We start from the raw sequence: 57,182 nt of genomic DNA on the forward strand, positions 1-57,182 counted from the left end.
TGCGTGAAGATGAGCGTGTTGAGGCCGATGCTGGTGTGCTCGCCGATCTCCAGGCCGCCGCTCGCGTCGAGCGCCGCGCCTTCGCCGATCCAGCAGTGCTCGCCCATGGTCAGGTTCTCCGGGCTGATGATCTTCACGCGCTCGCGCACGCGGCACGTCGAAGGCAGCCCGTAGAACGCCGCCCGCTCGGCGTCGTTCAGATACTGCGAAACGAGGTCGTTCAGGATCATCGGCCGCAGGCGGTTGCTGCGGTCGTCATCGAAGAACATCGTCGTCCGCCACCATCTTCGTGAACACGCGCAGGTGTTCCTCGGCCACCACGTCGAGGCCGAAATTGGCCCGGACCATGGCGCTTTCCCGCTGTGCGATCCGCTCCCTCAGCGAGGGGTCGTCGAGCAGCGACAGCACGGTCGTCTCCACGGCCTCGGCGTCGTCCGGGCGCACCAGCAGGATGTTCTCGCCGTTGCGCAGCTCGATGCCGGGGTAGTTGTCCTCCGTGACCGACGCGATGGTGGCCGTGCCGGACAGCATCGCCTCCAGCGACGCGGTGCCGCAGCCGCCGTTGAGGTCGTGGGTCACGATGTCGGCCGCGGCGAAGTACGCCGGCACGTCTTCCTTCGGCACCGCGCCCGTCACGACCAGGGCTTCGGCCACGCCGAGCTCTTCGGCGCGCTTGAGGAACGCGTCGTGGTACACGCGCCCGACGATCACCACGCGCACGCCCGGGTGCCGGTCGAGGATCGCGGGCAGCGACTCGATCAGCGGCAGCCGGTTGCGCAGCGGGATCACGTGGCCGAGCGAGACGATCAGCGGCGCGTCGCCCAGCTCCAGCTCCGCGCGCACGTCCTTGGTCACCGGCTTTTCGAAGTGCCCCGTGTCCACGGCGATCGGGAAGTACTCGGAGTTCGCGTCGCTCGTGCCGTACCGCTCGACGCAGTAGTCCACGCCGAGCTTGTCGAGGAGGACGTAGCGCGGCCGGATGTAGGAAAGCACCGGCTTGACCAGCACCGCGTCGAGCATCCGGAACACGCGCGAGTACAGCTTGTTCTCGCTGATCAGGAGCGTGTGAATGGTCAGCAGCACGGGCAGCTTGTGGCGCCGCGCGTAGAACCCGGCCAGCCACGACAGATCGAAGAACTGGCCGTGCAGGTGCACCGCGTCGGGCCTGAACTCGTCCAGCAGCTTCCACAGCCGCCGCCAGTTGCCCGGCTTGAGCGACGCGAAGCTCATGTCGAAGTCGATCGACAGGCCGAGCTGCGGCATCTTCACCGCCGGCAGCCGCACGACGCGGTAGCCGTCGCGCTGTTCGTCGGCCGGCGCGTCGCCGTAGGCCGCCGTGATCGCCAGGACCTCGTGGCCGGCCGCCGCGTACTCACCCGCGAGCGACGCCGACATGTGGGCGCTGCCGCCCACCCGGGGCGGGAAGAAGTTGTTCACCACCGCGATGCGCATGGCGCGTCCTTGAGCCGGGCCCGCGGTGGCATTCACTCGGAATCCTGCACGAGAGCCCGCATGCCCTCTTCAACCGAGATGGTCGGCTCCCAGCCGAGCATCTCCCGCGCCCGCGTGATGTCCGCGGCCCGGCGCGACACGAGCACGTCACGCTCGTTGAACTGCGGCTGCACGTCGACCCCCACGGCCTCGATGAGGATCTTCGCCAGCGTGGCGATGGACGTGTCGACGCCGGTGCCGATGTTGATCGGCAGGTTCGACTGCTCCGACTCCAGCGCGGCGACGACCGAACGGGCCAGGTCCGACACGTGCACGAAGTCCATCGACTGGTCGCCGCGGCCGTCGATGATCGGCGGCTGGCCGGCGCGCAGGCGCTGGATGAAGTGGTTGATCACCGACGTGTAGTAGGCCTCGATCTTCTGGCCCGGCCCGTACACGTTGAAGAAGCGCAGCGCGTTCCACGACAGGCCCTTGGTGCGCTCGTAGAAGCCCAGCAGGTCCTCGCCGGCACGCTTGGAGATGCAGTACGGCGTGAGCGGGCGCAGCTCGTCGTCCTCGTGCATCGGGAGACGCTTGGGCTCGCCGTACACCGACGCCGTGGACGCGTACACCAGGCGCTCGACACCCTCGTCGGCGGCCGCGGCGAAAACGTTGTGGTTGCCGGTCATGTTGATGTCGATCGACTCGTGCGGGTCGGCGATCGACTTGTTGATCGAGACCGTGGCGAAGTGGATCACGTGCGAGCAGCCGCGGATGGCCTCGCGCACCGCACCGCCGTAGCGCACGTCCTTCTCGACCAGCTCGACCTTGCCGGTGGCCACGAATTCGTTCACGCGAGCACGGTCGCCGCGGGTCATGTTGTCGAAGATGCGGACGGTGTAGCCACCATCGAGCAGCAGCGGGATGACGTGGGCGGCGATGAACCCACCACCGCCGGTGAAGAACACCTTCTTCTCGGACATGGTCGCTGCTTCTCCTCGGTCGACGATCTTGTTCTTCAGCTGAGCGCGTGGACTGCTTCGCGCACCGTGGTCACCACGCGGTCCACTTCGGCTTCGGTCAGCTCCGCGTGCATCGGGATCGCCAGCTGCCGGCGGAACGCGTCGGCCGAGATGGGCAGCGGCTGCTGCTCGCCGTACACCGGCTGCAGGTGCGAAGCGTACGTCCCGAAGTTGCACTGCACGCCCTGTTCACGGATGCGCAGCGCCAGCGTGTCGCGGCTGAGGCCGGACGCGACGGTGAGGAGGTAGGCCTGCCACGGGTGCTCGCGGTCGGGCAGCTCGACGGGCGCGGTGAGCTGTTCGACGTCGGCGAAGGCCTCGTGGTAGCGCTTCGCCACGGAACGGCGAGCGGCGAGCAGGTCGGGCAGCCGGTCGAGCTGCACGCCCATGATCGCGGCCTGGATGTCCGACAGGCGGAAGTTCCAGCCCAGCTCGTGGAACTCCGGGATCGGCAGCGTGCCCGAGCCCTCGCGGCTGATGGCGGGCTCGATGCCGTAGGTGTGCACCTTGCGCGCGTGGGCGATGAGGTCTTCGCGGTTCGACACGAGCGCGCCGCCCTCACCCGCGGTGATGCCCTTGCGGCCGTGGAAGGAGAACGCCGCGAGGTCGGCGAGGCTGCCGGCCGGGCGCGTCTTGTACGTGGCGCCGGCCGAGCAGGCGGCGTCCTCGAACAGCCACAGGCCATGTTTGTCGGCAATGGCGCGGTACTCGTCGAAGTCACCCGGTAGACCCGCGACATCGACGGCGAGGATCCCGACCGTGCGCGGCGTGATCAGGGCTTCGATCGCGGCCGGGTCGGCGCTGAAGATGTCGGGCCGGATGTCGGCGAACACGGGCTTCGCGCCGGCCTGCAGCACGGCGTGGCCGGTGGCGGGGAAGGTGTAGTCGCCGACGATGACCTCATCGCCCGGCTTCACGCCCAGCACCTTGAGGCCGAGGAACAGCGCGGCGCCGCAGCTGCTCGTGGTCAGGGCGTGCGCGGTGCCCGTGGCCTGCGCGAACCGCTCCTCGAAGCGGCGGCACGCGGGTCCGGCGCCGGCGAGCCAGCCCGAGCGGAACACCTCGGCGACGGCCGCCAGCTCCTCCTCGCCGACCGTCGGCCGTCCGAGCAGCACCTGGCCCTCGGCCGGTTGTCCAGACATCCCCACTCCAGTTTGTTCCTCGAACAACGTTGCGCTAGCTCGCCCCGAAGTGTATATACGCGCTCCGCCGAGCCGGGCGTGGGGACGAAACGTGCCGGTGACGGGCGGGCGGTGCGCCTAGTCTTGCCGCATGCGGATCGGGGTTCTGGGGGCGGTCACGGCGTGGGGCGCGGCGGGGGAGCCGGTCGTCGTCGGGGGTCCCCGGGTGCGGGCGCTGCTGGCGCAGCTCGCGCTGGAGGCGGGCCGGTTCGTGCCGGCGGAGCGGCTGATCGACGGCTTGTACGGCGAGGAACCGCCGGACGGCGCGGCCAACGCGCTGCAGTCACAGGTGTCACGGCTGCGCAGCGCGTTGAAAACTGTCGCGCCGGTGGAGTTCACGGGCGCGGGCTACCGGCTCGTCGTGGAGCCCGACGAGGTCGACGTGCACCGGTTCGAGCGGCTGGCGGGCGACGGGCGGCGCGAGCTCGCGGCCGCCGACGCCACGCGTGCCAGCGACCTGCTCGGTGAAGCTTTGGCGTTGTGGCGAGGACCGGCGTTCGCCGACGTGACCGAAGCGCCCTTCGCGGCGACGCAGGCAACCCGTCTCGAAGAACTGCGCGCCGACGTGGCCGGAGATCGCATCGACGCCGAGATCACGCTGGGCCGCGCGGCGGAGGTGCTCGACGAGCTGCGGGCCGCAGTCATCGGGACACCCCTGCGCGAACGGTCGCGCACCCAGCTCGTGCGCGCGCTGCACGCGGCGGGCCGCTCGGCCGAGGCATTGGCGGCGTTCGAGGACGCGCGCCGCACGCTGGCCGACGAGCTCGGCGCCGACCCCGGGCCCGAGCTGGCCGAGGCGCATCTGGCCGCGTTGCGCAGTGAGCCGGCGGCCGCGTCGTCGCCGTTGCCCGCGCAGCTGACCAGCTTCGTCGGCCGAGACGGCGAGCTGCGGCAAGTCGGTGAGCTGCTGCGGCACGCGCGTCTGGTGACGTTGCTGGGTCCCGGCGGCACCGGGAAGACCCGGCTGGCCGTGGAAGTCGCGACGGCTCATACCGGGTCTGCGGCATTCGTGGAGCTGGCGCCGCACGTCGCCGACGATGTCGGGCAGGCCGTGCTGAGCGCGCTGGGCCTGCGCGAAGGCGCGTCGCCGTTGCGGGGTTCGGGTGTGCAGGACCCCGTCGAACGGCTGGTGTCGGCGTTGCGCGACCAATCGACGTTGTTGGTGCTGGACAACTGCGAGCACGTGGTCGACGCGGCCGCGCAGCTGCTCGCGCGCCTGCTTCCCGCGTGTCCCGGCCTGCGCGTGCTCGCGACGAGCCGGGAGTCGCTCGGCATCACCGGTGAGCAGCTGGCGCCGGTGCCGCGGCTCGCGGTGCCGCCGCCGGGCACGCCCGCGGCCGAGGCGCTGGGGTTCTCGGCCGTTCGGCTGTTCGCGGACCGCGCCGCCGCGAGCGACCCGGCGTTCCGCGTGGACGAGGACACGATCGGCGACGTCCAGCACATCTGCGCCGCGCTCGACGGACTGCCGCTCGCGCTGGAGCTCGCGGCGGCGCGCGTGCGGACGCTGCCCGTCGGCGAGATCGCCGCCCGCCTGGACAACCGCTTCCACCTGCTCGCGCGTGGCAGCCGCACGGCGGAGACGCGGCACCGTTCGCTGCGCGGCGTCGTCGAATGGAGCTGGGAGCTGCTGGACGACGACGAACGCCGGCTCGCGCGGCGGCTCACCGTGTTTTCCGGCGGGGCGACGCTGGGTCTTGCCGAGCAGGTGTGCGAGGTGCCGGACACCGTCGACCTGTTGCCGGGCCTGGCGGACAAATCGCTGGTCGAGACCACGGGCGAGCGCTACCGCATGCTGGAGACGATCCGCGCGTTCTGCGCGGAGAAGCTTTCGGGCGCGGGTGAAACGGCGCGGTTCGAGGCGGCGCACGCTTCGGCTTTCCTGCAGCTGGCCGAAAAAGCCGACCCGTTGCTGCGCACCGCCGACCAGCTGCGCTGGCTCGACCGGCTCGACGCGGAGTACGACAACCTCGTCGCCGCGCTGCGCTGGTCGACGGACGCGGACCTGCCCACGGCGTTGCGGCTGACGGCCGCGCTGGCCACGTACTGGTGGATGCGCGGCCGACGCTACGAGGGCGCGATGCTGTCGCTGGAAGTCGTGAAACGCTGTGGTCCGGTCGCTCCCGAGGGGTACGAGGAGCAGTTCCTGATGTGCGTGCTCAACGCGATGTCCGGCGCCCCGGGCCACGACGCGACGCTGCCGTACCAGTCCACAGTGGAGCATTACGCGCGAGACATGTCCTGGGCGCCAAGGCATCCGACGTTGAGCCTGCTGCTGGGCGTGGTGATCGGCCCGCCCGCCGACGAGGAGACGCTCTTCACCCGCAGCAGCATCATGGCCGGCGGCGACCCGTGGAGCAGCGCGCTCGTCCCCATGGGCACGGGTCTGCGCGCGATGCTCACCGGCGACCTCGACGAGGCCGAGACGAAGCTGCGCGAGGGCGAGTCCCGCTACCGGGCCCTCGGCGAACGCTGGGGCCTGTCGATGTCGCTCGACCACCTGTCGCAACTGCTCACCTGGCGCGGCCGCTGGGACGAGGCCATGGCCGCCATGACCGAGTCCATGGACCTCATGCAGCAACTCGGCGCGGCCGACGACTACGCCGACCTGCTCTGCCGCCGCGCCGACAGCCGCACCCTCCGCGGCGACGTCGCGGGCGCACGCGAGGACTACTCGAAGGTGATCGCGCTGGCGCGCCGCTCCGGAATGCCGGAGACGCGCGCTTCGGGTTACGTCGGCTTGGCGGCTCTGGCACGCCGGGACGGCGACTTGGCGGGGGCTCGTTCACTGGCGGAGCGCGCGTTGGCGGAGTGCACCAGCGGCTCCTTCTCGGTCGCCGCGGTCCGCGGAGCGGCGACGATCGCGCTGGGCTGGGTTGCCGTCGCGGCGGGCCACGCCTCGGAAGCCCGCGCGCTCATGCGCGAAGCCGTGGAGGCGGCGCACCGGTGGCAGGACAGCACCGTGCTGGCCTCGGCCCTGGAGTGCGTCGCGGGCGCCGCTCTGCTGGAGGGCCACGCGGAGGAGGCCGCCATGCTCCTCGGCGCCGCCGTCGCCGCGCGCGGCACGGACGTCGCGGGCCAACCGGACGTCGCCGAGGTGGCCGACCGCGCCCGCGCTCAGCTGGGTCCGGGTTACGACCGGTACTACGCCGGCGGACGGGAGCTGACGGTGCAGAAGGCATTGACGGCGGCGGGGATCGCTCCGTAACTCACGCTCGGGATACGCCCACGCGAGTTCGCACCGGAGAACTTGATCGACTTCAGAAGCTCTGTGCGTCAACCCTTCTCGGTCCGCGCACGCCCAATCTGGCTTTGCGGGATGCGTGAAGAATTCGAAATCTTCGACCCCCGTTACCAGACCGCGCCTCCGTCGGACACCTTCGAGCCGGCAGGTCACCGGGTGCGCGTTGAGTGGGCGACCACGGACATGGTCGGCGATTCGAGGACCCACACCCCGCTGACCTGCACTGTCAGCCATCGTGCGTCGTTCGTGCGTGGGTCGTCAGCGGGGCCCGGCAGCGTGAGGGCCCGGAGCGAACCACGGAGGCCCACCATGACCATCACCGCAGCGTCCACCAGTCCGGGCAGAACGCTGACGCCGGCGCGCAAAGCCGCCATCATCGGCGTCTGCGTGCTCGTGCAGATCCTCACGGCCGTCGACATGACGGTGCTCCACCTGGCGATCCCGGCGTTGTCCGAGTCGCTGCGGCCGACCACCACGCAGGCGCTCTGGATCGCCGACGGGTACGGGTTCGCGCTGGCCGGACTGCTCATCACGGCAGGCAACATCGGCGACCGCATCGGGCGCAAGAAGCTGCTGCTCGTCGGGGCGGCGGTATTCGGGATGGTCTCGGTGGCCACGGCGTACGCGCCCAGTGCCGAGCTGCTCATCGTGCTGCGAATCCTGCTCGGGGCCAGCGCGGCAACGCTCATGCCGTCGACGCTGTCGATCCTGCGCAACACTTTCACCGGCAAGGAGCGCACCGCGGCGATCGGCGTGTCGAGCGGGCTGACGATCCTCGGGTTCGGCCTCGGCCCGCTCATCGGCGGCGCGCTGCTGTCCCACTTCTGGTGGGGTTCGGTGTTCCTGATCAATGTGCCCGTGGTCGTCGTGCTGATCGCCGTCGGCATCTTCGTGCTGCCGGAGTCGCGCAACCCTGCGCCCGGGCGGCTGGACGGAGTCAGTGTCGCGCTGTCGCTCGTGGGCATCCTCGGGATGGTCTACACCATTAAGGAGATCGCGTACGAGGGTCTGAACCACTGGGACGTCTACGCGGCGGCGATCCTCGGCGTCGGCAGCCTGCTCGCGTTCGTGCTGCGCCAACCGCGCCTGGCCGAGCCACTGATGGACCTGCGGCTGTTCCGCAACCGCGCCTTCTCGGCGACGGTCGTGACCACCGTGCTCGCGATGTTCGCGCAACTGGCCGTAAGCGTGATCTCCACGCAGTACTTCCAGCTCGTCAACGGGTGGTCGCCGCTGAAGTCGGGGCTGGCGGGCCTGCCGGGCATGGGCGGCGCGCTGATCGGCGGCACCCTCGGCGCCGTGCTGATCAAGTCGCTCGGCCGCGCCGGCACGGTCACGCTCGGCTGCCTGTCCTCGGCGATCGGGTTCGCCCTCTACAGCCGAACGGACGTCGGCACCGCGTATGGGTACCTCGTGGTGACGATGGTGGTCTTCGGCATCGGTCTCGCGCTGATCCTCACCGTCGCGACGGACACCGTGCTCGGCGTCGTCCCGAAGCACCGCGCGGGCGCCGCGTCGGCCATCTCCGAGACGGCCACGGAGCTCGGCGGCGCGCTGGGCATCGCGGTGCTCGGCAGCGTGCTCGGCTCGCTCTACCGCCACGGCCTGCCCGCGGACGTCCCGGAGCCGGCTCGGGAGACGCTGGCCGGCGCCGCGCAGGTGTCCGCGCAGCTCCCGGCCGGTCCCGGGGCGCAGCTGCTGCACACCGCGCAGCACGCGTTCATCGGCGGCCTGCAGGTGACGATGCTCGGCGCCGCGGGCCTGATGGTGCTGGTAGCGGGCGTGGCGTGGGTCGCGCTGCGCGGGGTGCCGAAGGTGCTGGAAGACCCGGCCGAGTGAGCGCGCTCCGGTCCGAGGTGGGCGGAGGTCCACATCGGACCGGGGTTCGCCAATGGGTCACCTGATGCGTGAAGAACCGCATTTCAGACCACTTGGGCTACTCACACGACCGCGAGGTCGCGTAGCCTGTCTGTCCGTGCGTAACGTGGTGGTGATCGGTGGCGGAATCGTCGGCCTGGCCGTGGCCTGGGAGCTGTCGCAGCGGGGGCAGGACGTCACGGTGCTCGAGAAGGAGAGCCGCTGGGCGGCACACCAGACGGGACACAACTCCAACGTGGTCCACGCCGGCCTCTACTACAAACCGGGCTCGTTCAAGGCACGGATGTCCGTGGCCGGTAATCGGTCCATTGTGGACTTCGCGCGGCAGTACGGCGTGCCCGTGGAGGTGTGCGGGAAGCTCGTGGTGGCCACGAGCGAGTCGGAGCTGCCGGCCCTGAACACCCTCGCCGAGCGCGCCGAGGCCAACGGCGTGCCGGCCAAGAAGGTCACCGCCGCCGAGGCGCGCGAGTACGAGCCCGAGGTGGCGTGCGTCGGCGCGCTGCGCGTGGAATCGACGGGCATCATCGACTTCCCGGCCGTCTGCGCCGCGCTCGTGCGACTGCTCGACGAGGCCGACGCGGACCTGCGGCTCGACACCGAGGTCGTCGGCATCCGCCCCGGCGCCCACGGTGGCGTGGAGGTCGCCACCGGCACGGAGGTCATCCACGCCGACGCGCTCGTGAACTGCGCCGGCCTGCAGTCCGACCGCGTGGCCGAGCTGGCCGGCGTCACACCGAGCGCGCGCATCGTGCCCTTCCGCGGCGAGTACTACGAGCTCAAGCCCGAGCGCCGCCACCTCGTGCGCGGCCTGATCTACCCCGTGCCCGACCCGACGCTGCCGTTCCTCGGCGTGCACCTCACCCGCATGCTCGACGGCAGCGTGCACGCCGGCCCCAACGCCGTGCTCGCGCTGCGCCGCGAGGGCTACCGCTGGGCCGACGTGTCCGTGAAAGACCTCGCCGACGTCGCCCGCTTCCCCGGCGCGTGGCGGCTCGCACGCAAGTACGCGTTCCCGACCGGGCTGGAAGAGGTGCTGCGCTCGTTCTCGAAGAAGCGCTTCGCCGCCAGCCTTGCCCGGCTCGTGCCCGCCGTGACGGAGGACGACATCGTCCGTCACGGCTCCGGCGTGCGGGCCCAGGCACTGCGCCCGGACGGCTCACTCGTGGACGACTTCCTCATCGAGACCGCCCGCGACCAGGTCCACGTGCTCAACGCCCCGAGCCCCGCGGCGACGAGCGCGCTGGAGATCGCGAAGCACATCGCCGACCGGGTAGCGGCGTAACCAGCGCAAACGCGTCCGCGGAAAGTTTTTGAAATTTCCGTGAACCGTCCGGCCCTCTCGTTCCGTGTGTTGGCCGCACGCGGAAGATCACGCTGGAGGTCTCGGAAGCCATGAACCACAACGCCTCGCACTTCGGTGAGCCGGCCACGACGTTCCTGAAGCCGAACAGCGGCCAGGACCCGGCGAACCTGGGCCGGGTGGTTCAGGCGGTTGCTCGCCCCGGTGCGCCCCGGCCGCTGCGGGTCGACGTGGCCGGCGGTGGCCCGGTCGGGCTGATCTTCGCGTGCACGCTGCGTTCGATGCTGGGCGACAAGGTCAAGATCCGCGTGTTCGACCGCCGCTGGATGCGGCGCGACGGCCGGATCGCCTGGCAGGGCACGGCGGAGGGCAACAACCGGCGCGAGCAGGTCGTCACGCTGCAGAGCAACGTCTGGGGCCAGCTGCCGATGCTCGTGCGGCGCCGCCTGTTCACCGCCGGCAACTACTCGGAGATGTGGCCGCTCGGCCCCGACTCCCCCACGCACCGCGGGCGCCCGCGCAACATCAAGGTCCGCTGGATCGAAGACTGCCTGCTGGAGATGGCGCAGGACTTCTACGGCATCGAGCTCATCCCCGAGCCGTACGCGCAGCCGAAGTCCTGGGACGGCCTCGACGTGCTCGCCATCTGCGACGGCGCCCGATCGAAGACGCGGGAGGACCTCAAGGAGGCGTTCGGCTCGTCGAGCCGCGACCTGTACTCCGTGGGCGGCACGCCGCTCGACGAGACCGTGCTCGGCATCCGCATCAAGGGCAAGGTGCCCGACGAGCACACCGTGCCGCTCACCGTGTGCCAGAACCGCTTCCTGTTCAACTCCCTCGGCGGCGGCTTCATCAACATGCGCCTCACCGCCGAGGAGGCCTCGGAAGTCCTGGCCTACGGCGAAAACGGCCCGGTTCCGTGCATCGGCAAGTTCGGCTGCACCATGCGCCCGGACGGCGACAAGTTCGTGTGCGACCGCCACCGCTCGGTGTTCAAGCCCTCGGTGGACAAGCTGTCGTTCCTGTGGCCGCGCATCGCCGACGGCGTCAAGTTCTTCGGTGCGACGATGGCCGACATCGTGGGCATCACGTCGTTCAAGCTGGGCATGCAGCAGAACCCGAAGTTCACCGCGCAGCTCGCGCCGTCCACGTACGCGTTCCTGCTCGGCGACGCCGCCAACTCACTGCACTTCTGGCCGGGCCGTGGCCTCAACACCGGCGTGAAGAGCGTGCAGTCGCTCGCCGCGAACCTCGCCTCTCGCTGGGCCGGGCGGGCGTTCCGCGCCGCCGACTTCGCGCCCCACGAGGGCCTGATGCAGCAGCTGCAGTACCGCGAGAAGTCGCGCGCCTGGACGACGATGCTGATTCCCGACGAGAACGGCCTGCCGCGCGGCATCGAGGACCGCATCCGCGCCGGCCTCACCAGCAAGGAAGACCGCCAGGCGCTGGCCGACACGCTGTACAAGCGGCTCCTCGCCGTGAAGTCCCGGCTCGAAGGCCGCATGGGCACGCTGGCCGACGACGCTTGGTACCGCTCGCGCATCAACTCGCTCGACGTGAAGACCCTGGGCGTGATGGTCGAGTCCGGCGCCTGGATCACCCGCGAGATCGGCGGCGACGAGGTGGCGGTGAACATCGAGGTGGCACCCGCCGACACCAGCGCCTCGGAGCCGACGCGCCGCGCCCCGTCGCCCCAGCGGCCGGCCCGCCCCGCGTCGCGCAACATCCCGGTGGCGCGCAACATCCCGGCGGCGCGCACCGCCCCGGCCGGGCCGCGCCGTCCCGCTGGCGTGTCCTGACGCGACAGTCCACTCAGGACTTTCAGGCCGGGAGGTTCCCCGAAACCAGGGGAACTCCCGCCTTGACGGCGTCGCACGCCTTCGAGGGGTCGTCGAGATAACCGGACACGATCTGGATGGACGACGTCGGCGTGACGGCGAGGCCGGCGCCGCAGTTGACGCCGCCGGAGTCGTTGAAGTTGGCGAAGATCGACCAGTGGTGACCGTTGGCGTCGATGGTCGAGACCGGCGGCACGTCCATGCCGGGCCACTGCGTCATCGGCAGGTCGGGACCGAGCCAGACCTCGAAGGCCTTCTGGCCGCGGTCGCCGTCGGTGTCGTCCCACAGGCAGAACACCGCGTTGGGCACGACGCTCGAGTTCTGCTTCTCGCCCTGCGGCGCCACGTGCAGCGACGCAGCCTGCTCGGGCTTCAACAGCGTGCACGGGTCCAGGCCCACGAGCGGCCCACTCGGCGGCGCCGCACTGCTCGGCGCCGTCGGCGTGATCTGCGGCGCGGGCTGCCCACCCGGCAGGTGCGCGGCGACCTGCGGCACCGCCTGCTTCGCCGCCTCGCAAGCTTTGGTCTCGTCCGGGTTGGACACGCTCACGAACGCGTAGGACTTCGGGCCGAGCGTGGTGTAGAGGTCGCAGCTGCCGGGGATGAACGAGCCGTAGCGCGTCCACTGGAACCCGCCATCGGAGAAGGGCGGCGCCTTGACGACGGCGCCCTGCAGGTAGTCGTCGAGCGACTGGTCCACCGACCAGCCGACGGTGAGGATGGTCAGCGCCGCGCTGTCGTCCTTGCTGTTCCACAGGCACATCGCGGGCGTGCGCAGCTTCTCGCTCGCCGCCTGCCCCTTGCCGGGCGCGCGATAGCCGAGCGCGTCGGCCTGCTGCTGGTCGACCAGCGAACACGCGTCCACGACCTGCTGCACGGGCCCCTGCCCCGGCACCGGCGCCGCGACGCCCCCGACGCGCACCGTGCACCCGGCCACCACCACGGCCACCCCGGCCAAGGCCACGGCCGCGCGCACTCCCCTGAACCCCATCGGCGTCTCCTCCTCGCGCCCGAACCCTAGCGGGCGCACCGGGCTCGCACCGGCTATCCGCGGAAACGACGACGGCCGGGACCCCGCAGGGCTCCGGCCGCGCAAAACCGCCGATCAGCGCTTCTTTTCGGCTCATGGTGCGCGACGCGGTTGCGCACCATGAGCGGCAGTCCTCACGTGCTGCCCGGACCGCCGAACCCGGCCCGTCGAGCCGGGCTTTCCGGCTCGACGCGCGATCGCAGGCGCTGCGTGAGCTTCGAGGCGGGCAAGATCGCAGTGGCGTGCCGATGAGCTCGGGCGGCGGCGATGAGTGGTCCGTTCGCCGCCCCGGCCGGGCGCACCGCTCGCACCGGCTATCCGCGGAAACGACGACGGCCGGGACCCCACAGGCCCCGGCCGCGCAAAACCGCCGATCAGCGCTTCTTCTTCGGCTCCAGCACCTCGCGCCCGCCGACGAAGGGGCGCAGGGCTTCCGGCACGCGCACCGAGCCGTCGGCCTGCTGGTGGTTCTCCATGATCGCGACAATCCAGCGCGTGGTGGCCAGCGTGCCGTTGAGGGTGGCGGCGATCTGGGGCTTGCCGTTGGGGTCGCGGTAGCGCACGGACAGGCGGCGGGCCTGGAAGGTGGTGCAGTTGGACGTGGACGTCAGCTCGCGGTAGGTCTCCTGCGTGGGCACCCAGGCCTCGCAGTCGAACTTGCGGTGGGCGGACGTGCCGAGGTCGCCGGTGGCCGTGTCGATGACGCGGTAGGGCACCTCGATCTTGGCGAGCATCTGCTCTTCCCAGCCGAGCAGGCGCTGGTGTTCGGCCTCGGCCTCGGCGGGCGTCGTGTAGACGAACATCTCGACCTTGTCGAACTGGTGCACGCGGATGATGCCGCGGGTGTCCTTGCCGTACGACCCGGCCTCGCGGCGGTAGCACGACGACCAGCCGGCGTAGCGGCGCGCGCCGTCGCCGAGTTCGAGGATCTCGTCGGCGTGGAAGCCGGCGAGGGGGACCTCGGAGGTGCCGACGAGGTACAGGTCGTCGTCGGCCAGCCGGTAGATCTCCGACGCGTGGGCGCCGAGGAAACCGGTACCGGCCATGATCTCCGGGCGCACGAGCGAGGGCGTGATCATCGGCGTGAAGCCGTTTTCCAGCGCCTGCGCGATGGCCATGTTGAGCAGCCCGAGCTGCAGCTGCGCGCCGACGCCGCTCAGGAAGTAGAACCGCGAGCCCGACACCTTCGCGCCGCGCTCCATGTCGACGGCGCCGAGGCCCTCCATGAGGTCCAGGTGGTCACGCGGCTCGAAGTCGAACTTCGTCGGCTCGCCGACGGTCTTGAGCACGGTGAAGTCGTCTTCGCCGCCGACGGGCGCGTCGGGGTGCACCAGGTTGGGCACGGTGCGGAAGAGCGTGTCGAACTCCTCCGACGCCTCCGTCTGCTCGACCTCGGCGGCCTTGACCTGGGCGGACAGCTCTTTGGCGCGCGTGAGCAACGAAGCCTTCTCTTCGGGAGCGGCCTTCGGGACGAGCTTGCTCACGGACTTCTGCTCGGCCCGCAGCTTGTCGGCGTTGGCGATCGCGGAGCGGCGGCGGGAGTCGAAGCCGAGCAGCTTGTCGACCACTCCTTCGTCCTCACCACGGGCACGCTGCGACGCGCGCACGGCTTCCGGGTCTTCGCGCAGAGTCCTGGGGTCAATCACGGAAGAAAGGGTAGTCGCAGGCCAGCAGGTCCCTCGAAGCGGTTTGGGGATTGCGCGGCCTGCCGGCCGTCCACGGACAAACTGTGCGGCCCTCGTCCGAGGACGGAGCAGTCTGATCGTTGTCGCCCGTTTCCGGCGCTGCCCATACTCCGATGAGGCCGAGACGGATGGAGAACGACATGACCGACGAGCTGCTCGCCCGGCACCGAGCGGTGTTGCCGTCCTGGATGGCGCTGTTCTACGACGAGCCGATCGAGATCGTCCACGCGCAGGACCGGCGCGTCACCGACTCCAGCGGCCGCACCTACCTAGACTTCTTCGCCGGCGTGCTCACCAACTCGATGGGCTACGACGTCGCCGAGATCAGTGACGCCGTGCGCAAGCAGCTCGACACCGGCGTGCTGCACACCTCCACGCTGTACCTGATCCGTTCGCAGGTGGAGCTCGCCGAGCGGATCGCCGCGCTGTCGGGCATCCCGGACGCGAAGGTCTTCTTCACCAACTCCGGCAGCGAAGCCAACGACACCGCGCTGATGCTCGCCACGCAGTACCGCGGCAGCAACCAGGTCCTGGCGATGCGCAACTCGTACCACGGCCGTTCCTTCGGCACGATCGCCATCACGGGCAACCGCGGGTGGTCCGCTTCATCGCTTTCGCCGGTGAAGGTCAACTACGTGCACGGCGGGTACCGCTACCGCAGCCCGTTCCGCGACCTGTCCGATGCGGCCTACATCGACGCCTGCGTGGCCGACCTCGTCGACATCCTCGAAACCGCCACCTCCGGCGACGTCGCCTGCCTGGTCGCCGAGCCGATCCAGGGCGTCGGCGGCTTCTCGCTCCCGCCGGACGGCCTGTTCAAGGCCATGAAGGAGGTCCTCGACGCGTACGGGATCCTGTTCGTCTCCGACGAGGTCCAGACCGGCTGGGGCCGCACGGGCTCGCACTTCTGGGGCATCCAGTCCCACGACGTCGTGCCCGACCTCATGACCTTCGCGAAGGGCCTCGGCAACGGCTTGGCCATCGGTGGCGTCGTCGGCCGCGGCGACATCGTGGACGCCATCAACGCCCAGTCCATCTCCACCTTCGGCGGCAACCCTGTCGCCATGGCCGGCGCGACCGCGGTGCTGGACTACATCAAGGACCACGACCTGCAGGCCAATTGCGCCGCTCGGGGTTCGCAGCTCTTGTCCGGCCTGCGCGCCGCCGAGAATCCCTTGATCGGCGAGGTCCGTGGCAAGGGCCTGATGGTCGGCATCGAACTCGTCCAGCCGGGCACCACGACGCCGCATCCGGCGGCCGCCAAGCAGATGCTGGAGGAAACCCGCGCCCGCGGCCTCCTCATCGGCAAGGGCGGGCTGCACAACAACGTCCTCCGCCTGGGTCCGCCGATGACCCTGACGGAAGCCGAGGCGCAAGAAGGCCTGGCCATCCTGGTGGACGCGCTGGCGGCCACCCACGCCGCACTTTCCTGACACAAGGGCTGTGGACAAGCGGGCAGGCTGTGGACAACCTGCCCGCTTTCCCGATGCTCACACCCGAACCCGTCGTCCCTCGCCGGTAGCGTGAAAAACGGGGGCTGCTCAGATCCCGGCTCGGCCGCGCACGAACCGAGCCACCTGCTCCGCCAGCTCCTCACCCGCGTCTTCCTGCAGAAAATGCCCCGCCCCCGCGATCACCGGATGCGTCCGACCAACAGCCCCCGGCATTGTCCGCTGCAGGATCGGCCCCATCGCCCCCGTGATGGGGTCGCCGTCGGAGAACGCGACCAGGAAGGGCAAGTCCAGCGCCGTCAACGTCTTCCAGGCCGCCCGGTTCGCGTCCGAAGCCGGGTTGTCCGGCCGATACGGCACCAAACCCGGCATGGCCCGCGGCCCGGCCTTGTACATCTCGTTCGGGAACGGCGCGTCGTACGCCGCGCGGACCGAATCCGACAACACAGACCGGCACCCCGACTGGATGAACCGCGCGATGTCCAGCACCTGCGCGTTCTCCACCGCCGACCGGAACTGGTGCCACACCTCAGGCATGTCCTGATCACCCGTCGGCAGCCCGGTGTTCGCCGCGACAACCCCGGCGAACCGCGAAGGGTTCTCCGCCACCAGCCGCAGCCCGATCAGCCCGCCCCAGTCCTGGCCGACCAGGGTCACGTCACGCAAGTCGAGCGCGTCGAAGGCGAACCCGCGCATCCACGACACGTGCCGCGCATACGTGTGGTCCACGATGTCGCCCGGTTTGTCCGAGCGGCCGAATCCGACGAGGTCCGGCGCGATCGCACGCAGGCCCGCGGAAGCGAGAACCGGCAGCATCTTGCGGTACAGATACGACCAGCTGGGCTCGCCGTGCAGGAGCAGCACGGGCGGTCCATCGGCCGGGCCGGCCTCGACGTACCCGACTCTGATCAGGCCACCGTCGGGATCGGCGAGCTCCGCGTACTGCGGCTCGTAGGGGAACTCGGGCAGGTCCGCGAACCGGTCTTCCGGCGTCCTGAGCAGTCGCACGGTTCCACGCTAGTGGGAACCGGACCGCAAAGCAGTACTCAGGAAATACCGACCGCCACCACGAGGCCCAGAGCGAGGTGCGCGGCGGCGACGACGATGCTCGCCGGCGCGAACTTCTCGCTCTCGATCGTGGAGCCGACGTCGATGCGGGTGGCCCACTCCAGCAGCCGCACGGCGATCACCTGGACAACGATGCCGAGCAGGCCGTAGACCAGCGACGTGATCAGGCCCTCGGTGAGGTCGCTCGCCGAATTGAAGATCGCCACGACCACGATGAACGCCATCGACAGCAGCCCGGACGCGGTCACGATCACCGCGTTCGGCAGGCCGCGGTGCACGAGCTGCGAGAGCTTGCCCGGGGTCGTCCAGTCGATCGCGTAGAACCCGGCGAACATCAGCAGCAGGCCGACCACGCCGTACAAGAGGATCGCCCCGATCCCCCGCAGGAGGTCGGAGCCGAACGTGTCGGACAGCGCAAGGGTCGAGGTCACAGGGGTCTCCCAGAACGATCAGAGCGAACCGTGCAGATCAGGCGGGGAGGTTGTATCACGACTCGGGGATGCGGTGCGGGACGAACGCCGCACCGTCGTCGGTGACCAGCCCGCTCGTCTCGCGGATCCCCAGCCCCGCGGACGAGTCCCCGACGATCCACGCGCCGAGCGCCGGCCGGTAGCCGTCGAACTCGGGCAACGGGTCGAACGCCTGGTAGACGTAGCCCTCGGCGCCGTAGACGCCGTCGGTCTGCGTCTCGTAGCCAGTGGCGACGATCTGCACGTTGGCGCCCTCACGACCCAGCTTCGGCTTGCGCACGTACTCCGTGAGCAGGCCCGGGTCGTCGGTGAACGCGGGCAGCAGGTTCGGGTGCCCGGGGTAGTTCTCCCACAGCACGGCCAGCAGCGCCTTGTTCGAGAGCAGCATCTTCCACAGCGGCTCGACCCACAGCGTGCGCGGCATCGTCTCCACGGCGAAGCGGCCGAACTCCTCGTCGACCACCCACTCCCACGGATAGAGCTTCACGACCGTGGACATCTGGGATTCTTCGAGGTCCACGAACCGCTTGAGCACCGGGTCCCAGCCGATCTCCTCGATCGAGAGCCCCACGGTGTCGAGCCCGGCCTCCGCGGCCGTCTCCTGCAGATACGCGGTGGTCACGTGGTCTTCGCCGGAAGGATCGGCCGAGGACCAGGTGAAGTGCAGCTCGTTCGACGGCAGCTTGTCGCCGATCTCGCGCCAGCGCTCGACGAGCTTCTCGTGGATGGAGTTCCACTGGTCGTCGTTCTCGAAGACGGTCGTCTTCCAGTACCACTGCAGCACCGACGCCTCGAGCAGCGTGGTGGGTGTGTCCGCGTTGTACTCCAGCAGCTTGGCCGGCGACTTGCCGTCGTAGCGCAGGTCGAAGCGGCCGTAGACGTGCGGGTCCTGCCGCTTCCACGATTCGGCGATGTGCGGCCACACCCACTCCGGGATGCCGAACCGCCGGTAGCCCTCGGTGGTCACGACGTTGTCCACGGCCTCGAGGCACATCGAGTGCAGCAGCTCGACGTCGGCTTCGAGCGAGAGGACCTCGTCCATGTCGAAGACGTAGTGCACCGACTCGTCCCAGTACGGGCGGGCCTTGCCGGCGCCGTCGCGCGCCGGCGTGCCGTAGGCGAGACCCTGCTCCTCCACGATCCGCTGCCAGTCGCGCCGCGGCTCGCTCCGGTCCCGGTACACCTACGAGCCCCCGCTCTTGCCGGTGCCGCCCGTGCCGCCGGACGTGCCCGTCTTGCCGCTGATGCCGAAGCCACCGCGTTGCACCGATTTGCCCGACTTCGTCGAGACGTTCGTGTTCCCCGAAGGCGCGGTGAACGTGCCACCGGACACGCGCTGGCCGATCGTGCCGGTGCCGCCGTAGTTGTAGCGGTACTGCTGGAAGCCACCGCCGACGATCGGGATGAACCAGAAGCCGCCGCTTTGGTAGCCGCCGTGCGAGGTGGCGTAGCTCTCGTCGCAGAACTGGTCGTTCTGGATCACGCCGCTGGCGTCCGTGCAGACGGCGGTCTCGTTGGTCGGCTTGGCGACCGTGTAGAACGTCGCGACCAGGCCGGCCAGGCCGACGGTCACACCGCTGCCGATGAGGATCTTGCGCTTGGTCGCGGCCTTCTGGTCGGCCTTGCGCGCGGCCTCGGCGGCCTCGGCCTCCTGGCGTTCCTGGTCGGCGATCGCCTGCCGGCGGGCGCGCTGCTCGGCGAGCGAGGGCTCCCTCGGCGTCGTGCTCTCGTCCTGGAACCGCATCGATCCGCGCGGAGTCGGCTCCGTTGGCGGCTCTTGGGGTGGCTGGGCCCCGTTGTTGTCGTCCTGCGTCATCTGCGCTCCGTAATCCCCCGGCACCGCGAAGTCTCTTCCCACACTAACGACCCGGGACGCGCACGGCTCGTGCGGCGCGGGCATCATGGGTATCGATGTCTCCCGACGCCGAGCGGTTCCGCTCGCCCCTGCAGACCCTGACCACCCGCGCGGTGATGGCCGGGGTGTTCCTGGGCGCCGTGATCGCGCTGGGGCTGTCCGTCGCGTTCTCGTGGACGGCCTCCTTCGCGGGAGGGGCCGGCGGTGGTGAGGGCAAGCTGTCGGCCGCGGCCCAGGAGGCGTTCCAGTCACCCCCGGGCAGCTGCCTGACCTGGAGCGCACCGGACGCGTCCGACGTGCGCAAGGTCTCCTGCGCCCAGTCGCACCTGTTCGAGGTGACGAGCCTGGCCGACATCGGCGCGCAGTACAACGCCGAGGCGCCCTTCCCGAACCTCGACCAGTGGCAGCAGATCGCGCAGACGAAGTGCAACGGCGATGTCACGCCGTACCTGGGCCACCCGCTCGACCCGTACGGCAAGCTCACCACCAACCTGCTGCGCCCGAGCGCTGACCAGTGGGCCGACGGCGACCGCCAGCTCCGCTGCGGCCTCCAGTGGGCCGGCCCCGGCGGCGGCCTGCAGCCCACCACCGGCCCGGCGAAGACGCAGGACCAGTCGGCCGTGTGGGCGCCCGGCACCTGCCTGGCGCTGGCGGGCAAGGGCGTGGGCGACCCGATCGACTGCAGCCGCCCCCACTCGTACGAGATCATCGCGACGCTCGACCTGGCCACGCAGTTCAAGGACGGCTACCCGGACCAGGACAAGCAGGACAAGTGGCTCGACACCGAGTGCAACAAGGCCGCTGACGACTACACCGGCAAGGCCGACCTCAGCGCCAAGAAACTCGTCCTCGGCTGGGACCTGCGCGAACAGGAAAGCTGGGACGCCGGCTCCACCAAGGTCAACTGCAAGGTCGCCGCCCCCCTCAGCGACAACAGCGGCTTCGTGGCCGTCACCGGCAGCGTCAAGGACAACGCCGGCCAGCCCGACGCGGCGGGCCCACCCTCCGACAACGGCGGCGGCCAGAGCAGCTCCCCGCCCAGCACCACCGGGTCCCGCTGACATGCCGGTGGAGATGACCCGCGCGCGCTTCGAGGAGCTCGTGTCCGAGGCTTTGGACCAGGTCCCGCCCAAGTTCGCCGAGGCGATGGACAACGTGGTCGTCCTGGTCGAGGAGTTCAACGACGAGGCCCCCACCATCCTGGGCCTCTACCACGGCGTCGCCCTCACCCGCCGCACCACGAACTACGGCGGCGTCCTGCCCGACCGCATCTCCATCTACCGCCGCCCCATCCTCTGGATGTGCTCCACGGAGGCCGAGGTCGTCGAACAGGTCCTCATCACCGTCATGCACGAACTGGGCCACCACTTCGGCCTCGACGACGACCGCCTCCACGAACTCGGCTGGGGCTGAGCGCTCGCTTCCCGGCGGCGCCAGATGACGAATCGGCGTCAACACCCGAAGTACTCCATCGAGAGCAGTGCCCACCGGCGGTTTTGGTGCTGAAATAGCACATCACCCGGCCGCCGGGAGGACGTGAATGACCGCGCTCGACACCCCGCCCCTACCGGACGACGACCGGCAAAACCCAGCCGCCGACACGACCGACACCGCCGACACCCCGAACGACTCGGCCCCGGGCGGAAAATCCCGAAGACCCCAGGTCCTGGCCGCGACCGCGGGATTCGCCATCGGAATCCTGATCACCGGTCTCCTCTGGGGCCTCTCCGGCCAACGCGGCGGCGCGAACGTCGACGCGGCAGCCGCCTGCGACGCCTTCAACCGCGCCGGCCACCTCCCTGACACGACGAGCGGCTACGACCCCACCGCCTTCACGCGCCTGGCCGACGACGCCGCCCACCGCATCACCGCGGCCTACGAGCTGGCCCAGGCCGCAGCCGCCTTCGACGGCCAGTACCAACCCCTGGCCCAAAGCCTCGCCGGCGTCAACGGAATGGTCCTGTCCGGCCGCTTCGACAACCAATCCGGACAGGACGACATCATCCGCGTCCAGCAACTCTGCGCCAGGGGCTAGGAACTCAAGCCCGCCGGACCGTCTTCACCGCGAGCTGAAAGCCCGGCAGCTTGTCCCCGGCGCACCCGGTCCCCGGGTCCGGCAGGAACTTCGACGCCGTCTCCTGCGGCAGGTACACGCGCAGGCCCTTCACCGCGGTCGGCTTGCACACCGCCGGGTCGAAGTTCGCGGCCTGCGCGAACTGCACGTCCGCGGCGGCCGACTGGCCCGGCTGCAGCTTGATCGCGTCGCCCTTGGTGCCCTCGCGGAAGGCGGCCGGGCCGACCTGGTGCCCGTCGTCGCCGGTCACGTACGAGACGCCGGGGAACCCCTGGATCGTGCAGGCCTTGCCGCTGGAGTTCTTGATCAGGATCGGCCGGTACACCGAACCCGCGCCCGCGTCGCCTTGGCCGAGCGACAGCGTGACGTCGCCGGCCTTGCACAGCCCGTTGTTCACCGGCTGGCCGGACGCCGGCGTGCTGTCCGAAGAGGACTCGGACGAGCTGGCCGTGGGCGCCGGTGACGTGTCGGACGTGCTGGCCGAAGTGTCGGAACTTGGCGTGTTGCTTGCGGTCGGCGTGGTTCCGCCACCACAAGCCGACAACAGCAGGGCGCCGGACGCGCCCAGCGCAGCAAGAAAGACCAAGGGAATTCGTGATTTTGTCGTGCTTACCATCTCAGTTGCCTCCCCGTGCTGGGTAACCACCGTTCAGTGGACGTGCGACCTCCGCACCGGGTTGCGCCGGCATCGTGAACTCTTCACCAGACGGAAGGCGATCATGACGGGCTTTTCTCACCAGGCATGGCAACACACGGTGAAACTACAACACGCCATGTCGGTCCACCCGTTCAACGAAGAGCTCGCGACCGGCACTTTGTCGCGCGAGCGGTTCCAGTTCTACCTGGTCCAGGACGCGCGGTACCTCGTCGGCTTCGGCCGCGCGCTGGCCGCCGCGGCGGCCAAGGCGCCGGAGGTCGACGACGTCGCCTTCCTGGCCGGAGCGGCGCGCGACGCCATCGTGATCGAGCGCGAGATGCACGAGAGCTACTTCAAGTGGTTCCGGCTCTCGGAGACCGATCTGGCCGACATCGAGACATCGCCGACGTGCGTCGCGTACTCGTCATTCCTGCTGGCCACGGCCCACACCGGCAGCTACGGCGAGCTCCTCGCGGCGCTGCTGCCGTGCTTCTGGGTGTACCAGAGCGTGGGCGCCGGAATCCTCACGCGGCAGTCGCCGGAAAACGACAATCCGTACCGGCCGTGGATCGACACGTACGCGGGCGACGAGTTCGAAGCGACCGTCCGCAAGGGCCGCGACGCCCTCGACCGCGCCGCCGACGCCGCGGGTGAGGCGACGCGCGAAAAAATGCTCGCCGCTTTCACCCGGGCGTGTGAGTACGAGTGGATGTTCTGGGACAGCGCCTACCGCCAGGAGGGCTGGCCTGTGTTTTCTGCCTAGGCTCCGCCTAGGCGGAGAGATCGCCTCAAGCGATCTCGCGGTGTGGTTGCTCATAGGGCCGTATCGACCCAGGTGAGGCAGGTCCAGGTGCCGTCCGGTTCCGCGAGGAGCTCCACAACGCCGGTGTTGGGGATGAGCGCGCTGCTCGCCAGGTCGGCGGGCACGTTCGACGCCAGGAACTCCGCGCCGAGCCGGATGGCGCCGCCGTGGCTGACCAGCACGACGATGCCGTCCGGGTCGGTCTGCTCGTGCTTCGCCCGCAGGTCGTCAGCGGCACCGACCATGCGGGCCCGCACCTGGGCGCCCGACTCGCCGCCGGGGATGACGGCGTCGAGGTCGCCTTCCGTCCAGCGCTTGGCCGTCTCGAGGTAGGTCCGGATCGACTCGGCGTCGGTGGCGCCCTCCAGGTCGCCCGCGTCGACCTCCTTCACGCCCTCGATCACCTGCACCTCGAGGCCGAGCACCTCGGCCAGCGGCGCGGCCGTCTGCTGCGCGCGCGTGGCCTGCGACGCGTACACGGCCACGATCGGCTCCGCGGCGAGCCGGTCCGCGAGCGCCTTCGCCTGCTCCTGCCCCAGCTCGGTGAGCGGCGGACCGGGCAGCGCCGTGTCGAGCGCGCCCCGCACGTTGCCGTCGGTCTGGCCGTGGCGGACGAGGAACAGTCTCACGCGCCTTCTCCCTTCAACACGGCGTCGACCCAGGCCTGGGCGTCGACGAAGTCCTGGTTGCCCGCGCCGGCCTCGACGGTGGCGGCGACGTCGTCGGCCCGCGGGTGCGAGCCGAGGAAGCGCAGGTGGCAGCGGCGGCGCAGCGCGGCCATCGCGTCGACGATCCGCGGCTCGGCCACGTGCCCCTCGAAGTCGATGAAAAAGCGGTACTCGCCGAAGTTGTTGCGGGTCGGGCGCGCGTCGAGGCGCGTGAGGTTGATGCCGCGGCTCGCGAGCTCGGCGAGCAGCTCGGCCAGCGTGCCGGTGCGGTTCACGGCCGCCGCGACGATCGACGTGCGGTCGGCGCCCGTGGGCTCGGGTAGCTCGCCGGGGCGGCGGACCAGCAGGAAGCGCGTCTGCGCATCGTGGACGTCGGCGACGCCCGTGGCCAGCTCCTTCAGCGCGTAGTGCTCGATGGCGACCGGCGCGGACACGGCCGCGTCGTAGGTGCCCTCGACCACGCCGACGGCGGCCGACGCCGTGGACGAGGAGGCCACCACGGTCGCACCGGGCAGGTTCGCCTCGAGCCACTCCCGCACCTGCGCGAGGGCGTGCGGGTGGCTCGCGACGGTGCGGATCTCGCCACCACCAGGACGCGCCAGAACGCTGAAGTGGATGGGCAGGATGGTCTCCGCGACGGCGACCAGCGGGGCTCCGTCGCTGAGACCGTCGAGCGTCGTCGGCACGACGCCCTCGACGGAGTTCTCGATCGGCACGCACGCCGCGTCGGCAGCGCCTTCGCGAACGGCAGTGAGCGCCAGCCGGACGGTCTCGTAGGGGGTCAGGTCCTCACCCGGCGCGAGCGCACGGGCGGCCTGTTCGGTGAACGTGCCCTGAGGGCCGAAATACGCGATCCGCAACACGACCGCCAGGCTACTTCGGACGGACGTGGCGGTTTTCACTCGGACAGCCACAACTCAAACCGGTTACGCCACGTGGCTTTTTTTGCCATGCTGGAACCGTGACCGCCGAATCGGGCACACACACCGGGCACGAGGACGTCGACCCGCCGGTTTCGTCCGCGACGCCGGAACTGGTGCTGTGTGCCGTCGACGAACCGCTCGCCGCCGCGTGGACCGGCGCCGTCTCCACCCTCAGGACCGAGGTCGAGATGGTTCGGGTGCACCGTGGTTCGGTGCTGGACGTCGTCGCCCAGGCGGTCGTGAGTCCCGCCAACTCCTACGGCTGGATGCGCGGCGGGATCGACGCCGTGTATGCGCGGGCGTTCCCGGACGTCGAGCAGAACGTGCGCAGCGCCATCTTGGCTTCGTACGGCGGAGAACTGCCGCTCGGCGAGTCGGTGATCGTGCCGACGGGCGAGGCCGAGCCGGCGTGGTTGATCAGCGCGCCGACCATGCGCGAGCCCGGCGAGCGGCTGCCCGCCGACACCGTGCACCCGTACCTCGCGGCGCGCGCGGTGTTCCTGCAGTGGCGGCACGGGATGCTCGACGAAGGGCCCGTGCGCGAACTCGTGGAGACCATCGCGATGCCCGGCTTGGGCACCGGCGTCGGCGGCGTCGATCCGGCCACGTGCGCACGCCAGGTGGCCGCCGCGTGGGAGGAAGTTTTCGGCCGCCGCCGTAACCCTCGGTGATCGCGTCAGGCAACGGTTCGGACCGCGTGCACCACATCACAGCGCGTTCACGCGCGGTAGGCCCTACCGTTGATGGAGCGTTACTCGCAAGGTAGTGCCCAGTACGGAGCCAGCGCAGGCGACGGCCGAGGAGTGTGCGATGCCACGGGTCCGTGAACTCAGTCCCTACGTCGAGCTTCACCGGGAACAGTGGCGGGAGCTGCGCAGCTCGACCCCACTGCCCCTGACCGCCGATGAGCTGGTTCGGCTGCGGGGTCTCGGCGAGCAGATCGACCTCGCCGAGGTGGCCGACGTCTACCTGCCGCTGTCGAGACTGATCAACCTGCAGGTCAAAGCCCGTCAACAGCTGTACGAGGCCACCACGACGTTCCTCGGCGAAGAGTGCGTCAGCACGAAGGTGCCGTACGTAATCGGCGTCGCCGGCAGCGTCGCGGTCGGCAAGTCGACCACGGCCCGCATCCTGCGCACGCTGCTCGCCCGCTGGCCGGACCACCCGCGCGTGGACCTCGTGACCACCGACGGGTTCCTGTACTCCCGCGACGAACTGACCCGCCGCGGCATCATGCACCGCAAGGGCTTCCCGGAGAGCTACGACCGGCGCGCCCTGCTGCGCTTCGTCACCGAGGTGAAGTCCGGCGCCGAACGCGTGTCGGCGCCTGTGTACTCGCACCTCGCGTACGACATCCTGCCCGGCGAGGAACAGGTCGTGGAGCGCCCGGACATCCTCATCATCGAGGGCCTGAACGTCCTGCAGCCCGGCCCGCGCCTGACCGTCTCGGACCTGTTCGACTTCTCCATCTACGTCGACGCGCACACCGACGACATCGAACGCTGGTACGTCGAGCGCTTCCTCAAGCTCCGCCACACCGCGTTCTCCGACCCGGCTTCGCACTTCCACCACTTCGCCGGCCTCGACGACGACGAGGCCCGTGAGGAAGCCCGCCACCTCTGGCGCACGATCAACGAACCGAACCTCATGGAGAACATCAAGCCGACGCGCCCACGGGCCACGCTGGTGCTCCGCAAGGACGCCGACCACTCCATCAACCGCGTGCGCCTGCGCAAGCTCTGACCGCTTCCTGGCCGGCCCTGCGGTGGCCTGTCCTCCGGCGCGGCGATGGCTTGTTCGGCGGCTCTGTCGTCAGCTTCGTCGGCGGCCTTGTTGGCGGCTTTGTCACCCACATAGCCCTCGCCTGCCCCGCATCCTCACCCTCCGCCCCCCGACCTCGGCCGATCGGCCAGTTCGGGGGGCGGCTTCGTAACCAGTTGGCCGATACCGGGCGAGCCTCGTGAAAGCGACCCTGAACAGAAGGGAAATTCGCATCTGACCTGGGAAGGAGGCCCCCGGTGTTCTCCATCGTCCTCACCTGGATCGGCGCAGTACTCGGACTGGCCCTCTTCGTCGCCATGGCCGCCAGCACCTTCCTGGTCGACCTGGACGAAGCCATCCGCGAACGCCGCCGCAAGGCCGCCACCGCAGCCGCCACCATCCCCGTAGTCCCCAGCCAAACCCCAACGGCATAACCAACAAAAGCCCCAGCCACACCCGGCCGGGGCTTTCTTTTATGCTTTTCGCTTTCCCCCACCACACAACCGCACCAGTTCCACAAACTCACCAGCGCACCCAGACCCGGCCCTGCACCTCGATCCCCGCCTTCCACGCGGCCTGGACTATTTGTCAAGGTACTCTTTCCCGCCTTGACAAATAGTCCAGACCGTAGGGACACTAAAAAATCGGGGTGCCAACATGCGCTAATCCAAGCGCAATGATCCGCGCCAGCGGATCGAGCCGTGACAACGGCTATTCAACCGCAGTCAACGCCTCCCGATACCCTTCCAAATCATAATCCAACCGATCCTCATCCTCAGCCTCTTCCAACTGCCCCTCCAGCACAGAGACCAACTCCCCCAAAACCTCTTCCCTCGTCAACCCCTTCTCGATCAACTTCTGGGCCGCCACCCAAACCTCTTCAGGCGAGTCCTCCCAAAGCTGATCCACCACCGACGTCTCCAACGCCAGCCTCAGCCCATCAGCACCATCGAACTCGTCATTCGCCAACGACTCGTGATACTCCGGATGCCCCCCGATGACCAGCATCCGCCGCTGCTCCGGATCCGACGGATCCAGATCCGTCAGCTCCTCATCCCCGATCACCGTGGACAACTCCGGCACGGCAAACCGTCGCCGCTCCACGACCCCCAAAACCTCTTCGGCAGACTCCGTCCCATCCAGATAATCCGAAACCTCATCCTCTTCGGACTCATCTTCGTCGGACAGGTATTCCGCCAAATACTCCTTCACGTCTTCGACAAGAGCAGCCGAAGCAACCTCCGACAACCCGCCCCGAGCCGCGGCCCAAGAAGCCCATGCCAGCACCACCGGCGGCACGAGATCCTCGTCCTCGACCTCGTACTCCCCACCCAGCAACGACTCCAGGAATCGCGCCAGCTTCTCCGGCCCGACGCGCAGCGGATCCGCCGGCTCGGTCCGGCACCCGTGGTCCACCAGCAGCCGCGCCACCGACCGCGCCGCCTCGACGTCGGCGAACGAAACCTTCCCGAGGAACTCCTCCACGATCGCGTCGCGCCGCGCGTCCGGCCACTCCTCGACACCCCGGCCGGCTGACGGCTCCGGCAACGCCCGCAGCCACGCCATCGCCACGGCGTGGAAGCGCGTGTAGTCCTCGCCGACGTCGGGCTCGTCCATGCCGTCGGTCGCGGCGATGCCGTCGAGCAGCAGGCGGTGCGCGTCGGCCGGCGCGACCTTCTCGAGGACCACGAGCTCGCCGTCGTCGGCGATCTGCGTGCGCATCTCGGCCAGAACCTCGTGCGGCTCGTCGATCACCACGAGGTCGCGCACTCGGCCGAGCTCGGTGAAGTCGAGCAGCGCCAGCAGGCCGAGCGTCGCGTCGCCGCGGGAGAATGTGCACAGCAGCGAGGACTCGTCGCCGTAGACGTCGCCGGTCCGCCAGATCTCACCGACCGTCACGCGGCCGACCTCACCGGCCCACTCGGGCTCGGGGATGCCGCGCGAGAGCACCACGGCGAGCGCCTCGGCGGCCGCCGTGCGCTCCTCCTCGGTCTCGGCCAGCACCTTCAGCGCGGCGAGCAGCGCCGCCGCGCCGGGCGTGATCTTGCGCTGCGCGAACGCGATGAGCTCCAAGCCCAGCTGCTCGCCGCCGTCGGGCTCGCCCTCGATCGCGAGGTCCCACCACTGTCCGAGCACCTCGGAGGCGAGGAGCTCGACGTCGAACGGGCCGGGCTCCGCCGCGACGGCGGAGAAGTCCCGGAGGACGTCCTTGAACAGGCCGTTCACGCTGGGCGTGGCGGGCTGGGGGCTCTTCTTGCGGGCGCGGCTCACCGGACTCATGCGGAACATCGTTGCATCGCTGGTGCGGGCGCGGATCCGCGGGACGCGCGGCCGCGGTGGCCCCGGGCGCGGTATCCGCGACCGGCCAGGGAGCCGGCTGCGAAGAGGGACCACCGCGACGACGCGGAAAAGAGCTACGTGCGAGGTGTTTCAGCTGGTCAACGAGTCAGAAGCCGGAAGGTTACGCGGTTTCGGCAACGCGATCCGAGCCGCGCGCACTTCCGCGATCAGCCGTGTCTTGCGCCGGTGAACGCTCACCAAGTCGGCCAGGTACCCCGTGAACTCCTCCGCCGTGCCGGCGCGTTTGTGCAGCGTGCGCAGCTTCTTCAGGTGCTTCGCCGCTTCGCGGTAGGCCTGCGGGTCCTTCTGCTCGATGAGCTGCTCGACCTGGCTGCGGTAGACCGGGATCGTCTCGGCCGGGTGCGCAACCTCGCGCGACGCGGCCAGCTCCACGCGCAACGCCAGCGACCCACCGAAGCGCACGCACGCGCGCCACGCCTCGTCGGGCCGATCCTCGGCGACCAGCGCCCGGGCGAGCTCTTCGGCGCCTTCTTCACTGTCGGCCGCGCGCTCCCTCAGCCGCGCGAGGGCCGCGACGCGCTGCACGGACCACACGCCCGCTTCGACAGCCGCCTCGCGCAACGCCGTGTACGTGACGCTGTCAGGCGCCTCGTCGAACTCCTTGCGCCGCAAGGTGACTGTCTCGTCTTCCGGCTCGGGCAGGGTTTGGTGCGGGTTTTGGTGCGTCTTGTGCGGCGTGAGCGCGCGGGCCGCGTGCGCGATGGCCTCGCTGTGCCGCCCGGCCGCCCGCAGCACCCGCACGATCTTCAGGCTCACATCCACGCGCGGCGGCTTGGCCGACAGGATCGCGACCAGCGCGTCCACGTCCCCGCGCACCTCGGCGAGCTCCTCCAGCATGCGCTCCGCGACGTCCCGGCGGTACCCCGTCGGCCCGCCTGTCAGTATTTCGTCCACAGTAGACTTGATCCGCTCAAGTCCCTTTTCCCCCAACGCCTCAGCGAAATCCGCCAGCGCGATCGTCGGCCTTCCGGGCCCGTCGAACTCCACCTCCAGCAGCCACTCGGCCAACTGCTCGGGATCCGGCGGCCGCGCAACACACGCCCGCGCGTACAGCTCGACTGCGAAGTCCAGCTTGTCCCCGAGGTCACCGGACGGATCCCCGGACTGCTCCAGCACCTCACCGATGTCATCCACAGTCCGCCGCGCGAGCGGCGCCAGGTCCGCCGGACTGCCCGCATCGAGCAACCGCCCCAAGGTGTCCAGCACGGCGCCCACCTTGGCCGTGTACTCGACATTGCCGTCCTGCACCGCCGTGTCCAACAGCCGATGCGCCTCCGCAACCTCACCCGATTGAGTGGCGCACCGCAGTTCCAGCGAATGCCGTAACTCAGGGTCACGCCGCACCTGGGCGTACAGCAGGTCCACCAGCGTTTCCACGTCCAACGTACGCAGGTAGGACCGCAGATCCGGGGGAGCACTCACGCGCACCAGTCTGCCGCATGCCGTTCGCCGCGCGTGTGGGCCAACGGCGTGCTCTTTCCGGCCCAACCGCGCACCGGGGGTGACCTGTGGTTCTCGTCGGGCGGGGCTCTGGCGGGCCATCGCTCGGGGGCTCGGTGAGGTGATGTCTCGTGGGTTGGCTGGGCACCATCGCGACCAGTCCCCCGGGTTGGTTGAGCACCATCGCGACCGGCCCCCCGGGTCGATTGAGCACCATCGCGACCGACCCCCGCGTTGGCTGGGCGCCATCGCGACCGGCCCCCCGGGTCGATTGAGCACCATCGCGACCGACCCCCGCGTTGGCTGAGCGCCATCGCGACCGGCCCCCCGGGTCGATTGAGCACCATCGCGACCGACCCCCGCGTTGGTTGAGCGCCATCGCGACCGATCTCCCGGGTTGGTTGAGCGCCATCGCGAGGGATCTCCCGGGTTGGCTGAGCGCCATCGCGACCGGTCCCGCCACCCGCCGCGGATCTGACCGACACCATCGCGACTGGTGTCGCGGCCCGTTCCATGCGCACCGCGGATCGGATCGATTCCATCGCAGCCCGGCACCGCCGCCGCCCGATTGGCGTCACCCCGCACATCAGTTCAGTGCCGTCTCGACCCGATGCCCCAGCCCGCTCCTGCCTCTCACCGCGGGTCGGACCATCGCGGCCGCGACCCGTCCCGTGGTGCCATTCCCACGCCACACTGCAGATCGGATCGCCGCCATCGCGACTCATCCCGTGGCCCCTCTCCCACACTCCCACCACAAGTCGGATCGGCGCCGCCTCGATCCGATGTCGCGGCCGGGGCCTGCGCCACCGCGCGGATCGGTTCGGCGCCGTGCCGGGCCGGCTATTGCTCTGCCGCGGCCGTGCTGTGCCACGGCCCGGGCCTGCACCACCCGTGAATCGCTTCGGCGCCGTCCCTTGCCAGCGCTCTTGCCATTGCCGTGGCATCGGCGTGTGCCCTGTCACCACAGGACAGATGCCACGCTGCGACCCAGGACTATTCCTCGCCTGGCCTCAGCGGGACGCCGCGCCGCTGCGTGCTGCCGCGGCCCTGTGCCGCAGCGCTGAGCGTTGCCGCAGCTCCGCGCGTCGCTCGGGCTCCGGGGATCGCTGCGCCACCGTGCTCCGCCGCGGCTCCGAGCGTTGCCGCGACTCCGTCTCCTGCCCGGTTCCCCACTCGACTTCGGCCCGCCGCAGCTCCGCGGCGTTCCGCGCCACTGCCGCCCGCCCCAGCGCGAGCCGCCGCGGGTCCGTGAGCTGGTCGGCGAGCCGAATCGCCACCGCCATCACCACGCCGGCGAACACCACGATCGCCACCCCGCCGGCGAGCGCCCCGCCCAAAGTGCGGTGAGCGTGATCAACCGTCATCTGCACCGCGAAGTTGTTCTGCTGCGCGAAGAGTTCCCCCAACCCACGCCCTGCGACCGCCGTCGCCGCGCGCCACGTCGGCATCGCGACCGGCAGCGGCGCCGCGTCGGCGTAGGCGTTCTCGACCGCCGTCAGCGTGCTCCAGTCCTCACCCCGCACAAGCGCTTCGTACCGCTCCCGACCACTCTGCGTGAGCCTGCCCGCCGCGCTCGCGAGCGTCGTCCGGTACCCGCCCACCGCGTCCGTGAAGAGCCGCCGCGTGGTCCCATCGAGCGCCGCCAGCGCGAGAGAATCCGCTCGGTACAAACCTTCCGTCGCCACCAGCAGATCCACCGCCGTGTTCTGCTGATACGCCGTCTCCGCATCCGGCGCCGCCCGGGTGAGCTCTCGCAGGCCGGCGATCGCGTCGTCGATACGCTGCGTAAAACCCGTGTACTCAGCCAGCCGGTCGCCCGCGAGCAGCGCTTTGCCCCGCCGCTCCTGCAACCCCACCACGGTCCGCGTCACGTCGTTCGACGCCCGCGCTGTCTCATCCGCCAGCCCTCGCACGTGATTCGCTTGCTGCACCAGGAAAATCCCGATCACCAACGCCACCAGCACCAGCGCCGCACCGGGCACGAACGCGATCAGGACCACGCGCCTGCGCAGGTACTCCACGGCCTTTCCTTCCGCTTTTCCCCAACCCGGCCAACCACGCTAGGGAAACCGCGGCGCGAGGGTCAACGAAAGTCCGCCATACGGCCGTTAGCCCACCGTGACCGCCGTGGTACGCAATCTCCCGTGACTCTCGACGCGCTCACCCAACGCCTCCGCGACTTCGCCTCCGCCCGCGACTGGGAACCGTTCCACCACCCGAAGAACCTCGTCATGGCCCTCTCCGGCGAAGTCGGCGAGCTCATCTCCCTCTTCCAATGGCTCACGCCCGAAGAGGCCCGCGAATACCGCTCCGACCCCACCCTGACCGCCAACGTCCGCGACGAAATCGCCGACGTCCTCCTCTACCTGGTCCAACTGGCCGACGCCCTGGACATCGACCTCCTCGAAGTGGGCAACGCGAAGGTCGACCGCAACGAGACCCGTTTCCCGCCCGTGCCGCGCTGATCAGCCGGCGCGGCTCGTCGACGGCTTGCTCGTCGTCACCACCTGCTGCGCCGGCAGTGTCTCGGGCGGGCGCAGGAACGCGACCAGCAGCAGAGCCGCGACGGCCACCACCAGGGCCGTGACCACGACGATCCGCATCAGGCCGGCCGGCGGCGCAGGTAGAGGACCAGCCCGGCGGACGCGGCGGCCGCGATCAACGCACCCGCGGCGACCAGGAACGGATAGCCACCGAATGGGGATATCGACGTTTCCGGAATTGCGCCCACCGGATTTCCCGGTTCCGCCTGCGCCGCGGCAGAGCCGACCACGATGAGCCCCGCAATCAGGGCGAACGTACCAATGACACGGCGAAAGAGAGCCAACAGGAAAACCTTCCGAAGAGTCCGGCGAAGCGATGCCGGGCATATCGCCGTGCCGCCGAAACCGTTACGGATCAATTCCGAACGATTTCCCGCGGCAACCTGATCGGGTGCATCCGGTGATTTTCCGCCGCGCCGCCGTCGCGCCGACATCGTGTCGACATCGCGCCCCAACGTGTCCTCGGGCACCAGCACCGGCAACGACCGCCCCGAAGCCGTAACCTCGGGGTATGCCGATCCAGGTGCTGCTCGTCGACGACCACGAACTGGTCCGCCGCGGCCTGCGCGACCTGCTGGGCGACGAGGCGGACATCGAGGTGGTCGCCGAGGCCGGGGGCGTCGAGGAGGCGCTGGCCGTCGCGATGCACGTGGAGCCGGACGTCGCGGTGGTCGACGTCCGGCTCGGCGACGGGGACGGCATCACGCTGTGCCGCGAGCTGCGCTCAAAGCCCAACCCGCCGGCCTGCCTCATGCTCACCGCTTTCGACGACGAGGAGGCCATGGTCGGCGCGATCATGGCGGGCGCTTCGGGCTATCTGCTCAAGCAGGTGCGTGGCCAGGACGTGGTCAACGCCGTCCGCGAGGTCGCCGCCGGCCACTCGCTGCTCGACCCCGTCTCCACGGCCCGCGTGCTCGACAAACTGCGCCACCCGCCCACCGACGACCTCGCCGCCCTCACCGACCGCGAGCGCGACGTCCTGGAGCTCATCGGCCAGGGCATGTCCAACCGCGAAATCGCGGAACGCCTCTTCCTGGCCGAAAAAACGGTCAAGAACTACGTCACCTCGGTCCTCGCCAAGCTCGGCATGCAACGCCGCACCCAAGCCGCCGCCTGGATCGCCCGCCGCGGCAAGTGATGCCCGAAAACGCATACCCCCCGTCGTTTTGGCCGAAGGTCCCGGCTGATCCGGCGTATGACCACTGGCTGACCACGGAGTTCGAACGCAAGGTGCTCGTCGTCGTGCGCACCCTGACCACGCTCACGCGCCTGCTCGACGTCGTCTCGTTGTTCGGCAGCGACCGGCGGATCCAGCTCGTCTTCACGCACGACGAGCCACGGCCCGGCATCCTCTCCACCGGCGTGCCGGAAGCGCTGCGCCGGCTCGGACCGCCCGTGATCGGCTGGGACCAGGCCACGGCGACCCGGTTCGACCTCGCGCTCGCGGCCAGCGAAAACGACGTGCTGACGGAGCTCGACGCCCCGATTTTGCTGGTGCCCCACGGAATCGGCTACCAGAAGTACTATCCGGGCAGCCGTGTCACGTCGGGCCTCGACCCGGAAAAGCTCGTCCACAACGGTGAAGTGGTGCCGGCGGCCATCGCGCTCTCGCACGAAAGCCAGCGTGCGCAGCTGACCCGGTCGTGTCCGCCCGCCGCCGAGCGGGCCGTGGTCATCGGCGACCCCTGCCTCGACCGCATGGTGATGAGCCGGCACCGCGTTTCCCGCTACCGCAAGGCGCTCGACGCGGGCGGCCGCACGGTCGTGACGCTCGCGTCGACCTGGGGCAAGCACTCCCTGTTCGGCCGACGCCCCGAGCTGCCTGTCGAGCTGCTGGGATGCCTGCCGTTCGACGATTACCGCGTCGTGCTGACGTTGCACCCGGGCGTCTGGGCGGCGCACGGACCGTGGCAGGTGCGGTCGTGGCTGCGGCCGGCCATCGCCGCCGGGCTCGCGCTCGTCCCGCCTGACCACGGCTGGCAGGCGGCCGTGCTCGCCGCGGATTGCGTGTTGTCGGACGAAGGATCCGCCGCGCTGTACGCGGCCGCCGTCGACAAACCGGTGCTGCTCACGACGCCGGGATCACCGACGACGGTCGCGGACTCGCCGCTCGCCGCCCTCGCCCGGAGCGTGCCGAAACTCGTGACGGAGTTCGGCCTGCGCGACCAGATCGACGGCGCGATCGCTCGGCACCGGCCTGGCTCGCACGCGCCGATCATCCAAGAGGCCGTGGAAGATCCGGGCGCACCGCTGCTCGCCGGCCTGCTCTATGCACTGCTCGGCCTGAACGCGCCCGACGACCCGGTTTTTCCGCCCGTCGCAGATCCCGAGCCGCTGACCTCGCCTGCGGCCGCGTTCGTGGCCGGCGTCGACGCGTCGGGTGAGCTCGTGCGGTTCCCGCTCGTCGCGGAGAAGGCGCCGGACCTCGAGTACCGGCATGTACTCGCCCACGCCGACAACGCCGAGCTGCGCGAACTCGACGCTGCCACCGTCGTCTACGCGGACGAGCCCGGACGACTCGACGACCTGCTCGCCCACTGGCCCGCCGCTCGGCTCGCGGCCGCGCCGACCGACGGCGGCTGTCTCGTGCGCGACTCGACCGGCGAGACGCACGCGCTGACGGCCGACGTGGATCCCGTGCTGCTGGCCGCTTTTGCTTATGTGCGGCTTGCGACGAGCCGGCCGTTGACCGGTGATCTCAATGGCGCCGCCGTATCCGCTCTTCGACGGCGCTGAACTTCACCGCGAACTCCGCCTGCCGCGGGTGCCCGGCAGCGAAATAGACCTGCCACGCCCGTCGCCACGCCTCAAGTGCGGCCGGCAGGTCGCCGCGGGCCTCGGCGAGCGTCGCGAAGGCGGCGTCGAACTCGGCCGCGTACTGCGAGGCTCCTGAGGTGTTCGCGAGCTGCCAGGCCTGGCCCAGGGTGCTGGCGGCGGCGTCGAAAGAGCCCAGGGCCGTCTCGGCCTTTCCCTTGACCAGCAGGATCCGGGAGCGGTTGCGGTCCTCGGTGGTGTGCTGCTCCGACTCGCCGAGCAGCGCGAACACCTGGTCCCATCGTGCGAGCCCGACGAGGACGTTGGCCAGCATCCGCGTGTGAATGCCCAGGCTTCGTGCGGCTTCCGGCCCCGCGGCGCGGTCGATGCGAATCGCTTCGTCCAGCAACGTCACTGCCTCGGCCGTCAGCCCTGATGCCTGTTGCGGGTACTGCCGGGCTTCTTCCTCGCGGAAACGGCCGCAGAACTCCAGCACCGACGACAGCAGGCCCGGCGACGCAAGCTCACGCGCCAACGTGAGCGACTCGTCCAGGAACGGCTTCGCCGTGGTGAACTCGTGCATCAGCAAGTGAGTGCGGCCCTGTTGGCTCAGCACGCGCGTGAGCAGCGGCCGGTCGCCGAGCCGGCGCGCACCGCGGATGCCCCAGTTGTTGATCTCGGCGAACAGCCGGTGGTACCCGCGGTTGAGCATGAGCACTTCGAGCGCCCCGCAGATCTGGCCCAGCTCGACGTCGCGCTCGCGCAGGTAGGCCTCCCGAGCGAGTGCACCGTACGTCTCGCGGGCGTCTTCGACCCAGTCGAGTGGCTTGCGGCCTTCGAAGTTCGCGTTCGCTTCGGCCTCCGGGCGCGGCGCGTACAGCCGGAGGCGATCCTTGCCGTTGTGGAGATCCGCGGCCACGGCTTGGTCACAGTGGAACTCGAGCGCGCGTTCGACAGCCACCTCGGCCCAGCCGCCGCGGCGGGCTCCCTCGCGGATCAGGTTGTACAGCCGCTGCCGGGAAGTGCCTGTGCGGGTGAGGAAACCGGCGTCGGCCAACTCGTCGAGGGCGTCTTCGGGTGAGCGGCCGAAGACCGCAGCCGCGCCGGCGGCGGTGAAGTCGGGTCCGGGGTGCGCGGCGAGGAGGCGGCACAGCTCTGCCGCTTCGGGAGTCAACTCCGAAAAGGACTCCTCGAATGCGGCGGCGATCACGTCCTCGCCGCCGAGTTTGCCCGTGGCCCGGAAGCCTTCCAACACGGACGTGACAGCGCCGGGGCCGCGCTGCATCCTCCGCGCGACGCGGACGGCGGCGAGCCGGACCGCGAAGGGCATGTGGTCGCACAGGTCCACGAGTTCCTCGGCCGCGGCGGGCTCGGCGGCGATCACGCTCGGGTGGGAGAGGCGGCTCAGCAGGGCGAGCGCGTCCGGCAGCGCGAGCCGACCGACCTCGATCGGCGGGGCGGGAAACTCCTTGCGCAGGTCGTCACCGGCCTTGATCGCGGTCACGAGAACGACGCTGTGCGGCGACGGCGGGATGAGGCCGTGCAGGTCGGTGGCCGCTTCGGCGTTGTCGAGTGCGAGCAGGAAACGGTGGCGTGCGGTGACGGAGCGGTACTGCTCCCAGAGCTGGGGTGTTTCTGTGGCGGTCAGGTCACTGCCGACGTCAAGCGCTCGCACCACGCGCGCGGCCACCTCGGTGCGGCGCACCAGCGAACCGGACCGGTAGTCGGCGAGGTCGACGTAGATCTGTTTCGGGAGGTGCGGGCGCAGGTCGGTGGCAAGCCGGCTCAGCAGCGCCGTTTTGCCCGCGCCGCGCGGCCCGGTGACGAGGCGGGCGCCGGGGCCGGCGACGAGCGCGCGTTCACTTTCGCGGTCGACAAAGGGTTCGGCCGACGCGGGAAAGTCGCTGCTGCTGCCAGTTCCCTTCGATCGTGGCAGCAGTGATTCGATCTGTTCGACGAACTCCTGATCGGTCGCGAGCAGCTCGGCGATCACCGTTGCGGTGCGGGCTTTGTCGTTGAGGATCGCCTCGACGTCGGCGGCGGTCCGGCGCTGTTCGAGCTTGCGCGACACCAGCTGTTTCACCCCGCCGAGCGCGGCCACAGCCATTGCTTTGACGACTTCCGCCGCCACGGTTTCCCACATGAAGCGACCCCCTCGTGACTGATCATGGCGACCCTAACAGCCACCGCCGACAGAACTGGTGACCTCGATTTTCGAGTGACCATCCGGTACCGCCGCTCGGAAATCGACTAGGCCGTTCGGAGGTTTCGCGCGCGCGTGAGATCACGGTCGGCCACGGCGGATTCGGTAAGGATCTTTCGGATTCACCCCATCGTGAGTCGAATGGGTGTTCGATCGCCGGTAGACTCGTCACCAGGTGAAAGCGAGCGGCGACTCGCGGTTCTGGGGTGTTGGTCGATGTCGAACGGGGAGCCGAACGTGCCCGTCGGAGAGGAAGGAGCGGCTCACATGACGCGTGAAGGCTGAAGCCGGATCAGCGCGCTGTGGGTGGCGGTCGCGCACGTGCGACTAGTCCAGAGGGAGATCGAAGGCGACGAGTGTGCCGAGGCTCGGTGAGGAGTTGATGAAGAACTTCCCGCCGGCGGTGTCGGCGCGTTCGGCGAGGTGACGCAGGCCCCGGGTGGCGACGCCTTGGGGTACGCCGGATCCGTTGTCGCGCACGCGGAGTTTCACGCCGTCGCGGTCGCGGGTCAGGGACACGCGCGTCTCGCTCGCGCCGGAATGGCGGACCACATTGGACAGTGCTTCGCGCAGTGCCGCGCGGATGTGGTCGGCGCTTTCGGCGGGGATGTCGGCGAACTCGCCGGAGAGCTCGAGGGTCGGCGGGTAGCCGAGGAGCTCGCCGGCGATGCGGACTTCACCGCGGGCGGACTCGGCGAGGTCGGTCGGTGTGCCGATGTCGTGGCGCGGCTCGGGTGAGCGCAGGGCTCGCACGGTGCCGCGGATTTCCTCGATGGTCTGGTCGAGCTGGTCGATGGCGTCGGACAGGCGCGCGCCGTCGGCTTGGGCGAAGCGCTTGCGCATGTTGCGGCGCACGCGGTCCAGTTGCATGCCGGCGCCGTAGAGGCGTTGCACAATCACGTCGTGCAGCTCGCGGGCGATGCGTTCGCGCTCTTGGTAGAGCGTCACGCGGTGTCGTGCGTTGGCTCCTTCGGCGAGTGCGAGCACCACGCCAGCCTGTGCGGCGAACGCCACGAGCATCTCGACGGTCCCCGCGGAGAACGGCTCGCGGCCCTGCAGGCGGTAGACCGTGAGCGCGCCCAGCACCCGGCCGCCGGAGCCGAACGGCGCGGCGGCGAAGGGGCCGAAGCCACGGAGCTCGTCGGGCACGAAGGGTGCGGTGCGCGGGTCGACGACGAAGTTGTCGCTGACCACCGGCTCGCCCCCGCGAGCGACGCGGCCGGCGGCGGAGTCGGCGGGCAAGGTCAGGCCCTGCAGCGCGCGGCCGGCGCCGCTGGGGTCGACGGCGGCCTCGACCACGACGTGCCCGTCCTCGGCGCTGACCATGGCCAGGCCGAGGTCGGCGTCGGCCAGCTCGGCGGCGCGGATCACGACGGTGTCCAGCACGGCCTCCGGGTCGTCCCCGGACAACGCGGTGCTGGTGATCTCGGTGGCAGCGGACAACGCCCGCGCGGCAAGTGTCGGGTCCATGAGCAACACCGACCCTAGCGCGTGCTTGCGGCCCGGACCCGGAATCGTGACCGTCACCAATCACCCCTCGCGGCTGGTACCGCTTGCGACTCGAGCACCTGGCCGCCGCGGACCTCCAGGACGACGTCGGCGTCGAGCTGCTCGTCGAGGTTGTGGGTGACGTGCACGACGGTGCGCCCGGCAAGCTCGGCACGCAGCGTGGCCCGCAAGGCGCGAGCGGTCCGTTCGTCGAGGTGCGCCGTGGGCTCGTCGAGCAGCACGAGGTCGGCGGTCGGCGCCGCCAGCAACGCCCGTGCCAGCGCGACGCGCTGAGCCTGGCCACCGGAAAGCCCGGTGCCGGCGCTGTCGAGGACGGTCGCCGCGTCGAGCTCCGGCAACTGCGCCAGGTCGAGCGCCCGCCGGACGTCCTCGTCGGTCGCCCGGGGATTCGCGAGGCGCAGGTTCTCCGCCACGCTCGTCGACACCAGCATCGCCTCCTGCGGCGCCCACGACACCCGCCCCGGCACCGCGACCTCCCCCGAGCGCGGCTCCAGGAACCCCAGCAAGGCCGCCACCAACGTCGACTTCCCCGCCCCGCTCGGCCCCACCACGGCGACGTAGGTTCCGGGCTCGATGTCGAGCGTGACGTCGGTGAGCACGGTGTCGCCGCCGGGCCAGCCGAGGTCGGCGCCACGAAGCCGCACGGCGCTCGGTCCGGGCTCCGGCGCCTCGCCGAGCTCAGGCCCCTTGCGAGGGCGCGCCGCACGGCCGAACGGCGCCGGCTTCGACGCGATCGTGGCATTGCCGCGCTGCCGTTCTTCGCCGGCTCGCACTGGCGCCAAACCAGCCGTGCCGACGGAGTCGGGCTGCGTCGAGGCGGACGCCAGGTGCAATCCAGCCGGCTGCACCGCTTCGCCCGGCAGCGCCGGCTCTGATCCGGCAGCTGTGTCGAGGTCACCCAGGCGGAAGCGGGCAGCGCGCAGCGTGTCCCAGTGGGTAGCGGCCGGCGGCAGCAGCGAGAGGACTTCGGCAAGGGCCAACGGGACCAGCGCCAGCAGCGGAGCCATGACCCCCGCCAAGTGGCCGGACGCGACGGCCGGCGCGGCGAGCAGCGTGCTGCCCACGGCGGCGGCCCCGGTGGCCAGGACGATCAGGGCATCGGCCGCGCCGGCACCGAAGGCCTGGCGGCGGGTGGTGGCGGTCAGCCGGGCGTCGGTCGCGAGCAGCGAACGGCGGCGCGCGGTCGCGGTGCCGTAAGCGATCAGCTCGGCCGCCGAGGTGAACAACACGAGGACCCGCGCAGCGATGTCGCGGCGTCCGGCGGCGAGGGCGGCCGTCGCGTGGCGCTCGGCCAGGAGGGCGAGCCGGGGCGCGACGAGACTGACCACCACCGCAGCAGCGAGGAGCAGGCCGGCGGAGGGAAGAACGACCGTCTGCACCGCGATCGCGCCCACGGCGACAAGTCCGACGACGACCGGCGGCGAGACCACGCGGGGCAGCAGGTCGCGGATGTTGTCGACGTCGGTGACAAGGCGGCGCTGGCCCTCGCCGGCCGCCAACGCGCGCGCCGGGCCGAGGCGGACGAGCGAGTCCCACAGCCGGACGCGCAGCCGCCCGGCGATGCGGAACGCGGCGTCGTGCGTGACAAGACGTTCGGCGTAGCGCAGGGCCGCACGCCCGAGCCCGAACGCGCGCACGCCGACGACCGCCACGGTCAGCGTCAAGATCGGCGGCTGCAACGACGCCTTCGCGATCAGCCACCCCGAAGTCGCCGTCAGCGCAACGCCCGCCAACAGCGCCAAGGCACCCAGCACCGCTCCGGAAAACAGCCGACGGTCGAGCAAAAGCCGCCACGGCAGCGGCCGACCGGACCCCGCAGTGCCGGCGGACGTGGTGCCGGACAACGGCTTCTCATCCGCCACCGCCACCGGCGCCGACCGCTCGTGCGCCGCGATGATCGCCGCCGCCCCGCCCGCCACGGCCCGCTCGACGGCGCCCATCACGCGCCGGGCGTTCACCTCGTCGAGGTGGGCCGTCGGCTCGTCGAGCAACAGCAGCCACGCGCCCGCCCGCACCCTCACCAACGCCCGCGCGACCGCCACGCGCTGCCGCTGCCCCAACGACAGCTGTCCGACGGGCCGGTCCCCCAACCCCGACAGCCCGAGCTCCGCCAGGACCTCATCGACAACATCAGCCGCGCCGACCGAGGCAGCACCGGCCGCGCCGGCTTCTTCAGAGCCACCCTGGGCGGCTTCGAAACCTCCAGCCGCACGCAGCGCAGACCCAACCGCGCCCGAGCCGACAACGGAGTCACCCGCGGGCGAATCGACGAAAACCGAGGCTGCGCCGAGCCCGGAGCCAACGCCGGCCACCTCCGCACGGACGGTCCCGCCGCTGAACACCGGCGACTGCGGCACCCACGCGACATCCGCGCGCCAGCGGTCCACATCCACCGAGGCCAGAGGGACGTCGCCGAGGGTGATGGTGCCGTCGTAGGTGGGGAGGAAGCCGAGGAGGGCGGCGAGGATGGTGGATTTGCCACCGCCGCTGGGGGCGCGGAGCCAGGTCGTTTGGCCTCGGCGCACGGAGAACGAGGCACCAGCAGGGGCGAAGCCGCCGCGACGGGCGATGCTCAGGTTGGCCACAGTGAGTTGTCCACGGGGCGGAACGCGCGTGCCGAAGTGCGGGGCCGGCTCGGCCAGGACGTCGGTGACGCGGCGAACCGCCTCGACGCCGTCTTCGCTGGAATGGAAAGCCGCGCCCACCGCGCGCAGAGGCTGGTAGCACTCGGGGACGAGGATCAGCACGCCGAGCCCGATGGCCAGGGGCAACGAACCCGACACCAGCCGCACGCCGATCACCACGGCGACCAGCGCCACGGACAAAGTGGCGACCAGTTCGAGCACGAAAGCCGACGAGAACGCGACCCGCAAAGTCTTCAAAGTCGCGCGGCGGTGGCGTTCCGAGACGCGGGCCACGGTCGCCGACTGCGCGTCGGCGCGGCGGAACGCCGTGAGCACCGGCAGAGCGCGCACCAATTCCAGCAGCAGCCCCGACATGCGGTGCACGGCGTCCGTCGCGCCTGCCACGCGGTCGGCCGTGAACTTGCCGACCAGCACAGCGAAAACCGGCAGCAAGGGCACCGTCACCAGCACGATCACCGCCGACGGCCAATCCATCCACAGGATCGCCGCGCCCGCCGCGAGGGGGACCACCGCGGCCGTCACCAAGGCCGGCAAGTACTCGCGGAAGTAGGCGTCGAGCGCGTCCAAGCCGCGGGTCACGAGCTCCGTCAGCGAGCCGTCGCCGCGGCGAGCCAGCCACTCCGGGCCGAGCCGCAGAGCGTGGGAGACGGCGCGGGCGCGCAGGTCCTGCTGCGCCGTCGCCGCGGCGCGCGCGGAGACCACCCGCACCGCCCAGCCGGTGAACGCCCGGCCCGCGACGAGCGCGAACAGAGCGGCCAGCTGAGCGGTGCGGCCCCTGATCCCTGTGGAGACGATGGACGCGAGCACGTCAGCCAGAAGAAAAGCTTGCGCCACCAGGAAAACAGCGTTGATGAACGAGAGCACCGCCACGAGGAGCAGCGCCCGGCGCGCGGCCGGCCCGAGAGCCGAGAGCGCGCCGAGCGGCCCCTTGCCCGGCCGCACCTGGTCCACTGTGGACCTCGGGGCGGAAAGGGTGGTGCGGCCGGGAAGCGTGATCACGGTGCGTGCACCGCCGGGATGTGCTGGACGCCGATGCGCCTGCGGAAAACCCAGTAGGTCCAGCCTTGGTAGATGAGCACAGCCGGCGCGCCGAACGCGGCGACCCACGTGATCACCTTCAGCGCGTACGGGCTCGCGGCGGCCTGCGCGATGGTCAGCGAGTGGGCCGGATCCCCCGTCGACGGCAGCACGTTCGGGTACAGCGCCCCGAACATCGTCACCGCGGCGGCCGCGATCACCACGCCGAGCGCGGCGAACGCCTGCCCGTCGCGGTCCGCGCGCAGCCGCAGCCACGCGACGATTGCGGCAACCACGCTGACCACAAGCGCGACCAACGTCCACGCCTGCCCCGCGCGCACCTGCACCACGATGAGGAACGCGACCAGCGGCAGCAACGCCACCGGCAGCAGCCGCAATGCCAGCACCCGTGCCCGTTCCCGCAACTGACCCGACGTCTTCAGCGCCAGGAACGCCGCCCCGTGCACCAGCGAGAACCCGACCACGGCGAGCGCGCCCAGCAGCGTGTCCCACCGCACGGCCTCGAACGGCGTGCCGATGCGGTTGCCGTCGGCGTCGAGCGGCAGGCCGAGCACCGTCGTCGCCAGCAGCAGCCCGACGCCCAGCGGCGGGATCCACGAGCCGACCATGATCACGCGGTCCCACGTGCGCCGCCAGCGCTCGGAGTCGACCTTGCCGCGGTACTCGAACGCGACCCCGCGCCCGATCAGTGCCAGCAGCACGAGCAGCAACGGCAGGTAGGCGCCTGAAAACAGCGTCGCGTACCAGTCGGGGAACGCCGCGAACGTAGCGCCGGCCGCGACGATCAGCCACACCTCGTTGCCGTCCCACACCGGCCCGATGGTGTTGACCATGACGCGCCGCTCGGTGTTGTCGCGCCCGAGCACGGGCAGCAGCATCCCGACGCCGAAGTCGAAGCCCTCGAGAAACAGGTACCCGAGCCAGAACAGCGCGATGATCCCGAACCACACCAGCTGCAGCGTTGTCATAACTCATCCCCAAGATCGCCCTGAGTTATCCACAACCCATCGAGTTGTCCACAGATCAGCTGTGGGTAACTCTCGTGGGTGATCGGGTGAACACTCTGGGTCCAACCCAACGAAGCAAGGCCCACCGAGTCAGTAAGCGAACGACAACGTGTCATCCGAACCCGCCTCCCCACCGTGAGCAGGCGGCGGCAGAACCCCTTCGACCCCACCGCGGACGTACTTGCGCATCAAGAACAGCTCCACCACGCCCAATCCCAGGTAGAGCACCGTGAGCGAGATCAGCGATGTCCACACCTCACCCACCGACAGCTTCGACACCGCCTGCGCCGTGAACATCCACATGCCCTCGACGCCCGTCGGGTTCGGCGCGACCACGAACGGCTGACGCCCCATCTCCGTGAAGATCCAGCCGGCACTGTTGCCGATGAACGGCGTCGCGATACCCGCGCCCAGCAGCAACGGGAACCAGCGCCCGCTCGGGATCCGTCCGCGGCGCGTGAGCCACAGGGCCAGCAGACCGATCCCCGCCCCGATCGCGCCGAAGCCGATCATGGCCCGGAATCCCCAGTAGGTCACCGGCAGGTTGGGCACGTAGTCGATCGGCTTGCCCGCCAGCGGCCCCAGGTCGGGGTCGTTCGGGTAGTTGGTGCCGTACTTCGCCTGGTACTGGCCGATCAGGTTTTCCACACCCGGCACCTCGGTGGAAAAGTCGTTGTGCGCGAGGAACGACAGCAGCGCCGGCACGGTGAACGTCTTCACGTCCTCGCAGTTGGCCCCCGCGACATCGCCGATCGCCAGGATCGAGAAGCTCGCCGGCTTCTCCGTGTGGCACAACGCTTCCGCCGACGCCATCTTCATCGGCTGCTGCTGGAACATCAGCTTGCCCTGCGTGTCGCCCGTGATGGCCAGGACCGCGAACGCGGCGATCCCGACCCAGCCACCGAGCCGCAGCGACGCGCGCCAGACGTCCCGGTGCACCCCGGCGTCCGAGTCCGAGTCCGAACGCCGCCGCCACAGGTGCCAGCCCGCCACCCCGACGAGGAACGCCGCCGCCACCGAGAACGCCCCGGCCAGCGTGTGCGGGATCGCCGCCAGCGCCGTGTTGTTGGCCAGCACCGCGAAGATCGAGTTCATCGTCGGCTTGCCGTTCACGAACTCCACACCCACCGGGTGCTGCATCCACGAGTTCGCGGACAGGATGAAGTAGGCCGACGCCATCGACGCCAGCGCGAAGGCCCAGGCACACGCCAGGTGCACGCGTTTCGGCAGCCGGTCCCAGCCGAAGATCCACAGGCCGAGGAAGGTCGACTCCACGAAGAACGCGACCAGCCCTTCCATCGCCAGCGGCGCGCCGAACACGTCGCCGACGAAGCGGGAGTAGGCGCTCCAGGTCATCCCGAACTGGAACTCCTGCACGATCCCGGTCACCACGCCCATGGCGAAGTTGACCAGGAGGAGCTTCCCCCAGAACTTGGTCATCTTGAAGTAGCGCTCGTTGCCGGTACGCACCCAGGCGGTCTGCATCCCCGCGACGAGCACCGAAAGTCCGATGGTCAGCGGGACCATCAGGAAGTGGTACACGGTGGTGATGCCGAACTGCCACCGCGCTAGCTCAAGGACATCCACGTACCCGAGCTAACTCCGCCCGCGCGGCACCGACCAGTTCAACACGTCCCGAAAGACGGGGGACCAACGTCCTGAACCCGGGAAACGCCCACGTCAGGCGTCCCGGGCACATCCGTCCACTGTGTACCCGAAAGGGATCTACCGGGTCTGCTCCACTACCCACGACAGGTACCGCGGGCTGCCGCCGACGAGCGGGGTCACCACGATCTCCGGCAGGGCGTAGGTGTGGCGCACATTCAGGAACTCCTCCAGCGCACCCGCGCGGTCGGCCGCCGTCTTGCACTCGACGCGCCACTCGGAGTCGGTGCGCACCTTGCCCTCCCAGCGGTACACGCTCGTGATCGGCCCCACAATCTGGGCGCAGGCGGCAAGCCGCGCCTCGACGGCGCTCGTGGCGATGTTCCGAGCGGTCGCTTCTTTGTCGACAGTGGTGGTCACGACCACGTGGTCAGCAGGCATGACCCGAACCGTACCGCATCCGCAAAACAGAATTCGGCACGCCGAAAACTATATTCAGGGACCACGGCGGAAGCTATTCAACAAACCTCACGGGGCAATTCGCAAACCCGATCAACTTGCGGCTTTCTGAAAAGCTCCTTTATCGTTGAAGTGAAAGGGGTGTCCACAAGCTCATGTCTCCCGCACTCATCGCTCTCATCAGCGCGTTCGGCCTGGTCCTGGCAGTGGAACTGCCGGACAAGACCCTGGTCGCGACGCTGGTGCTGACCACGCGTTTCCGGGCGATGCCGGTATTCGTCGGGGTGTGTGCGGCATTCGCCATCCAGTGTGTTATCGCCGCGGCCTTCGGCCACGTGCTCACCCTTCTTCCGGAAACCGTGGTTTCACTGCTGGTGGCCGCGATGTTCGGTATCGGCGCCTTCATGCTCCTGCGCGAAGGATTCAACGAAGCCGACGAAGCGGCCGACGACGCCGCACGCCTCGGCGCGGCGCCGAAGTCCTTCCTACGCTCCGCGCTGACGTCGTTCGGCGTGCTCTTCGCCGCCGAGTGGGGCGACGCGTCGCAGCTTGCGACGGCGGGACTCGTCGCGCGGCTCGGCAACCCGTTCGCGGTCGGGCTCGGCGCGTTCGTCGCGCTGGTCTCCGTGGCCGGGCTCGCGGTGTTCATCGGCGCGAAGATCCGCAGCCGCATCCGCCCGAAGCTCATCCAACGCGTCGCGGGGTTCGCGTTCGCCGGATTCGCCGCGTTCGCCCTGGTCCAGCTCGCCTTCCGCGCCGGCTGACCACAGAGACTTCACAGGAACACGAGGTAGCCTCTTCGGAACCAGTGGATGAGGGCAAGGTGAATCCGCGATGACGCGGGGAGCCTTGCCCTTCGCCATGACCACCGAGGAGTGCCCCCATGTCGAAGGCCGTGCCCGCCGCCGTGTCCCCCGTGCACGGCCGGCTCGCGTTGGCCGGCATGGCGCTCGCGGTGGCCATCGCGGCTGACCTGCACCTGCGACTGTCAGCGCAGGTCAGCCCGGTGTGGCAGACGCTGTCGGAGTACGTCTACGGCCACCTCGGCGGGCGCTCGGCCGCGCCGCTGTTCAGCGCGATGTGCCTGGCGCTGGCGCTCGGTTCCGTCGCGCTGCTGGCCGGGCTGGTGAAGGCCCGACGCTCGCCCGCGGTCGTCGTGCTGCTCGGCGTGTGGTGCGCGGGTCTCACGATCTGCGCGACCGTCCCCGTCGACCCCGACGGCCAGGCCCGCACCTTCGACGGCCAGCTGCACAACGGCGCCGCAATCACCGCGTTCCTGGCCCTGCCGGCCGCCGCGTGGCTGCTCACGCGCCGCGGCACGCCGAAGTGCCCGTGGGAACCGCGACGCAGCACGATCCGCGGCCTGGCCGTCGCGAGCCTGGCCAGCGTGCTGATCGTGCTCGGCGGGTTCGTCTTCGAGCTGATCACCGGCTCCGCGCAGCAGGAAGTGACGCTGGGGTTGTTCGAGCGGCTGCTGTTCTGCGTGGACCTGGCGCTGCTGCTCACGATGGTGCGACCGCTGCTGGCGGCCGCGCGCCGCTGAGCCACCAAGCTGTCAGGCGTCCGGGCCGACCAGGATCGGCTCGACGCCGTGGCCGGTCAGCCACCACGACTCGTACTGCCGGTCCGGCCCGACGCGCAGCTCGGCGCCGCCGTCGAAAAACCACCGCCAGCGTGCCTTCCTCGGGCACCGCCACCTCGGTCACGCGCTGGCCGAACAGCGCGAGCACCGGCGCCAGGGCCGCACCGCTGCCGGGCTCCAGCTCGTGGCTCACGCCCTCGACGTCACGCAGCACGAACGAAGTCTCGAGCACCAGCTCGGCGTCCACCCGCGGCTCGTCGGCCGGGTCCGGCTGGTCGACCAGCGAGAGGCGCACCTGGTAGTCGAACGACGTCCGGCGCACCTCGCAGCCGACGAGCTCACTCGGAACGTTCACCAGGGCGCGACGGCTCCTCGGCAAGCCGTCCCCTTTTGCCCCACGAGACCATATTCCAGCACGCCACGCCGCACTACGCGTCGGTTCGGAGCACCTCGGTCAGCTTTGCGGCCGCCGCGACGACCTGAGGCCCCACCGCGGCCGCGTCCAACGGCTCCAGCGACACCACCCCGACGCTCGCCCGCAGCCCCGGCATCCCGCGCACCGGCGCGGCCACGCCGGACGCGCCGGCCTCCAGCTCACCCGTGGACGCGACCCAGCCGTCGCCCCCGGGCCGCAGCGACATCGCCCGGCCGGCCGCGCCCGCGCTGAGCGGATGACGGCTGCCCACGCGGTATGCGACGTGGTAGCTCGTCCACGACGGCTCCACCACCGCCACGGCCTGCGCCTGGTCGCCCTGGGCCACGGTGAGGTGCGCCGTGGCCCCGACCTTCTCCGCCAGCTCCCGCAGCACCGGTCGCGCGGCTTCCCGCAGCTGCGGCAGCACCTGCCCGGCCAGCCGCAGCAGGCCGACGCCGAGGCGCACCTTCGTGCCGTCGCGCCAGATCAGGCCGCGTTCGGACAACGGCACCAGCAGCCGGTAGACGGCCGCGCGGCTCGCGCCGATCGTCACGGCCAGCTCGGAGATGGTCGCCGCCTCCTCGCCCGCGTCGGCCACCGCCTGAAGCAGGGCCAGGCCGCGGTCGAGGGTCAGCGACCCCTCCCTGCTCACAGCAGCTCGAGCTCACCCAGGTCGGCCACCGGCTCGGCGAACGACGCCGCCGCGTAAGACGCGAAGAGCTCCCGCACGGCCTTCGCGGCCGGCTCGGACAACGCGCGGGCCTCGTCGGCCAGCGCCTTGCCGTCGGTGGACTCCAGCGCCTCGCGCACGTCGCCGCCCGAAAGGCAGCGGGCCGACGCGACGATCAGGTTCAGAAAGCCGTGGTGCGTGAAGCCCGACTCCGGATCGGTGTGGCGGACGGCGCGGTGCAGGCTGTTCGTGGCCTTGAACGACGCGCCGGGTGCGCCGCTGACCACCGACATGAAGTCGGCCACCTCGTCGACGCTGGGGAAGTTCTCCCCCGCCGGGCCGCCGCAGCGGATCTTCGGCCAGCTGCCGTGCTCGATCACCTTGCGCACGCCGTCGAGCCAGCCGACACCGCGGCGCGGCTCGACCACGCGGATCACGTCCTCGGGCACGAACTCCGAGACGCGCTCCAGCCACACCTCGTCGACGTCCGACGGCGCCGGCATCTCGACCATCCGCAGCGACAGCAGCTCGCTGCGCGACTCGACGATCGAGATGGCCTTGGGCACGCCGCCGAGCCCGGTGTCGATGATCAGTGACAGGGGCAGCGGCTCCTTCGGCTTGATCTTGATCAACTCGGTGATCAGCTCCGGCAGCCGGGAGGCCTGGCAGAGGAAAACGCCCAGTACACCGGCGTGTTCACCCGCCCGCGACTCGTAGTGCGCTCGCAGGGCTTCGGGCATGGCCGCGTCCGAGGGCGGAAAGAGCGCCGAGTCGTCGACGAGCCGCGCGAACAGGGGAGGAATTCCACGGGGGCCGGGGGGCGTGAGTTCCACAGCGCTTGACACGAATGACACGCTAGTAGCGTACGACAACAGGACAAAATCGTTCGTTCTGCGGACACCTCCGGAGGAGTCAGCCATGCCCTTCTACCGGCGAGTAGGCGAGGTCCCCCACAAGCGGCACACGGCCTTCCGCAAGCCCGACGGCGGCCTGTACGCCGAAGAACTGATGGGCGTCGAGGGCTTCTCCGCCGACTCGGCGCTGCTGTACCACCGCGGCCTGCCGACGGCGATCGTCGACGCGGTGGCCGTGCCCGAAGACCGCGGCGGCCTCGTGCCCAACCACCCGCTGAAGCCGCGGCACTTCAAGACGCCGGAGCTGAAGTTCGGCGCGTCCGCCGACGCCGTGACCGATCGGCGGCGGCTGTTCGGCAACAACGACGTGACCATCGGCTTCGTCGTCGCCACCGCCCCTTCGCCCCTGTACCGCAACGCGGCGGGCGACGAGCTGTTCTACGTCCAGGGCGGGTCGGCTGTCTTCGAGACGATCTACGGGGCACTGGAGGCTGCGGACGGCGACTACGTGGTGATCCCGACGTCGTGCACCTACCGTGTGGTGCCGCGCGGCGAGGTCCGCCTGTACGTGCTGGAGGCGCGCGGGCACATCGGCCCGCCGAAGCGCTACCTGTCCGCGAGGGGGCAGTTCCTGGAGCACTCGCCGTACTGCGAGCGTGACGTCCGGGGACCGGTCGCGCTGCTCCTGGTGGACGGCTCCGACGTCGACGTGCTGGTCCGCCACCGCGCCGGCCTCACGCGCTACACGTACGCGACGCACCCCTTCGACGTCGTCGGCTGGGACGGCTGCCTGTACCCGTGGGCGTTCAACATCGACGACTTCGAGCCCATCACCGGCCGCGTGCACCAGCCGCCGCCCGTGCACCAGACGTTCGAGGGGCCGAACTTCGTGGTGTGCTCCTTCTGCCCCCGCAAGGTCGACTACCACGAGGACTCGATCCCCGTGCCGTACAACCACGCGAACGTCGACTCCGACGAGCTCATGTTCTACGTCCGCGGCAACTACGAAGCCCGCCGCGGCTCGGGCATCGGCATCGGCTCCCTGTCGCTCCACCCGTCGGGCTTCACGCACGGCCCCCAGCCGGGCGCCGCGGAGGCGTCGATCGGGGCGGAGTTCTTCGACGAGACGGCGGTGATGGTGGATACGTTCGCGCCGCTGGAGCTCGGGGAAGCGGCTTCGGCTTCCGAGGACGAGGCTTACGCGTGGTCGTGGTCGGGCAGGGGTCCCGGAGCGTGAAGGCGGATGGGGCCGGTCCAGAGGTGACCGGGTAGGCCGGCTCGCCGGCCCGTGATCCAGAGCTTCTTCGTGGCGACGATGTCAAGGGCGGCCAGGGAGTTCACATTGGGGATACGGAAGGCGGCTTGGGTGCCGTCGGGGTGGATCAGGTGCCCGTCGACGGTCAAGCGACGGTCGGCGTAGGTGATCGTGGGCTCGCTCGCCAGGTCGAACTTGGCCCACTCGACGACGGGCGACCGCAGACGTGCGAGGCGCCGGATCGCTCTCAGCGCGAAAAGCACCGCGACGGCGATCAAAAGCCCCACGACGGTGCCGAACAGCGAGCGGTCTCCCACCGGCAGGCTCAGGCGCGCCCACGTCAGCAGCACAGTGAGGCCGACGAGCCAGGCGAGGGCGAACCACGTTCGCCGCTTGCGCAAAGCGATGATCGGCCGGAGGTCGGGCGCTGTCGCTGCCGTGGTCAAGGGAAGCGGGTGCCGCAGAGGCAGATCGCGGATCCGTGCCGGCCGGAATCCCACGCCGGGCAGCACGACGACCGCCCGGTCGCCGATCCGGGCCAGCCAGAGTTGCCGGCTTTGCGTGAGCAGGCCGGTTGCGTAGCGGCGCAGCCGGAAATGCACCCAGCGGCCGTCGGGGAGCCGGACCGCGAACCGCCGGCCCTTGGTGGTTTGCTCGGTGGTTTTCTCGGTGGCGTCGACTGTTTCGAGCGGCTTGTTGAACAGCCGCGTCAGCAACCGGTTCAGCGCGATCCGCCGGCCGCTGAGCAGGAAGGCCGTGCCGAGGGCGTAACCGAGCAGCACGACGTCGGCGACGTCGACCCGGCCGTCCGCGAACACGAGCGCGATCGCGGCCACCGCGACCACGACGGCGGTCGCCAGGCGCCGCACGGCTTTGCGTCGGGCTCGGGCGAGGAGCTCACCGAGGAACGGCAGCTGCGCGGCCGGCGTGGTGGGGTCGGGTTGCCAGCCGGTCACGGTGTTCCTGCCTTCACTTTGACCACCTTCAGACGAGCTTCCCCGGACACCGGGTAGCCGGGCACGCCGACGCGCACCCGTCCGGGCTTGGCGGGGCCGAACGTCCAGAGCGTGCGGGATGCGTGCACGTTGAGCGCGAGCGAGGGCTGGGCTTTCGGCAGGCGGATGTGGATGGTCCGGCCGTCGGGCAGCTGCGCCAGGCTCTTGGCGACGGCCAGCTCGGTCCAGGTGTCGGCGCGGTACGACGTCGTCATGCGCACGGCGCCGACGGCGAAGCGGATCGCGCAGAGGACGCCGACCACTGCGCAGGAGGTGGCCACGATGAGGAGCAGCAGCTGGACGACGGCATCGGGCCCGCCGGCGCCGCGGTGCGCGAAGATCCAGTAAACGCTCCAGCCGGCGAGCCCGGCGAGGACCGCGTAGACCGCGACGACCAGCCAGCTGCTTCGGACCGCGGCCCGGCGGACCGCGGCGAGCACGGGGTCGAGCCGCGGCGGGACGAACTCCCGCGGCACGACCGGGAGCTCCCGGCCACCGGCCATGGGCTCGTCCCGAATGGTTCCCTGGTGCAGAGCCGCAGTTCCAGGCACGGCGACCAGCGCCTGGTCGCCGCTCCGGACGAGCCACAGCCGTCGCTCGCCGGCGAGCTGAACGCGCATTCCGGCGGACAGCCGGAAGTGCAGCCATCGGCCGTCGGGCAATCGCGCGGCGACTTTCTTGCGACGGGCGGCAAGGCCGTCCGGCGGGACGGTCATCTGCTCGTAGGCGAGGTCGGGGTGCCACTGGAACTTGGCTCCCCAGACGAGCCCGCTGACCGCGCCGCGCCCGAGCTGCACCACGATGACGCCGCCGAGGTAGATCACCAGCACCGGCGCGGCCAGGCCGATGTCGATCCAGAGGCAGACGATTCCCACGGCCACCAAAAGTGCGCCGAGCACCGTGAACAGCAGGGACATGCGCACGTTGCGGAAGAGCTTTCCGGGGTGCAGCTGCGCCGCGGAGGTTTTCGGATCGGGTTCCCAGACGCTGGTCATGTTCTCCCCAGATGGCGGTACTGATCACCGACTATTCGCCACTTGTGCGGGGTGCGTTACGGATCGGGTCTTCCCGTCTCGCCGGAATTCAGGTTAGGCTCACCTAAGTAGGAGGTGACCCGTGACCGAGGCCCCGACATCCGTCCGCCGCCCGCCCGCGCCGAACCCCGCCGAGCGGGCCAAGACGATCGCGACGCGCAACGGGCCGGCGACGATCATGCCGACCGTAGAGCGCGCCGATTGCGACGCCGAGCGCGTGGTGCCCGTGCTGCACCACGTGCACCACAGCGGCAGCGTCAGCATCCTTTTGCCCGACGAGCACCCGATGGTGCGCACGTCGCGGCAGACTCAGCGCGGCGAGCTCGCCGTCATGGTCGAGCTCGCCGACCACGCCCCGGTGGACCTGCGGGAACCCATCCGCGGCCTGCTGTGGATAACCGGGTGGCTCCGGCCACTCTCGGCGGTTTCGGCGCGCGCCCGCGCCGAGTCGATCGCCGAGCAGCGGCCGGACGAGCGGCTCCTGGACGTCGGCCACGGCCTGACGCTCCTGCGCCTCACCCCCGCCTCCCTGGTCCTGGCCGACGCGGAGGGCACGCACTCACTGCGGCCGCACATGTTCAGCGCGGCGCCGCCGGACCCGTTCCACAGCTACGAGGCCGAGTGGCTGCGCCACCTGGAGGGCGACCATTCGGACGTCGTGGAGCAGCTCGCGCAGCATCTGCCGCCGGGCCTGCAGCACGGGCGCATTCGTCCGCTCGGCCTCGACCGCTACGGCCTGCGCCTGCGCGTCGAGTCCGACACCGGCGACCACGACGTGCGCCTGGCGTTCTCGGAGCCGATCGACAGCCCGCCCAAGCTGGCCGCCGAGCTCCGCCGACTGGTCGGCTGCCCGTTTCTCCGCCAGCAACACCGCTCCGACTGAGGCCCACCTCGTGGGGATGGTTCGTCGGCCTTCCCCATGTGGACATGTCGAGTGATCCACCTGTGGACAACTCGCGTTCATCCCCATGGGGACAGCCCGGCACTTGTCCCCATGGGGAGGAGTTGGGTCTGGGGACAAGTCGTGGGGGTTCGTTGGGTCCGACCCGGCCAGCCGCGGCGAGCCCCATGGCCGACCGACGAAGGTCAGGTTCGACCGAGCGGACTACCGACAAGCCACCGCGCAGACCGGTTTCCGGCTGGGTCCGACCCAACCGGAAATGGATCGAGCCCGCCCCGGCGAAGCCAGATCCGAGCGAGGTCCGACCGGGAACCCGGAACCAGGGCGCGGTCTAACGAACCTCGCCGGGGTTCGACCCAAGGGCCCGGAGAGGCACCGCGAAGCCGGATGCAGTCCAATGAATTCAGGTCCGGCCCACCGAGCCGTGCCCAGCCCTAGAGCCAAGCGATGGGAGTTAGGTCCGACCCAACCGGCCATCTCAGGCGCAGAACCGAGCCGTGGAAGTTGGGTCCGACCTAACCCGGCCTTCCTCAGGCGCAGAACCGAGCGATGGGAATTGGGTCCGGCCCAGCGGACTATCCACAGCGCGGGATGCAAGGAGCTCCTGCCCGGCGGAAGCCGGCCCCACACACGACAAAGGCCGGCCCCACCTCAGTGGAGCCGGCCCGGTCGCGCCAAGCGCGAAACCTCAGTCGTCCGCCAGTTCCGGCGGGAAGCCGCCCGTGGCGATGGGGCCCCAGCGGTCGATGGTGACGCGGATGAGGCTCTTGCCCTGCTTGCGCATGGCTTCGCGGTACTCGTCCCAGTCGGGGTGTTCACCGGAGATGCTGCGGAAGTAGTCGACGAGCGGTTCGACGGAGTCGGGCAGGTCGATGACCTCGGCGGTGCCGTCGACCTGGACCCAGGGGCCGTTCCACTCGTCCGACAGGACACAGACCGAAACGGCAGCCGAACGCCGCAGGTTCGCGACCTTCGCCCGCTTCGGGTAGGTCGCGATCACGATCCGGCCCTCCGCGTCGACGCCGCACGTGTTCGGGGAGAGCTGGGGCCGCCCATCGGCGCGAGTGGTGACGAGGATCGCGTGGTGGCGGGGCTTCAGGAACTCGACCAGCGCGTCGCGGTCGACCTTCGTGTTGGTGGCGATAGTCCGAGGCATACCCCGAAGGTAGCGTGCGCTCATGAGCACGACAGAGCGATCGGGCATCAGGTCCTGGCTGCTGCCCCTTCCGCCCGATTCGCCCGCCCCGATCGTGGACGAGAAGGAGCGCCGGGCCGTCAAGTTCGAGCTGGTGCTCGTCTTCGGCATCACGCTCGGCCTCTCTGGCGCACGCAGCCTGCTGTCCCTTGTGGACTCCCTGCTGCGCCCGGTCCCGCTGGCGCAGCAACAGGTGCAGCTCAACGTCCCCCAGGCCGCCGCCAGCCTCCTGGACCTGCTGCAGCAGCTGCTCAACGCCCTGCAGCTCGTCAGCTGGGGCGTCCTCGGCCTGTACCTGCTGTGGCGCGCCGGCCTCAAGATCCGCGACATCGGCCTCGACCGCAGCTCCCCCAGCTCCGACGCACTGATCACCCTCGGCCTCGCCGCCGTGATCGGGATTCCCGGGCTGGGCCTGTACTTCCTCTCCTACCACCTCGGCTTCAGCCTCGCGGTGCAACCGTCCACATTGGGCGACACGTGGTGGCGCCCGATCGCGCTCACGCTCTCGGCGTTCGGCAACGCGTTCGCCGAAGAAGTGCTCGTGATCGGTTACCTGCTCACGCGGCTGCGCCAGCTCGGCGTCCGTGAGAACAATTCGCTCGTGGGCGCCGCGGTGCTGCGTGGCTCGTACCACCTGTACCAGGGGTTCGGCGGGTTCGTCGGCAACTTCGTCATGGGCCTGGTGTTCGGCCGCATCTGGCAACGCACCAACCGGCTGTGGCCGCTGGTCGCCGCGCACACCCTTTTCGACGTGGTGTCTTTCGTCGGTTATTCACTCCTCAAAGGCCATCTTTCCTGGCTCCCCTGACGCGCGCTCATTAGGCTCGACCTCGTGAACGACGTGACGGCACCGCCCAGGGTGGACAGCGAAGTCGGACCCCTTCGTGCGGTTCTCCTGCACCGGCCGGGAAACGAGCTCAAAAGGCTCACGCCCCGCAACAACGACCAGCTCCTCTTCGACTCCATCCCGTGGGTGGACCGGGCCCAGCAAGAGCACGACGCGTTCGCGGAAGTGCTCCGCGGCCGCGGCGTCGAAGTGCTCCTGCTGGCGGACACCTTGCGCACGGCGCTGGAGGACAGCCGCGCGCACACCGCGGGCGTCCACGCGGCTGTGGATGAACTGCGTCTCGGCGCCGATCTCGCCGATTCGCTGCGCTCGCACCTGAGCGGCGTCGACGCGAGCACGCTCGCCGAGGTCCTGATGGCGGGCATGACGTTCGAGGAGCTGCCGTCGTCGGAGGGCTCGTCGCTGGTGCGGATGATGCGCGACCCGCACGAGTTCGCCGTCGATCCGCTGCCGAACCTGCTGTTCACGCGCGACTCGTCGGCGTGGATCGGCGACCGCGTGGCGATCTCGTCGCTGACCATGCCCGCGCGGCGGCGCGAAACGGCTGTGCTCGACCTCGTCTACGCCTACCACCCACGCTTCCGCCACGCGGCGCGCGCGTACGGCGCCCACTCCGCGCCCATCGAAGGTGGCGACGTGATGTTGCTGGCCCCGGGCGTGCTGGCCATCGGCGTCGGCGAGCGCACCACGCCGGCGGGCGCGGAGTCGCTCGCGCGCTCGGTGTTCGCCGACGGCCTCGCGCACACCGTGCTCGCCGTGCCGATCGAGCAGTCCCGCGCGACGATGCACCTGGACACGGTGTGCACCATGGTCGCGGCCGACGCCGTCGTGATGTACCCGCTCGCGCGCGATTCACTCACCGCGTTCACCGTGCGTCCCACCGGTGACGGCGGGGTGAAAGTCGCGGGGCCGGCGCCATTCTTGAGCGCCGCCGCCGAGGCGATGGGCATCGACCGCCTGCGCGTGATCGACACGGGCCTCGATCCCGTGACCGCCGAACGCGAGCAATGGGACGACGGCAACAACACCCTCGCGCTGGCCCCCGGAGTCGTCGTCGGGTACGAGCGCAACTTCGAGACCAACGAACGCCTGGCCGACGCCGGGATCGAGGTCCTCGCCATCGCCGGATCCGAACTGGGATCAGGTCGCGGCGGCCCGCGTTGCATGTCGTGCCCGATCGTACGGGACACGATATAAAGCGAAGTTAGCCTTCCCTAAATGAACGAAATCAATTAAGGGAAGGCTAACCAAAATAAGGGAGTATTTCTTTAGGAATGGTAACCCTAATAGGGTGGAGATCACCAGGTAAAAGTGGAAATTAATCGAGAGTTGTCGTACCGTCATTGACATGGCCCTCACGAAGAAAGAACCGCGCTCGAAGTTCTACGAACTGCTGCAGGCGCAGATCCACAACGAGTTCCACGCGTCCCAGCAGTACATCGCGCTGGCGGTCTGGTTCGACAACGAGGACCTGCCGCAGCTCGCGAAGCACTTCTACAAGCAGTCGGTGGAAGAGCGGAACCACGCGATGGCGCTCGTGCAGTACATGCTCGAC

At 70.0% G+C, this 57,182-nt stretch carries 52 protein-coding genes and 1 pseudogene (2 of these 53 running past the window's edge); 22 read left to right on the forward strand and 31 right to left on the reverse strand.

The genetic code is table 11. From position 1 onward, the window contains the following. The 4 genes in view from AB0M56_RS11365 to AB0M56_RS11380 are tightly spaced (at most 35 nt apart) and all read right to left on the reverse strand, a layout consistent with a single transcriptional unit that may run on beyond the window. Nucleotides 1-269, reverse strand: partial view of an acyltransferase gene (locus tag AB0M56_RS11365; RefSeq protein ID WP_364173749.1) — the beginning only. 346 nt of this gene lie to the left of the window's left edge; the window shows 269 of its 615 coding nt (coding positions 1-269); its start codon is at nt 267-269; its stop codon lies off the left edge, out of view. Further along, nucleotides 256-1,452, reverse strand: a complete 1,197-nt coding sequence (locus AB0M56_RS11370; RefSeq protein WP_364173752.1) for a glycosyltransferase family 4 protein — start codon at nt 1,450-1,452, stop codon at nt 256-258. The genes AB0M56_RS11365 and AB0M56_RS11370 overlap by 14 nt, the downstream gene beginning before the upstream one ends. 32 nt (nt 1,453-1,484) lie before the next feature. Beyond that, a complete protein-coding gene (locus AB0M56_RS11375) occupies nt 1,485-2,414 on the reverse strand; it encodes an NAD-dependent epimerase/dehydratase family protein (RefSeq protein WP_364173754.1) in 930 nt (309 codons plus the stop codon). A 35-nt stretch (nt 2,415-2,449) separates the two neighbouring features. Then, nucleotides 2,450-3,595 carry a DegT/DnrJ/EryC1/StrS family aminotransferase gene (locus AB0M56_RS11380; protein ID WP_364173757.1) on the reverse strand — a complete coding sequence of 382 codons (1,146 nt, stop codon included), beginning with the start codon at nt 3,593-3,595 and terminating at the stop codon, nt 2,450-2,452. 130 nt (nt 3,596-3,725) lie between these two features. Between AB0M56_RS11380 and AB0M56_RS11385 the strand changes: the two genes are divergently transcribed. The 4 genes from AB0M56_RS11385 (at nt 3,726) to AB0M56_RS11400 (ending at nt 11,852) form a co-directional block, all read left to right on the forward strand. Further along, complete coding sequence (locus AB0M56_RS11385; RefSeq protein ID WP_364173760.1) at nt 3,726-6,839, forward strand: BTAD domain-containing putative transcriptional regulator; 3,114 nt, start codon at nt 3,726-3,728, stop codon at nt 6,837-6,839. A 345-nt stretch (nt 6,840-7,184) separates the two neighbouring features. Then, a complete protein-coding gene (locus AB0M56_RS11390; protein WP_364173763.1) occupies nt 7,185-8,714 on the forward strand; it encodes an MFS transporter in 1,530 nt (509 codons plus the stop codon). A 136-nt stretch (nt 8,715-8,850) separates the two neighbouring features. Beyond that, entirely contained in the window at nt 8,851-10,035 is a 1,185-nt protein-coding gene (lhgO, locus tag AB0M56_RS11395) for an L-2-hydroxyglutarate oxidase (protein WP_364173765.1), read from the forward strand. 110 nt (nt 10,036-10,145) lie between these two features. Further along, nucleotides 10,146-11,852: a hypothetical protein gene (locus tag AB0M56_RS11400; protein ID WP_364173768.1), complete on the forward strand. Its 1,707-nt coding sequence runs from the start codon at nt 10,146-10,148 to the stop codon at nt 11,850-11,852. A gap of 22 nt (nt 11,853-11,874) precedes the next feature. Here AB0M56_RS11400 and AB0M56_RS11405 read toward each other — a convergent pair whose 3' ends face one another. Continuing rightward, nucleotides 11,875-12,882, reverse strand: coding sequence for a DUF3558 family protein (locus tag AB0M56_RS11405; protein WP_364173771.1), 1,008 nt, complete (start codon nt 12,880-12,882; stop codon nt 11,875-11,877). 413 nt (nt 12,883-13,295) lie between these two features. Then, the gene (gene serS / locus AB0M56_RS11410; RefSeq protein WP_364173774.1) at nt 13,296-14,567 is read right to left on the reverse strand and encodes a serine--tRNA ligase; all 1,272 of its coding nucleotides are present in this window, start codon (nt 14,565-14,567) and stop codon (nt 13,296-13,298) included. Nucleotides 14,568-14,746: 179 nt separating this feature from the next. On the opposite strand from serS, the gene AB0M56_RS11415 reads away from it, so the two are divergent. Then, nucleotides 14,747-16,039 (forward strand): aspartate aminotransferase family protein, encoded by a 1,293-nt coding sequence (locus tag AB0M56_RS11415; RefSeq protein ID WP_364173775.1) that lies wholly within the window; start codon nt 14,747-14,749, stop codon nt 16,037-16,039. Between the two features lie 108 nt (nt 16,040-16,147). Here AB0M56_RS11415 and AB0M56_RS11420 read toward each other — a convergent pair whose 3' ends face one another. From AB0M56_RS11420 to AB0M56_RS11435, 4 genes are read right to left on the reverse strand one after another with little or no spacing between them, the layout of a single operon-like run. Then, nucleotides 16,148-17,065 (reverse strand): haloalkane dehalogenase, encoded by a 918-nt coding sequence (locus AB0M56_RS11420; RefSeq protein ID WP_364173778.1) that lies wholly within the window; start codon nt 17,063-17,065, stop codon nt 16,148-16,150. Between the two features lie 38 nt (nt 17,066-17,103). Next, entirely contained in the window at nt 17,104-17,556 is a 453-nt protein-coding gene (locus AB0M56_RS11425) for a DUF350 domain-containing protein (RefSeq protein ID WP_364173779.1), read from the reverse strand. Nucleotides 17,557-17,611: 55 nt separating this feature from the next. Beyond that, entirely contained in the window at nt 17,612-18,778 is a 1,167-nt protein-coding gene (locus AB0M56_RS11430) for a glutathionylspermidine synthase family protein (protein ID WP_364173781.1), read from the reverse strand. Beyond that, nucleotides 18,779-19,339 (reverse strand): hypothetical protein, encoded by a 561-nt coding sequence (locus AB0M56_RS11435; RefSeq protein WP_364174201.1) that lies wholly within the window; start codon nt 19,337-19,339, stop codon nt 18,779-18,781. Between the two features lie 167 nt (nt 19,340-19,506). Between AB0M56_RS11435 and AB0M56_RS11440 the strand changes: the two genes are divergently transcribed. From AB0M56_RS11440 to AB0M56_RS11450, 3 genes are all read left to right on the forward strand, one after another. After that, nucleotides 19,507-20,511, forward strand: coding sequence for a septum formation family protein (locus AB0M56_RS11440; protein WP_364173783.1), 1,005 nt, complete (start codon nt 19,507-19,509; stop codon nt 20,509-20,511). A 1-nt stretch (nt 20,512) separates the two neighbouring features. After that, nucleotides 20,513-20,863 (forward strand): metallopeptidase family protein, encoded by a 351-nt coding sequence (locus AB0M56_RS11445; RefSeq protein WP_364173784.1) that lies wholly within the window; start codon nt 20,513-20,515, stop codon nt 20,861-20,863. Between the two features lie 127 nt (nt 20,864-20,990). Beyond that, nucleotides 20,991-21,485 (forward strand): hypothetical protein, encoded by a 495-nt coding sequence (locus AB0M56_RS11450; RefSeq protein WP_364173787.1) that lies wholly within the window; start codon nt 20,991-20,993, stop codon nt 21,483-21,485. A 4-nt stretch (nt 21,486-21,489) separates the two neighbouring features. Here the strand turns inward: AB0M56_RS11450 and AB0M56_RS11455 are convergent, their stop codons facing one another. After that, nucleotides 21,490-21,921 carry a DUF4232 domain-containing protein gene (locus tag AB0M56_RS11455; RefSeq protein ID WP_364173789.1) on the reverse strand — a complete coding sequence of 144 codons (432 nt, stop codon included), beginning with the start codon at nt 21,919-21,921 and terminating at the stop codon, nt 21,490-21,492. Nucleotides 21,922-21,940: 19 nt separating this feature from the next. On the opposite strand from AB0M56_RS11455, the gene tenA reads away from it, so the two are divergent. Continuing rightward, on the forward strand, nt 21,941-22,924 hold the full coding sequence (gene tenA, locus AB0M56_RS11460; protein WP_364173792.1) for a thiaminase II: 984 nt from the start codon (nt 21,941-21,943) through the stop codon (nt 22,922-22,924). 50 nt (nt 22,925-22,974) lie between these two features. Here tenA and AB0M56_RS11465 read toward each other — a convergent pair whose 3' ends face one another. Then, entirely contained in the window at nt 22,975-23,592 is a 618-nt protein-coding gene (locus tag AB0M56_RS11465; protein ID WP_364173795.1) for a histidine phosphatase family protein, read from the reverse strand. Then, on the reverse strand, nt 23,589-24,494 hold the full coding sequence (gene pheA, locus AB0M56_RS11470; protein ID WP_364173797.1) for a prephenate dehydratase: 906 nt from the start codon (nt 24,492-24,494) through the stop codon (nt 23,589-23,591). The genes AB0M56_RS11465 and pheA overlap by 4 nt, the downstream gene beginning before the upstream one ends. Before the next feature lie 98 nt (nt 24,495-24,592). Between pheA and AB0M56_RS11475 the strand changes: the two genes are divergently transcribed. The 3 genes from AB0M56_RS11475 (at nt 24,593) to AB0M56_RS11485 (ending at nt 26,749) form a co-directional block, all read left to right on the forward strand. Then, a complete protein-coding gene (locus tag AB0M56_RS11475; protein WP_364173799.1) occupies nt 24,593-25,225 on the forward strand; it encodes a macro domain-containing protein in 633 nt (210 codons plus the stop codon). A gap of 139 nt (nt 25,226-25,364) precedes the next feature. Then, a complete protein-coding gene (gene coaA / locus AB0M56_RS11480) occupies nt 25,365-26,297 on the forward strand; it encodes a type I pantothenate kinase (protein WP_220245573.1) in 933 nt (310 codons plus the stop codon). Nucleotides 26,298-26,572: 275 nt separating this feature from the next. Continuing rightward, nucleotides 26,573-26,749 carry a hypothetical protein gene (locus AB0M56_RS11485; RefSeq protein WP_364173802.1) on the forward strand — a complete coding sequence of 59 codons (177 nt, stop codon included), beginning with the start codon at nt 26,573-26,575 and terminating at the stop codon, nt 26,747-26,749. 277 nt (nt 26,750-27,026) lie between these two features. Here AB0M56_RS11485 and AB0M56_RS11490 read toward each other — a convergent pair whose 3' ends face one another. The 3 genes from AB0M56_RS11490 to AB0M56_RS11500 form a co-directional block, all read right to left on the reverse strand. Beyond that, on the reverse strand, nt 27,027-28,595 hold the full coding sequence (locus AB0M56_RS11490) for a hypothetical protein (RefSeq protein WP_364173805.1): 1,569 nt from the start codon (nt 28,593-28,595) through the stop codon (nt 27,027-27,029). A 150-nt stretch (nt 28,596-28,745) separates the two neighbouring features. Further along, nucleotides 28,746-30,098, reverse strand: coding sequence for a hypothetical protein (locus tag AB0M56_RS11495; protein WP_364173808.1), 1,353 nt, complete (start codon nt 30,096-30,098; stop codon nt 28,746-28,748). Nucleotides 30,099-31,126: 1,028 nt separating this feature from the next. Further along, nucleotides 31,127-32,137, reverse strand: coding sequence for a nitrate- and nitrite sensing domain-containing protein (locus tag AB0M56_RS11500; protein ID WP_364173811.1), 1,011 nt, complete (start codon nt 32,135-32,137; stop codon nt 31,127-31,129). Nucleotides 32,138-32,260: 123 nt separating this feature from the next. Here AB0M56_RS11500 and AB0M56_RS11505 point away from each other — a divergent pair, with 123 nt between their 5' ends. After that, entirely contained in the window at nt 32,261-32,581 is a 321-nt protein-coding gene (locus AB0M56_RS11505; protein WP_364173813.1) for a nucleotide pyrophosphohydrolase, read from the forward strand. On the opposite strand, the gene AB0M56_RS11510 is transcribed toward AB0M56_RS11505, so the two are convergent. Further along, nucleotides 32,582-32,719, reverse strand: coding sequence for a hypothetical protein (locus tag AB0M56_RS11510; protein WP_364173815.1), 138 nt, complete (start codon nt 32,717-32,719; stop codon nt 32,582-32,584). It abuts the gene before it with no gap. Beyond that, nucleotides 32,719-33,135 (reverse strand): hypothetical protein, encoded by a 417-nt coding sequence (locus AB0M56_RS11515; RefSeq protein WP_364173817.1) that lies wholly within the window; start codon nt 33,133-33,135, stop codon nt 32,719-32,721. The genes AB0M56_RS11510 and AB0M56_RS11515 overlap by 1 nt, the downstream gene beginning before the upstream one ends. Nucleotides 33,136-33,170: 35 nt before the next feature. Here AB0M56_RS11515 and AB0M56_RS11520 point away from each other — a divergent pair, with 35 nt between their 5' ends. Next, the gene (locus AB0M56_RS11520) at nt 33,171-33,797 is read left to right on the forward strand and encodes a response regulator transcription factor (protein ID WP_285971182.1); all 627 of its coding nucleotides are present in this window, start codon (nt 33,171-33,173) and stop codon (nt 33,795-33,797) included. Next, on the forward strand, nt 33,797-35,395 hold the full coding sequence (locus AB0M56_RS11525; protein ID WP_364173819.1) for a hypothetical protein: 1,599 nt from the start codon (nt 33,797-33,799) through the stop codon (nt 35,393-35,395). Before AB0M56_RS11520 ends, AB0M56_RS11525 begins: the two co-directional genes overlap by 1 nt. On the opposite strand, the gene AB0M56_RS11530 is transcribed toward AB0M56_RS11525, so the two are convergent. The 6 genes from AB0M56_RS11530 to cutA form a co-directional block, all read right to left on the reverse strand. Then, nucleotides 35,358-37,556 carry a hypothetical protein gene (locus AB0M56_RS11530; RefSeq protein WP_364173821.1) on the reverse strand — a complete coding sequence of 733 codons (2,199 nt, stop codon included), beginning with the start codon at nt 37,554-37,556 and terminating at the stop codon, nt 35,358-35,360. The two genes, AB0M56_RS11525 and AB0M56_RS11530, sit on opposite strands and share 38 nt — an antisense overlap. Before the next feature lie 387 nt (nt 37,557-37,943). Beyond that, complete coding sequence (locus AB0M56_RS11535) at nt 37,944-39,086, reverse strand: GAF domain-containing protein (RefSeq protein WP_364174203.1); 1,143 nt, start codon at nt 39,084-39,086, stop codon at nt 37,944-37,946. Nucleotides 39,087-39,139: 53 nt separating this feature from the next. Continuing rightward, a complete protein-coding gene (locus AB0M56_RS11540) occupies nt 39,140-42,769 on the reverse strand; it encodes an ATP-binding cassette domain-containing protein (RefSeq protein ID WP_364173822.1) in 3,630 nt (1,209 codons plus the stop codon). Then, nucleotides 42,766-43,776 (reverse strand): cytochrome d ubiquinol oxidase subunit II, encoded by a 1,011-nt coding sequence (cydB, locus tag AB0M56_RS11545; protein WP_364173825.1) that lies wholly within the window; start codon nt 43,774-43,776, stop codon nt 42,766-42,768. The genes AB0M56_RS11540 and cydB overlap by 4 nt, the downstream gene beginning before the upstream one ends. 129 nt (nt 43,777-43,905) lie before the next feature. Then, nucleotides 43,906-45,402, reverse strand: a complete 1,497-nt coding sequence (locus tag AB0M56_RS11550; protein ID WP_364173828.1) for a cytochrome ubiquinol oxidase subunit I — start codon at nt 45,400-45,402, stop codon at nt 43,906-43,908. Nucleotides 45,403-45,540: 138 nt separating this feature from the next. Beyond that, nucleotides 45,541-45,861: a divalent-cation tolerance protein CutA gene (cutA, locus tag AB0M56_RS11555; RefSeq protein ID WP_364043794.1), complete on the reverse strand. Its 321-nt coding sequence runs from the start codon at nt 45,859-45,861 to the stop codon at nt 45,541-45,543. A gap of 173 nt (nt 45,862-46,034) precedes the next feature. Between cutA and AB0M56_RS11560 the strand changes: the two genes are divergently transcribed. Further along, entirely contained in the window at nt 46,035-46,643 is a 609-nt protein-coding gene (locus AB0M56_RS11560) for a TMEM165/GDT1 family protein (RefSeq protein ID WP_364173831.1), read from the forward strand. A gap of 119 nt (nt 46,644-46,762) precedes the next feature. Continuing rightward, nucleotides 46,763-47,422, forward strand: a complete 660-nt coding sequence (locus AB0M56_RS11565) for a DUF998 domain-containing protein (RefSeq protein WP_364173834.1) — start codon at nt 46,763-46,765, stop codon at nt 47,420-47,422. 12 nt (nt 47,423-47,434) lie between these two features. Here AB0M56_RS11565 and AB0M56_RS11570 read toward each other — a convergent pair whose 3' ends face one another. The 4 genes and pseudogenes from AB0M56_RS11570 to AB0M56_RS11585 all read right to left on the reverse strand — a co-directional run bounded on the left by AB0M56_RS11570 (nt 47,435) and on the right by AB0M56_RS11585 (nt 49,379). Continuing rightward, nucleotides 47,435-47,521, reverse strand: a complete 87-nt coding sequence (locus tag AB0M56_RS11570) for a hypothetical protein (protein ID WP_364174206.1) — start codon at nt 47,519-47,521, stop codon at nt 47,435-47,437. Nucleotides 47,522-47,540: 19 nt separating this feature from the next. Further along, nucleotides 47,541-47,816 (reverse strand): annotated as a pseudogene (locus tag AB0M56_RS11575) (DUF6188 family protein); the annotation flags it as partial. A 73-nt stretch (nt 47,817-47,889) separates the two neighbouring features. Then, nucleotides 47,890-48,528, reverse strand: coding sequence for a helix-turn-helix domain-containing protein (locus AB0M56_RS11580; RefSeq protein WP_364173836.1), 639 nt, complete (start codon nt 48,526-48,528; stop codon nt 47,890-47,892). Beyond that, the gene (locus AB0M56_RS11585; RefSeq protein WP_266118434.1) at nt 48,525-49,379 is read right to left on the reverse strand and encodes a hypothetical protein; all 855 of its coding nucleotides are present in this window, start codon (nt 49,377-49,379) and stop codon (nt 48,525-48,527) included. The genes AB0M56_RS11580 and AB0M56_RS11585 overlap by 4 nt, the downstream gene beginning before the upstream one ends. Before the next feature lie 85 nt (nt 49,380-49,464). Here AB0M56_RS11585 and AB0M56_RS11590 point away from each other — a divergent pair, with 85 nt between their 5' ends. After that, nucleotides 49,465-50,637, forward strand: a complete 1,173-nt coding sequence (locus AB0M56_RS11590; protein WP_364173839.1) for a homogentisate 1,2-dioxygenase — start codon at nt 49,465-49,467, stop codon at nt 50,635-50,637. Here AB0M56_RS11590 and AB0M56_RS11595 read toward each other — a convergent pair. Then, entirely contained in the window at nt 50,598-51,611 is a 1,014-nt protein-coding gene (locus AB0M56_RS11595; RefSeq protein WP_364173842.1) for a hypothetical protein, read from the reverse strand. The two genes, AB0M56_RS11590 and AB0M56_RS11595, sit on opposite strands and share 40 nt — an antisense overlap. After that, nucleotides 51,608-52,645, reverse strand: coding sequence for a hypothetical protein (locus AB0M56_RS11600; protein WP_364173845.1), 1,038 nt, complete (start codon nt 52,643-52,645; stop codon nt 51,608-51,610). Before AB0M56_RS11600 ends, AB0M56_RS11595 begins: the two co-directional genes overlap by 4 nt. 121 nt (nt 52,646-52,766) lie before the next feature. Between AB0M56_RS11600 and AB0M56_RS11605 the strand changes: the two genes are divergently transcribed. Then, nucleotides 52,767-53,567, forward strand: a complete 801-nt coding sequence (locus tag AB0M56_RS11605) for a DUF2470 domain-containing protein (RefSeq protein WP_364173848.1) — start codon at nt 52,767-52,769, stop codon at nt 53,565-53,567. Between the two features lie 706 nt (nt 53,568-54,273). Here the strand turns inward: AB0M56_RS11605 and AB0M56_RS11610 are convergent. After that, nucleotides 54,274-54,741 (reverse strand): PPOX class F420-dependent oxidoreductase, encoded by a 468-nt coding sequence (locus AB0M56_RS11610; protein WP_364173851.1) that lies wholly within the window; start codon nt 54,739-54,741, stop codon nt 54,274-54,276. A gap of 22 nt (nt 54,742-54,763) precedes the next feature. Between AB0M56_RS11610 and AB0M56_RS11615 the strand changes: the two genes are divergently transcribed. From AB0M56_RS11615 to AB0M56_RS11625, 3 genes are all read left to right on the forward strand, one after another. After that, nucleotides 54,764-55,588, forward strand: a complete 825-nt coding sequence (locus tag AB0M56_RS11615) for a CPBP family intramembrane glutamic endopeptidase (protein WP_364173854.1) — start codon at nt 54,764-54,766, stop codon at nt 55,586-55,588. A gap of 51 nt (nt 55,589-55,639) precedes the next feature. Then, on the forward strand, nt 55,640-56,824 hold the full coding sequence (locus tag AB0M56_RS11620; protein ID WP_364174209.1) for an arginine deiminase: 1,185 nt from the start codon (nt 55,640-55,642) through the stop codon (nt 56,822-56,824). A gap of 151 nt (nt 56,825-56,975) precedes the next feature. Next, nucleotides 56,976-57,182: the start of a ferritin gene (locus tag AB0M56_RS11625; protein ID WP_364173857.1), read on the forward strand. The gene runs 345 nt beyond the window's last position; only the first 207 of its 552 coding nucleotides appear in the window; it begins with the start codon at nt 56,976-56,978; its stop codon lies beyond the right edge, outside the window.

It is taken from the genome of Amycolatopsis sp. NPDC051372 (genome assembly GCF_040682095.1).
Lineage (GTDB): Bacteria > Actinomycetota > Actinomycetes > Mycobacteriales > Pseudonocardiaceae > Amycolatopsis.

Coding starts and splice junctions, on each gene's coding strand:
- coaA (WP_220245573.1), top strand. CDS start 25,365: ATGCCACGGGTCCGTGAACTCAGTCCCTACGTCGAGCTTCACCGGGAA.
- AB0M56_RS11405 (WP_364173771.1), bottom strand. CDS start 12,882: ATGGGGTTCAGGGGAGTGCGCGCGGCCGTGGCCTTGGCCGGGGTGGCC.
- AB0M56_RS11435 (WP_364174201.1), bottom strand. CDS start 19,339: ATGCGGTTCCAGGACGAGAGCACGACGCCGAGGGAGCCCTCGCTCGCC.
- AB0M56_RS11525 (WP_364173819.1), top strand. CDS start 33,797: ATGCCCGAAAACGCATACCCCCCGTCGTTTTGGCCGAAGGTCCCGGCT.
- cutA (WP_364043794.1), bottom strand. CDS start 45,861: ATGCCTGCTGACCACGTGGTCGTGACCACCACTGTCGACAAAGAAGCG.
- AB0M56_RS11565 (WP_364173834.1), top strand. CDS start 46,763: ATGTCGAAGGCCGTGCCCGCCGCCGTGTCCCCCGTGCACGGCCGGCTC.
- AB0M56_RS11615 (WP_364173854.1), top strand. CDS start 54,764: ATGAGCACGACAGAGCGATCGGGCATCAGGTCCTGGCTGCTGCCCCTT.
- AB0M56_RS11370 (WP_364173752.1), bottom strand. CDS start 1,452: ATGCGCATCGCGGTGGTGAACAACTTCTTCCCGCCCCGGGTGGGCGGC.
- AB0M56_RS11600 (WP_364173845.1), bottom strand. CDS start 52,645: ATGACCAGCGTCTGGGAACCCGATCCGAAAACCTCCGCGGCGCAGCTG.
- AB0M56_RS11590 (WP_364173839.1), top strand. CDS start 49,465: ATGCCCTTCTACCGGCGAGTAGGCGAGGTCCCCCACAAGCGGCACACG.
- AB0M56_RS11400 (WP_364173768.1), top strand. CDS start 10,146: ATGAACCACAACGCCTCGCACTTCGGTGAGCCGGCCACGACGTTCCTG.
- AB0M56_RS11490 (WP_364173805.1), bottom strand. CDS start 28,595: ATGAGTCCGGTGAGCCGCGCCCGCAAGAAGAGCCCCCAGCCCGCCACG.
- cydB (WP_364173825.1), bottom strand. CDS start 43,776: ATGACAACGCTGCAGCTGGTGTGGTTCGGGATCATCGCGCTGTTCTGG.
- AB0M56_RS11450 (WP_364173787.1), top strand. CDS start 20,991: ATGACCGCGCTCGACACCCCGCCCCTACCGGACGACGACCGGCAAAAC.
- AB0M56_RS11610 (WP_364173851.1), bottom strand. CDS start 54,741: ATGCCTCGGACTATCGCCACCAACACGAAGGTCGACCGCGACGCGCTG.
- AB0M56_RS11375 (WP_364173754.1), bottom strand. CDS start 2,414: ATGTCCGAGAAGAAGGTGTTCTTCACCGGCGGTGGTGGGTTCATCGCC.
- AB0M56_RS11535 (WP_364174203.1), bottom strand. CDS start 39,086: ATGGACCCGACACTTGCCGCGCGGGCGTTGTCCGCTGCCACCGAGATC.
- AB0M56_RS11560 (WP_364173831.1), top strand. CDS start 46,035: ATGTCTCCCGCACTCATCGCTCTCATCAGCGCGTTCGGCCTGGTCCTG.
- AB0M56_RS11445 (WP_364173784.1), top strand. CDS start 20,513: ATGCCGGTGGAGATGACCCGCGCGCGCTTCGAGGAGCTCGTGTCCGAG.
- AB0M56_RS11380 (WP_364173757.1), bottom strand. CDS start 3,595: ATGTCTGGACAACCGGCCGAGGGCCAGGTGCTGCTCGGACGGCCGACG.
- AB0M56_RS11440 (WP_364173783.1), top strand. CDS start 19,507: ATGTCTCCCGACGCCGAGCGGTTCCGCTCGCCCCTGCAGACCCTGACC.
- AB0M56_RS11520 (WP_285971182.1), top strand. CDS start 33,171: ATGCCGATCCAGGTGCTGCTCGTCGACGACCACGAACTGGTCCGCCGC.
- AB0M56_RS11510 (WP_364173815.1), bottom strand. CDS start 32,719: ATGCGGATCGTCGTGGTCACGGCCCTGGTGGTGGCCGTCGCGGCTCTG.
- AB0M56_RS11385 (WP_364173760.1), top strand. CDS start 3,726: ATGCGGATCGGGGTTCTGGGGGCGGTCACGGCGTGGGGCGCGGCGGGG.
- AB0M56_RS11390 (WP_364173763.1), top strand. CDS start 7,185: ATGACCATCACCGCAGCGTCCACCAGTCCGGGCAGAACGCTGACGCCG.
- AB0M56_RS11415 (WP_364173775.1), top strand. CDS start 14,747: ATGACCGACGAGCTGCTCGCCCGGCACCGAGCGGTGTTGCCGTCCTGG.
- AB0M56_RS11530 (WP_364173821.1), bottom strand. CDS start 37,556: ATGTGGGAAACCGTGGCGGCGGAAGTCGTCAAAGCAATGGCTGTGGCC.